The sequence below is a fragment of the Paenibacillus sp. VMFN-D1 genome, from assembly GCF_003386155.1.
GTDB classification, from domain to species: Bacteria; Bacillota; Bacilli; order Paenibacillales; family Paenibacillaceae; genus Paenibacillus_AQ; species Paenibacillus_AQ favisporus.
In genome coordinates this window covers 2,415,854-2,473,524 of record NZ_QRDU01000001.1, presented here as the reverse complement: position 1 = coordinate 2,473,524, position 57,671 = coordinate 2,415,854, and the positions used below count along the sequence as shown (strand labels likewise).

The 57,671-nt window shown below is 54.6% G+C and carries 51 protein-coding genes and 1 pseudogene (2 of these 52 running past the window's edge); 43 read left to right on the top strand and 9 right to left on the bottom strand.

What is annotated here, in order from left to right; translation table 11 throughout:
• Both C7820_RS11315 and C7820_RS11310 read left to right on the top strand, forming a co-directional pair.
• Positions 1 to 709: the 3' portion of an ABC transporter ATP-binding protein gene (locus C7820_RS11315; RefSeq protein WP_374954648.1), read on the top strand. The gene continues 65 nt to the left of window position 1, outside the view; only the last 709 of its 774 coding nucleotides appear in the window; the start codon falls outside the window, past its left edge; its stop codon occupies positions 707 to 709.
• Positions 684 to 2,615: an FtsX-like permease family protein gene (locus tag C7820_RS11310; RefSeq protein WP_116231013.1), complete on the top strand. Its 1,932-nt coding sequence runs from the start codon at positions 684 to 686 to the stop codon at positions 2,613 to 2,615. The genes C7820_RS11315 and C7820_RS11310 overlap by 26 nt, the downstream gene beginning before the upstream one ends.
• Before the next feature lie 156 nt (positions 2,616 to 2,771).
• Here the strand turns inward: C7820_RS11310 and C7820_RS11305 are convergent, their stop codons facing one another.
• Positions 2,772 to 3,899: a glycoside hydrolase family 88/105 protein gene (locus tag C7820_RS11305; protein ID WP_258875210.1), complete on the bottom strand. Its 1,128-nt coding sequence runs from the start codon at positions 3,897 to 3,899 to the stop codon at positions 2,772 to 2,774.
• A 148-nt stretch (positions 3,900 to 4,047) separates the two neighbouring features.
• Here C7820_RS11305 and C7820_RS11300 point away from each other — a divergent pair, with 148 nt between their 5' ends.
• Positions 4,048 to 4,881 carry an AraC family transcriptional regulator gene (locus C7820_RS11300; RefSeq protein WP_089546737.1) on the top strand — a complete coding sequence of 278 codons (834 nt, stop codon included), beginning with the start codon at positions 4,048 to 4,050 and terminating at the stop codon, positions 4,879 to 4,881.
• A 179-nt stretch (positions 4,882 to 5,060) separates the two neighbouring features.
• Positions 5,061 to 5,474 carry a rhodanese-like domain-containing protein gene (locus C7820_RS11295; protein WP_116231012.1) on the top strand — a complete coding sequence of 138 codons (414 nt, stop codon included), beginning with the start codon at positions 5,061 to 5,063 and terminating at the stop codon, positions 5,472 to 5,474.
• Positions 5,475 to 5,602: 128 nt separating this feature from the next.
• Here C7820_RS11295 and C7820_RS11290 read toward each other — a convergent pair whose 3' ends face one another.
• Positions 5,603 to 6,217, bottom strand: coding sequence for a flavin reductase family protein (locus C7820_RS11290; protein WP_116231011.1), 615 nt, complete (start codon positions 6,215 to 6,217; stop codon positions 5,603 to 5,605).
• A 96-nt stretch (positions 6,218 to 6,313) separates the two neighbouring features.
• Here C7820_RS11290 and C7820_RS11285 point away from each other — a divergent pair, with 96 nt between their 5' ends.
• From C7820_RS11285 to C7820_RS11250, 8 genes are all read left to right on the top strand, one after another.
• Positions 6,314 to 7,003, top strand: coding sequence for an ArsR/SmtB family transcription factor (locus C7820_RS11285; protein WP_116231010.1), 690 nt, complete (start codon positions 6,314 to 6,316; stop codon positions 7,001 to 7,003).
• A gap of 309 nt (positions 7,004 to 7,312) precedes the next feature.
• Complete coding sequence (locus tag C7820_RS11280) at positions 7,313 to 8,500, top strand: glycoside hydrolase family 88 protein (RefSeq protein ID WP_116231009.1); 1,188 nt, start codon at positions 7,313 to 7,315, stop codon at positions 8,498 to 8,500.
• 15 nt (positions 8,501 to 8,515) lie between these two features.
• The gene (locus tag C7820_RS11275; protein WP_116231008.1) at positions 8,516 to 10,249 is read left to right on the top strand and encodes an alpha-L-fucosidase; all 1,734 of its coding nucleotides are present in this window, start codon (positions 8,516 to 8,518) and stop codon (positions 10,247 to 10,249) included.
• Between the two features lie 186 nt (positions 10,250 to 10,435).
• A complete protein-coding gene (locus tag C7820_RS11270) occupies positions 10,436 to 12,061 on the top strand; it encodes a type 2 periplasmic-binding domain-containing protein (protein ID WP_116231007.1) in 1,626 nt (541 codons plus the stop codon).
• Between the two features lie 128 nt (positions 12,062 to 12,189).
• A complete protein-coding gene (locus C7820_RS11265) occupies positions 12,190 to 13,134 on the top strand; it encodes an ABC transporter permease (protein WP_116231734.1) in 945 nt (314 codons plus the stop codon).
• A 13-nt stretch (positions 13,135 to 13,147) separates the two neighbouring features.
• Positions 13,148 to 14,026, top strand: coding sequence for a carbohydrate ABC transporter permease (locus C7820_RS11260; RefSeq protein WP_105443428.1), 879 nt, complete (start codon positions 13,148 to 13,150; stop codon positions 14,024 to 14,026).
• Between the two features lie 99 nt (positions 14,027 to 14,125).
• A complete protein-coding gene (locus C7820_RS11255) occupies positions 14,126 to 16,516 on the top strand; it encodes a helix-turn-helix domain-containing protein (RefSeq protein WP_258875209.1) in 2,391 nt (796 codons plus the stop codon).
• Positions 16,517 to 16,694: 178 nt separating this feature from the next.
• On the top strand, positions 16,695 to 18,944 hold the full coding sequence (locus C7820_RS11250) for a heavy metal translocating P-type ATPase (RefSeq protein ID WP_116231006.1): 2,250 nt from the start codon (positions 16,695 to 16,697) through the stop codon (positions 18,942 to 18,944).
• Positions 18,945 to 19,013: 69 nt separating this feature from the next.
• On the opposite strand, the gene C7820_RS11245 is transcribed toward C7820_RS11250, so the two are convergent.
• Positions 19,014 to 19,889 carry a hypothetical protein gene (locus C7820_RS11245; RefSeq protein WP_116231005.1) on the bottom strand — a complete coding sequence of 292 codons (876 nt, stop codon included), beginning with the start codon at positions 19,887 to 19,889 and terminating at the stop codon, positions 19,014 to 19,016.
• Between the two features lie 181 nt (positions 19,890 to 20,070).
• Positions 20,071 to 20,442 carry an ArsR/SmtB family transcription factor gene (locus C7820_RS11240; RefSeq protein WP_076167400.1) on the bottom strand — a complete coding sequence of 124 codons (372 nt, stop codon included), beginning with the start codon at positions 20,440 to 20,442 and terminating at the stop codon, positions 20,071 to 20,073.
• A 228-nt stretch (positions 20,443 to 20,670) separates the two neighbouring features.
• Here C7820_RS11240 and C7820_RS11235 point away from each other — a divergent pair, with 228 nt between their 5' ends.
• On the top strand, positions 20,671 to 21,195 hold the full coding sequence (locus C7820_RS11235) for a PCYCGC domain-containing protein (protein WP_258875208.1): 525 nt from the start codon (positions 20,671 to 20,673) through the stop codon (positions 21,193 to 21,195).
• Positions 21,196 to 21,383: 188 nt separating this feature from the next.
• Here the strand turns inward: C7820_RS11235 and C7820_RS11230 are convergent.
• A pseudogene (locus tag C7820_RS11230) lies at positions 21,384 to 22,372 on the bottom strand (aldo/keto reductase).
• Positions 22,373 to 22,533: 161 nt separating this feature from the next.
• Between C7820_RS11230 and C7820_RS11225 the strand changes: the two are divergent.
• Complete coding sequence (locus C7820_RS11225) at positions 22,534 to 23,976, top strand: serine hydrolase domain-containing protein (protein WP_116231004.1); 1,443 nt, start codon at positions 22,534 to 22,536, stop codon at positions 23,974 to 23,976.
• A 50-nt stretch (positions 23,977 to 24,026) separates the two neighbouring features.
• On the opposite strand, the gene C7820_RS11220 is transcribed toward C7820_RS11225, so the two are convergent.
• Positions 24,027 to 24,926, bottom strand: coding sequence for an AraC family transcriptional regulator (locus C7820_RS11220; protein ID WP_116231003.1), 900 nt, complete (start codon positions 24,924 to 24,926; stop codon positions 24,027 to 24,029).
• 140 nt (positions 24,927 to 25,066) lie between these two features.
• Here C7820_RS11220 and C7820_RS11215 point away from each other — a divergent pair, with 140 nt between their 5' ends.
• From C7820_RS11215 to C7820_RS11100, 24 genes are all read left to right on the top strand, one after another.
• On the top strand, positions 25,067 to 25,843 hold the full coding sequence (locus C7820_RS11215) for a phytanoyl-CoA dioxygenase family protein (protein WP_116231002.1): 777 nt from the start codon (positions 25,067 to 25,069) through the stop codon (positions 25,841 to 25,843).
• Between the two features lie 240 nt (positions 25,844 to 26,083).
• Positions 26,084 to 27,247, top strand: coding sequence for a GntR family transcriptional regulator (locus C7820_RS11210; RefSeq protein WP_397334126.1), 1,164 nt, complete (start codon positions 26,084 to 26,086; stop codon positions 27,245 to 27,247).
• Between the two features lie 287 nt (positions 27,248 to 27,534).
• Positions 27,535 to 28,446: an ABC transporter permease gene (locus tag C7820_RS11205; protein WP_089546755.1), complete on the top strand. Its 912-nt coding sequence runs from the start codon at positions 27,535 to 27,537 to the stop codon at positions 28,444 to 28,446.
• A 13-nt stretch (positions 28,447 to 28,459) separates the two neighbouring features.
• The gene (locus C7820_RS11200; RefSeq protein WP_076167385.1) at positions 28,460 to 29,356 is read left to right on the top strand and encodes a carbohydrate ABC transporter permease; all 897 of its coding nucleotides are present in this window, start codon (positions 28,460 to 28,462) and stop codon (positions 29,354 to 29,356) included.
• Between the two features lie 61 nt (positions 29,357 to 29,417).
• Positions 29,418 to 31,076: an extracellular solute-binding protein gene (locus C7820_RS11195; RefSeq protein WP_116231000.1), complete on the top strand. Its 1,659-nt coding sequence runs from the start codon at positions 29,418 to 29,420 to the stop codon at positions 31,074 to 31,076.
• 14 nt (positions 31,077 to 31,090) lie between these two features.
• Positions 31,091 to 33,289 (top strand): hypothetical protein, encoded by a 2,199-nt coding sequence (locus C7820_RS11190; RefSeq protein ID WP_116230999.1) that lies wholly within the window; start codon positions 31,091 to 31,093, stop codon positions 33,287 to 33,289.
• Between the two features lie 283 nt (positions 33,290 to 33,572).
• Complete coding sequence (locus tag C7820_RS11185) at positions 33,573 to 33,920, top strand: hypothetical protein (protein ID WP_143811838.1); 348 nt, start codon at positions 33,573 to 33,575, stop codon at positions 33,918 to 33,920.
• A gap of 588 nt (positions 33,921 to 34,508) precedes the next feature.
• Complete coding sequence (locus C7820_RS11180; RefSeq protein ID WP_116230998.1) at positions 34,509 to 35,003, top strand: cation:proton antiporter regulatory subunit; 495 nt, start codon at positions 34,509 to 34,511, stop codon at positions 35,001 to 35,003.
• A gap of 4 nt (positions 35,004 to 35,007) precedes the next feature.
• Positions 35,008 to 36,234, top strand: coding sequence for a cation:proton antiporter (locus C7820_RS11175; protein ID WP_076167377.1), 1,227 nt, complete (start codon positions 35,008 to 35,010; stop codon positions 36,232 to 36,234).
• Positions 36,235 to 36,397: 163 nt separating this feature from the next.
• Entirely contained in the window at positions 36,398 to 37,297 is a 900-nt protein-coding gene (locus C7820_RS11170; RefSeq protein ID WP_116231731.1) for a YitT family protein, read from the top strand.
• Between the two features lie 504 nt (positions 37,298 to 37,801).
• On the top strand, positions 37,802 to 38,782 hold the full coding sequence (locus tag C7820_RS11165) for a LacI family DNA-binding transcriptional regulator (protein WP_116230997.1): 981 nt from the start codon (positions 37,802 to 37,804) through the stop codon (positions 38,780 to 38,782).
• Between the two features lies 1 nt (position 38,783).
• Entirely contained in the window at positions 38,784 to 39,662 is an 879-nt protein-coding gene (rbsK, locus tag C7820_RS11160) for a ribokinase (RefSeq protein ID WP_116230996.1), read from the top strand.
• Complete coding sequence (rbsD, locus tag C7820_RS11155; RefSeq protein WP_116230995.1) at positions 39,662 to 40,060, top strand: D-ribose pyranase; 399 nt, start codon at positions 39,662 to 39,664, stop codon at positions 40,058 to 40,060. Before rbsK ends, rbsD begins: the two co-directional genes overlap by 1 nt.
• Before the next feature lie 15 nt (positions 40,061 to 40,075).
• Entirely contained in the window at positions 40,076 to 41,557 is a 1,482-nt protein-coding gene (locus C7820_RS11150) for a sugar ABC transporter ATP-binding protein (RefSeq protein WP_116230994.1), read from the top strand.
• Between the two features lies 1 nt (position 41,558).
• Positions 41,559 to 42,527, top strand: a complete 969-nt coding sequence (gene rbsC, locus C7820_RS11145; RefSeq protein ID WP_076167363.1) for a ribose ABC transporter permease RbsC — start codon at positions 41,559 to 41,561, stop codon at positions 42,525 to 42,527.
• Between the two features lie 16 nt (positions 42,528 to 42,543).
• Positions 42,544 to 43,467 (top strand): ribose ABC transporter substrate-binding protein RbsB, encoded by a 924-nt coding sequence (rbsB, locus tag C7820_RS11140; protein WP_089546759.1) that lies wholly within the window; start codon positions 42,544 to 42,546, stop codon positions 43,465 to 43,467.
• A gap of 408 nt (positions 43,468 to 43,875) precedes the next feature.
• Positions 43,876 to 45,144: a S8 family peptidase gene (locus C7820_RS11135; RefSeq protein ID WP_181909000.1), complete on the top strand. Its 1,269-nt coding sequence runs from the start codon at positions 43,876 to 43,878 to the stop codon at positions 45,142 to 45,144.
• A gap of 258 nt (positions 45,145 to 45,402) precedes the next feature.
• Positions 45,403 to 45,684, top strand: a complete 282-nt coding sequence (locus C7820_RS33300; RefSeq protein WP_147306275.1) for a hypothetical protein — start codon at positions 45,403 to 45,405, stop codon at positions 45,682 to 45,684.
• Positions 45,685 to 45,761: 77 nt separating this feature from the next.
• Positions 45,762 to 46,271 (top strand): DUF4871 domain-containing protein, encoded by a 510-nt coding sequence (locus C7820_RS34160; RefSeq protein WP_258875207.1) that lies wholly within the window; start codon positions 45,762 to 45,764, stop codon positions 46,269 to 46,271.
• A gap of 183 nt (positions 46,272 to 46,454) precedes the next feature.
• Positions 46,455 to 46,937 (top strand): DinB family protein, encoded by a 483-nt coding sequence (locus tag C7820_RS11120; RefSeq protein WP_116231730.1) that lies wholly within the window; start codon positions 46,455 to 46,457, stop codon positions 46,935 to 46,937.
• 83 nt (positions 46,938 to 47,020) lie between these two features.
• Entirely contained in the window at positions 47,021 to 47,323 is a 303-nt protein-coding gene (locus tag C7820_RS11115; RefSeq protein WP_181908999.1) for a YciI family protein, read from the top strand.
• 251 nt (positions 47,324 to 47,574) lie between these two features.
• The gene (locus C7820_RS11110) at positions 47,575 to 48,543 is read left to right on the top strand and encodes an acetylxylan esterase (protein ID WP_116230989.1); all 969 of its coding nucleotides are present in this window, start codon (positions 47,575 to 47,577) and stop codon (positions 48,541 to 48,543) included.
• A gap of 110 nt (positions 48,544 to 48,653) precedes the next feature.
• Positions 48,654 to 49,178: a cysteine hydrolase family protein gene (locus tag C7820_RS11105; RefSeq protein WP_116230988.1), complete on the top strand. Its 525-nt coding sequence runs from the start codon at positions 48,654 to 48,656 to the stop codon at positions 49,176 to 49,178.
• A gap of 290 nt (positions 49,179 to 49,468) precedes the next feature.
• Positions 49,469 to 50,287, top strand: a complete 819-nt coding sequence (locus tag C7820_RS11100; RefSeq protein ID WP_116230987.1) for a methyltransferase domain-containing protein — start codon at positions 49,469 to 49,471, stop codon at positions 50,285 to 50,287.
• Here the strand turns inward: C7820_RS11100 and C7820_RS11095 are convergent.
• Positions 50,277 to 50,897, bottom strand: a complete 621-nt coding sequence (locus C7820_RS11095) for a TetR/AcrR family transcriptional regulator (RefSeq protein WP_076167339.1) — start codon at positions 50,895 to 50,897, stop codon at positions 50,277 to 50,279. The two genes, C7820_RS11100 and C7820_RS11095, sit on opposite strands and share 11 nt — an antisense overlap.
• Before the next feature lie 186 nt (positions 50,898 to 51,083).
• Here C7820_RS11095 and C7820_RS11090 point away from each other — a divergent pair, with 186 nt between their 5' ends.
• The 5 genes from C7820_RS11090 (at position 51,084) to C7820_RS11070 (ending at position 56,897) form a co-directional block, all read left to right on the top strand.
• The gene (locus C7820_RS11090; protein WP_116231729.1) at positions 51,084 to 52,289 is read left to right on the top strand and encodes a YhgE/Pip domain-containing protein; all 1,206 of its coding nucleotides are present in this window, start codon (positions 51,084 to 51,086) and stop codon (positions 52,287 to 52,289) included.
• Between the two features lie 138 nt (positions 52,290 to 52,427).
• Positions 52,428 to 53,348, top strand: a complete 921-nt coding sequence (locus tag C7820_RS11085) for a helix-turn-helix transcriptional regulator (RefSeq protein ID WP_116231728.1) — start codon at positions 52,428 to 52,430, stop codon at positions 53,346 to 53,348.
• A 142-nt stretch (positions 53,349 to 53,490) separates the two neighbouring features.
• Positions 53,491 to 55,008 (top strand): MDR family MFS transporter, encoded by a 1,518-nt coding sequence (locus C7820_RS11080; protein ID WP_397334159.1) that lies wholly within the window; start codon positions 53,491 to 53,493, stop codon positions 55,006 to 55,008.
• 177 nt (positions 55,009 to 55,185) lie between these two features.
• Entirely contained in the window at positions 55,186 to 56,031 is an 846-nt protein-coding gene (locus C7820_RS11075; RefSeq protein WP_116230985.1) for a MerR family transcriptional regulator, read from the top strand.
• 101 nt (positions 56,032 to 56,132) lie between these two features.
• On the top strand, positions 56,133 to 56,897 hold the full coding sequence (locus tag C7820_RS11070) for a glucose 1-dehydrogenase (RefSeq protein WP_116230984.1): 765 nt from the start codon (positions 56,133 to 56,135) through the stop codon (positions 56,895 to 56,897).
• An 84-nt stretch (positions 56,898 to 56,981) separates the two neighbouring features.
• On the opposite strand, the gene C7820_RS11065 is transcribed toward C7820_RS11070, so the two are convergent.
• Positions 56,982 to 57,332 (bottom strand): luciferase domain-containing protein, encoded by a 351-nt coding sequence (locus tag C7820_RS11065; RefSeq protein ID WP_373318997.1) that lies wholly within the window; start codon positions 57,330 to 57,332, stop codon positions 56,982 to 56,984.
• A gap of 42 nt (positions 57,333 to 57,374) precedes the next feature.
• Positions 57,375 to 57,671: the end of a haloalkane dehalogenase gene (locus C7820_RS11060; RefSeq protein ID WP_116230983.1), read on the bottom strand. 585 nt of this gene lie beyond the right edge of the window; only the last 297 of its 882 coding nucleotides appear in the window; its start codon lies beyond the right edge, outside the window — the gene reads right to left on this strand; the stop codon is at positions 57,375 to 57,377.

The following is a 57,671-nucleotide window of genomic DNA, read 5'->3' as shown; positions in this document are numbered from 1 at the left end:
ATTAACGAATATTCAGCTGACGATCAAGCAAGGCGAATTTGTCGGCATTATGGGGCCCTCGGGAAGCGGCAAAACGACGCTGCTGAACATGGTCTCCACGATCGATGCGCCGAGCTCCGGGGAGGTGCTGATCAACGGGCAGAATCCCCACAAGCTGAAGAAGAAGGAACTGGCGGGATTCCGTCGGCGCCAGCTGGGCTTTGTTTTTCAGGACTTCAACCTGCTGGATACCCTTACCGTGGCCGAAAATATCGTGCTTCCACTTACGCTGGACCGGGTGAAGCTGCCGGATATAGAAGCGCGGCTAACGCGGATTGCAGACAAGCTTGGCATTACCGATATTTTAAACAAACGCACCTATGAGATTTCCGGCGGACAGCGGCAGCGTGCCGCCATCGCGCGGGCGATCATCCCTTCGCCGTCCCTGCTGCTCGCCGATGAGCCGACCGGGGCGCTGGATTCCGCATCCTCCCGCAACGTGATGGAGACGATGGAGAAGCTGAACGTCGCCGACCGCGTGACGATGATGCTGGTAACGCATGACCCCCAGGCCGCAAGCTACTGCCACCGGGTGGTTTTCATCAAGGACGGCGAGCTGTCGGGAGAAATTCACCGGGGAGAGAGCCGGCAGGCCTTTTTCCAAAAGATCATCGAGATGCTGTCTTTCCTGGGAGGTAACGCACATGAGCTTTCCTCAATTCGCGTTTAACAACGTCAAGCGCAACGCCAGGGCTTATTTCGCTTACTACCTCAGCAGCAGCTTTATGGTGATGGTGTTTTTTACGTATGCTTTGTTTATTTTCCATCCGGACATCAACAAGACCGAGCTTGGACACACGACGATGCTGGTCATGCTGATTATGGAGTACATCATTTACATTTTTTCATTTCTGTTTGTGCTCTACTCGATCGGGGCTTTTCTGAAGGCAAGAAACAAGGAATTCGGCATCCTGACGATTCTGGGGGCGGAGCAGGGCCAGATCAGCCGCCTGGTCTTCATCGAAAATATGATCATCGGCGCATCGTCCATCGTGACCGGGATCGGCAGCGGCCTCATTCTATCCAAGCTGTTTCTGCTGCTGAGCGCAAAGGTAGTGGGCATGGAGAAGCTGGGGCTGTACCTTCCGGTCAAACCGGTGCTGCTGACGGTGGCCGCGTTCGCCCTGCTGTTCATCGCGATTTCGGCGTTTACGCTGATCCTGATCCGCCGCAATCACGTCCTGAATCTGCTGCAGGGGTCGAATCGGCCGAAAACCGAACCGAAGGCGTCCATCCTGATTTCCTTATTCGGGATCGCCCTTCTGGCCGCAGGCTATATGTCACTCCGGGTGAATCTCGTTCTCGCCGCTGTTACCGGGATTGCGGGGACGTATTTCTTTTTCACGCAAATTACCGTGCTCGTCATGCGTCTCTTGAAGCGCAGCCGCAGGTGGGTGTGGAAGGGGACGAACCTGATCTGGATTTCGGAAATGGCCTATAAAATGAAAGATAATGCGAGAGTGCTGTTCATGGTGACGGTCGTCACAGCAATTTCCTGCATGAGCGTCGCGTTCGTGATGTCCATCAACGAGACGAATAAAGATAATTACAGGGCGAATCCGTATGCCATCCGGCTTTCGGTGTATGACGACACAAGCGTGAAGGGGGACTTGGCCCTGATCGACCAATCGCTGAGCCGTCAAGGCATTACCTATCAGACGATTCGTACGGAGCAATATTTTAGCGTGGTGGAGGATAGAACCTCTTCAGTCTCGGTTATGCCGCGGTCCATGTACAATCAACTTGCGGAAGCCGCCGGTGCACCGAAGGTTGGCAAGCTGGATTACCATCAGGCGGTGCATGTCATCCCTGCCACGGAGGTATCAAGGAAGCGTCCGGATTGGTACGACCTCAGGAAGATTACGCTGCGGGATACGAAAGCCGAGCTGGACATCACCGATACGATTAAGCCTGACGTGAACGTGTCGCCTACCGTATCGGATATGCTGGTTATTTCGGATGATGAATATCAGGTGCACAAGAAGCTTCTGTCCTCTGAGCCGAAATCTAACCGGATCCAGGGCAGCGTCGTGTATATGATTCCCGAATGGTCGACAGGTACCGTTCCTGCGGAAGGAGATCCGGAAATCAGCATTGGCATGAAGCTGAAGCAGGAGGGGATCGACAGGGAATTGAGCGGCCAATCCGAAAACATCATCAGCGCCCGGGGCGGGGATTACTACTCGTTGAGGCAGTCCTTCGCGATGATGAGCTTTGCCGGAATTTTCATTACGGCGGTTCTGTCCATTTCCTCCGCTAGCTTCCTGTATTTCAAGCTGCACCATGAGCTGACACAGGATCAGCGGATGTACCAGTCGATGTCCAAAATCGGCCTGAAAATCCAGGAAATGAGCCGCGCCGCAACGCTGCAGATCGCCGCGCTGTTCTTCGTTCCGATCGTGGTGTCGGTCATACAGACGCTCGTTGTGCTGAATGCCGTCCGTAAGGACTTCGGAGTCGGGGAAGTGAATTCGTCCGTTCTGCTCGCTTCGATCGCTTTTGTCATCGTCCAGATGGTGTACTTCCTGATCGTACGCTCGCGTTACGTTCACAAGCTCAAGCGTGTGATGGTGTAAAATGAAGAAAACCGTCTCCCTCCCGGTACATCCGGTGTGGAGGCGGTTTTTTTTCTTAAACTCGAAGTCCGGAAAATCATAGCTGAGCTGAGGATCGTACCTAGGAAACGGACTCAAACGATTTGGGCGCGGGATCGGCTTGCTCCGGTTCAGCCCTCAGCCTGCTTTCTTTGCCAAGTTCATTTCCGTGCACATCAGAATAAAAGCGCCGGCGCCGTGGAGGTCGTTCTCGCTCGTAGGGCGGGCAATGTAGTGGGCGTAGTCCCCAATGCCTGTGCCGATGCATATTTGGCCGATGATCACACGTCCGTTCTCGTCAAATTTCAGCGTGTCGATGACGCCCTGGTATCCTTTCCAGGCGTACGCTAGATAACTTTCGTCCAAATAACCGAACCGCACCGCTTTGGCAATGGCGTGTACGTACAGGGCGGTACAGGAACTTTCCAGCCAGTTGTCCGGGCGGTCGCCCTTGTCGACAACCTGGTACCATAAGCCTGAGGCTGGATCCTGGTATTTCGGCAAAGCCGCGAGCAGATCCTGCAGGATGACGGTTAGCGCGGCTTTGTCTTTATGATCCTCTGGCAGGTATTCGAACATTTCCAGCAGGGCGACAGGATACCAGCCAATAGCGCGTCCCCAGAACTCCGGAGCGAGCCCCGTTTCCGGATCGGCCCAGGACGCTTCTTTGGTTTCATCCCATCCGTGGTACATGAGTCCGGTGCCCGGGTCCTTGGTATGCTTCGACATCAGGATCGCCTGATAAGCCATCATGTCAAAGTATTCGCTGTCGCCGAACGTCCTGCCGAACTGAACGGCGATCGGTCCGGCCATGTATAGGCCGTCCAGCCACATTTGATTCGGGCAGTGCCCCTTGTGCCAGAATCCGCCCGACGGGTTGGTTCTCCATGACTTCAGCAATGGTGCAAGCGTGTGCAGCGCTTGTTTGTAACGTTCGTCTCCCGTTTGTTCAAACAGGTTGAAAAGAAGCACACCAGGCTGGATGTCATCGAGCTCATCGGGGTTGTACTTTTTGATGCTGCCGTCGGCGAGAATCTGACTGTCCACCCAACGTTTAATGTAGTCAAAATATTGATCTTTACCGGTTTGCCTCCAGCATTTCTCCATGCCCGACAGAAAGACCCCCTGGTGATAATGGAAACGGTCCGGCGGAAGCTGTTCGGGCTCGAATTTGGCCATTAATGCTTCACAGGCTTGTTCGGCCCATTGAATGGGCGTTCTTTCCTCCTGCAGCTGCTGCGTGGATTGAAGTTCTGACGTGTTCACGGTCTCATTCCTCCTCTTTGTGCTTATGCCTAGATTAGCACAGGAAAATGTACGGTTTTTGCTCGAATACGCAAATTCTTCTTATATCTTGCGCCAATTCGGAAGGAGCGTATAATATAGGCAAACCGGTGGGGAGGTTGGATATAAATTGAGTGAGGTTAACTATGAAAACGCAGAGGGGACCTTCTCGGTGTCCTATCGGAAGGCGTTAAGCCATCATATGCCGTCCAGCCATTTTCACAGTACATACGAAGTTTATTATTTGATGTCAGGCAGCCGCGAATTTTTCATTAAGGACCGGACAATGGTGGTCAGCGAAGGGGATGTCGTCATCGTTCCTCCCAACATTCTGCATCGGACGACCAATGCGGCGATGCCCAGGCATGAACGCCTCGTCGTCAACATTCATGAATGCTTTATGGCACTGAACGGCGCCTATAAGGACATATTGCAGCCGTTGTTCGATCAGGAATACGTCATTGTCAAATGCTCTCCCTATAGCCGGTCCTCCGTTGAGGCGATTTCACGGGGCATTATCCAGGAGGTGCAGGACCAGCGACCGGGCTTCGACATGTACGCACAGGCCTTGGTGCTGCAGCTGCTCATCCTTTGCTGCAGGCATGCGGGCCAAGCTCTTCCGGAGAGACCGGAAGCGCCTAGCCCCATGCATGAACGGATCTCGGAAGTCGTCCATTATATCAACCAGCATTATATGCAGGACCTGACGCTTCATGGGTTAGCAGAAAGGTTTTACACCAGCCCCTATTATTTGAGCAGGTTTTTTAAGGTTGCTACAGGTTTTACCTTTGTAGAGTATGTGAACAGCGTCCGAATCAAGGAAGCCAAACATCTGCTCGAGCAGACGACTTTGAAGGTAAATCTTATTGCCAGGAAGGTGGGTTTCGGGAGCGTTACGCATTTTGGCCGGGTGTTCAAATCGGTTACGGGACATGCGCCTTTATATTATAGAAAGGGAAAATAGATATGATCCTGCATTGACAATTTCCTCCCCGGAGTTATAATCAAATTTGTTAATGACTTATAGAAAATGTTAATGGATGCTTGTCCGATTAGCGCCTTTTGCTGTATGGCGGCACTATGCTGCTGTGAAGCGGCTAAGGACATGATCCCTCGCTACAATATAACCAGGGAGGAAAGCGGATGATTTGGTTGTTGCTGGCAGCCGTTATCGTCATTGGAGTATGGCTGCTCCGGAATATCCTGCCTGTCCATGGTCTTACGCCCATCCATCCCGACGATTTGAAGGTCATCGCCAGGGATCAGGAAGACATCAAAATGCTGGACGTGAGAGATCCGGTGGATTATTTGCGGGAGCATGAGAACGGTACGGTCAATATTTCGCTCGGCCGGCTGCCGTATCTGTGGAAAAAGGAGCTCTCCACCTCCGAGCCGGTTGTGATTCTGGGAGGCAGCAATCGGCAGAGCAAACAGGCTGCCCGATTCTTGAAACGGGTCGGCTTCCGTCAGCTGTATATCGTCAAGGATGAGCCGGGACGGAAAAACCGCCAGGGCCAGACGGGGACGGCAGTATGCTGCTCCGATTGCTGCCGCTGATAGGAAATAAGCAATAAACGCAGGCATACGTTAGAATTTCAGCCGGCAAGCCCTCAAAGACAGTGCGTCTTTGAGGACTTTTTTTGTTTAGAGATATCCGGTTGAATAAACATGGTGGCAAAAAGGGCTCACGTTTCCGACCGGAAGGTCGCTCCCAACGGATCTCCCAGCCCGAAGTAGTGACGGAAATTGTAAATGAGCGGATTCCAGCGCCGGGGGTCGATATGATGTTCTCCAATAAGGATGTCGCTATGGGCATGGACCCGGACAGCGCGGGTTTCCACGATCGCGAAGAACGGATCGTATTCCGGAACCGTCATCCGCTGAACATGTGCTTCAATCTGGAGCGGGCATTCGGATATGCGCGATGGCTGCACGACCTCGGAATCGACGGGAGTGAAGCCGCCTGCGGCGAACTTATTCTTTTCGTGCGTAAACCCGATGGCTTTCTTGAACTCAGGGACAACAGTCCTCCCGGTATAAGGGGCGATTCGCTCCACGTTCTCCCACAGCGGGGCGGAAGGAAGATTGATGACGCATTCCGGGCGAAGGGTCAAATTATCATAAGCCTTGCTGCTCGTTGAAATGCCAAGGACGATGTTGTCCCCCAGCGCAAAGGAAGAAGAAATCGGGCTGATATTGATTGTGTGGTCTTCGTTACGCGTGGTGATCAGGATGACAGGCATGCCGTAATATAAAATTTTCGGGGTGATGGCACGGGTTTGCGGGTCTGCTGCAGTCATATGGCAAAACGCCTCCTTGTTGATATGTACTTGAACATTGTAACCGGTTCATATTACAATGTTCATCGAAATGTGGAATGCAAAGGAGGGGGCAGGATGAAGGCAGGACCGGTTGCGGCTCATCCCGCGGCCATGATCAGTGATCCATCGCGTGCGGCGATGCTGACCGCCATGATGGACGGACGGTTCCATCCGGCGAGCGAGCTGGCCTATATGGCGGGAGTCACCCCGCAGACTGCGAGTTACCACTTGGCCAAGCTGGAAGAAGCGGGGATGATCGCCATGCACAAGCAGGGAAGGCACCGGTATTACGGCTTGAAGAGCCATGATGTGGCTGCCGTGGTGGAGACGCTGCTATTGCTTGCGCCGCCGGTTGAGATCAAGTCGCTGAGGCAATCCGAGGAAAACCGCCACCTGCGGCGGGCGAGAACCTGTTACGATCATGTTGCGGGAGACCTTGGCATCCGCCTAAGGGACGCGATGATCGAAGCCGGCGTCATCCGTGAGGAAACAGACGCCTTTGCTGTTACCGGGGAAGGGGGCGCCTTCTTCGAACATATGGGCATCGATATGGAAGCGGTCCGGAAAAAGCGGCGCAGCTTCTGCAGCAAATGCCTCGATTGGAGCGAGCGCACGCCGCATTTGGCCGGCTCGTTAGGCAGCGCGATGCTTGAGCGGCTGCTCGAGCTGGGATGGCTGCGGCGCATGGAAGGAACGCGGGCGCTGCATATTACCGACGAAGGGTCCCGCGGACTGCGGGAAACTTTTCATATCGAGATCCCCTGACCCTGAACTTCAAACGATCCGTGTATTGCGGAGCTTTCACGAGCCGCCGCTGCCGGGTCGTTTTTTCGTGCTCGGCTCGATGCCGCTGTAAGCTTGTAGACCTTGTAGACCTTGTAGACATCGGTTTCGATCCCGGCTTGAAGACCTTCCTGACGTTTTTTTCGGAGACCGACGAATTTTCAGATCCTGCTGCAACCAGAAAAAACGGCAGTGCTACCACGAATAACGGCGATTGTGAAGAGTGCATGGCCTGTTTACAATTCAGTTCATGACGAACGCCAATATCAACAATCATGGAGGGTGGCAGCGATGAAGCAGGTGAAGGACGAGGACATCAAGAATTCAGGGAGGTATAAGGAGGACTCCGGGCTTACGCGGGAAAGGTGCCTGGAGGCTATGGAATTTATTCGGCGCCAGGTGGACCGGAATCTCCAGACATTTCAGGACACGTTTCCGTCGGAGGCCAGCACGAATCTGGTATACCGGCAGACCGGTAATACGGAGTGGACGCCGGCATTCTGGACCGGGATGCTGTGGCTCGCTTACGAAACGACCGGCGATGCCAAGTACCGCGCCGCCGCGGAAGGCCAGCTGGACAGCTATCGCAGGAGAGTGGAGGAACGGCGCCATACGGACACGCATGATTTAGGATTCCTATACACGCTGTCCTGCGTGGCATCCTACAAGCTGACCGGCAGCGAAGAGGCCAAGACACTCGCCATGCAGGCAGCGGATCTTCTGATGGAACGTTACTGGGACAAGGCGGGAATCATCCAGGCTTGGGGAAATCTCCAGGATCCCAGGCAGCAGGGGAGGATCATCATTGACTGCCTCATGAATCTGCCGCTGCTGTACTGGGCATCGGACGTCACCGGTAACCCCAAATATAAGGCTGCGGCCGAGTCGCACGCCCGGAAATCGGCGGAGCACCTCATTCGGGAGGATGCGTCCAGTTATCATACCTTTTATATGGATATCGCATCGGGACTGCCGAAGTACGGCTCCACCGCGCAGGGGCATGCGGACGATTCATGCTGGTCGCGCGGACAGGCGTGGGGGATTAACGGCTTTCCGCTCTCCTACCGTTACACCGGCGATGACAGGTACCTGCAGTTGACGTCCAGGCTGGCGAATTACTTCCTGAACCGGCTTCCGCAGGACGGGGTATGCTACTGGGATCTTGTATTTACGGAAGGGGATGAGGAGCGGGACAGCTCCGCTGCGGCGATTGCGGTCTGCGGCCTGATCGAGACCGCGGAGCATCTGCCGCTGACCGATCCGCTGAAACGGCTGTACGAAAATGCCGCCCTGCGGATTTTGAAATCCTTGATCGATCATTATATGACATGGCACGTGCCGGAGTCGAACGGCATTCTGCTGCATGCGGTATACAGCAAGCCGGGCGGAAACGGCGTCGACGAGTGCTGCATCTGGGGCGACTATTACATGTACGAGGCACTGGTTCGCGTAACCCGGGACTGGAAGCCGTATTGGTAGAAGGGGGCAACACGTATGGGAGAGCAAGAAGTGCACAAGAGAAGTGATCCGGCGACAGCATGGTGGACGGATGCGAGGTTTGGCATGTTCATCCACTGGGGACTGTACGCAGCGCTGGCCAAGGGCGAATGGGTCATGTACGCCGATAAGATCCCCGTCCGCGAGTACGAGAAGCTGGCCGGTGATTTTAATCCGCAGCAGTTTGACGCGGCAACCTGGGTACAGCTGGCCAAAGACGCGGGGATGAAATATATCGTTATCACGGCCAAGCATCATGACGGGTTTGCAATGTTCCATTCCAAGGCCGATCCCTTCAACATCGTGGACGCGACTCCGTTTGGGCGCGATCCATTGAAGGAGCTTGCCGAGGCTTGCCGCGAGGCGGGAATCGTACTCTGCTTTTACTATTCGCATGTGATTGACTGGCATCATCCCCATTCGCTGCACAAAGAGCATAACAACACCTGGGATTACAAGCTGGCGGAGAAGCACTTTCCCGAATACTGGGAAGGCAAGGCGAAGCCGCAGCTGAAGGAGCTGCTCACTTCTTATGGGCCGGTCGGCCTGCTCTGGTTTGATACGGCTGGCGGGTTATCGGAAGCGGACAGCCGCGATATCGTGGCCTTTGTGAAAGGTCTGCAGCCGGACTGCCTCATCAATTCCAGGGTGTCGCACTTTATCGGCATGGGCGATTATGTCTCCAAGGGCGATAACGAGATCGGGATGAGCGGTGAAGATCAGCGGCCGTGGGAAACGCCGATGACCCTGAACCAGTCATGGGGCTACACGGACCGGGACCAGGTTTGGAAGAGTGCGGAGGCGGTGATCAAGAAACTGGTAAACGTCATTGGCAAGGGCGGTAACCTGCTCTTGAACGTCGGTCCAACGCCGGAAGGGACGATTCCGGAGCTGTCCGCAGAGCGACTGCGGGAGGTCGGAGAATGGACGCGGCGGAATAGCGACGCCATTTACGGTACCGAAGGCAGCCCGTTTCCGGCCGAGCTGGAATTTGGAGCGGTGACAACCCGCCCGGGACGAGTGTATGTGCACGTTCATAACGACAAATGGCCTGCAGATGGCTTGGTGATGCACGGCATCCGCGGCGAGGTATCGCGTATATACTGCCTGGCCGATCCGCAGAAAAAAGAACTGGCGTTCCGGCAATCGGTTGACGAGGGGCTTGATCTGCATGTGCTTAAAGTGGAGCTTCCAACCGAACCGGCTGACGAGCATGTGACGGTTATTGCCCTGGAAATGGCCGGGGAGCCTGATTTCGACCGGACGTTAACGCAGCTTGACGGCGGCCGGCTGCAGCTGGATGTCCCCCAAGCGAGTGTAACCCTTGTCAGGGAAGAAGACGAGGCAGCGGGGATTCCGGCGCTGCGGCAGGCGGAGTGGACCTTCAAGCTCGTTCAGCCGGGCACCTATGAACTGGTGCTGATCAGCTTCAAGCGGTACGATCAGGATTGGCCCGGGCTGTATCCGGAACCGGTCGTCTTGGAGACGGATGGAAGCTGCCTGGTTACCGATCCGGCGGAAGACGGGGAGGATCCGGATTCTCCATCATGCCAGCATCCCTACATCCCGATCCGGTCCCGATTAGGACAAGTTACGTGGCTGGAGCCCGGAATCCATAGACTGACGCTCCGTTCTTCCAAACTGAAGGACCCGTCTCCCAAATTCACGGAAATCTGGCATGCCGACGGGGTAAAGCTGCGTGCCGTAAGGCTTGTGCGGGTCCAGGATTAGCCGCCCGGATGAAGAAAAGTTAAGGCAGCATTAAAAAAATCAGTCCGTCATCTTACGAAAATACTGCGCTCCTTTCAAAGCGGCAGTATCGCGGGAACAGGCAGGTTCCCTATACTTTGGGTACCGGCAGCTTCACATAAATCAGAGTCCGGTCAACTGGATTTATTTCAAAAAGGAGGCGCTTACATGAGAAAAAAAGCAGCTAAAAAATGGGGCACTGCGGTGCTTGCAGCCGCCCTGGTTCTGTCGCTTGCGGCCTGCGGCGGCACCTCGGGGAACGATCAGGCGAAAGGGGAGGCGTCCACCAGCGGAAAAACAGCCGAACCGGAAAAATTAACCCACCTGACCTATTGGGTCAGCATGCACCCCGCTGCAGCCGCCCAAATGAAAACGTACGCGGAAATGGGCATGTATAAGGAACTGGAACGGATCACTGGCGTTAAAGTGGACTTCCAGCATCCGCCGACCGACTCCACCCAGGCTCAGGAGCAGTTCAACCTCATGATGGTCTCCGAGAAACTGCCGGATGTGATCGAAACTTCATGGATCGGGTATCCGGGGGGACCGGAGAAAGCGATCCAGGACAACAAAATTATTAAGCTGAACGATTTGATCGACCAATATGCACCGAATTTGAAAAAACTGCTGGATGAGCATCCCGACTGGAAAAAGCAGGTGACCACCGACGACGGAAGCCTCTATATGTTCCCGTTCTTCCGCGGCGGCGATAAGGTCCGTGTCTTCTACGGCCCGTCGATCCGCAAGGATTGGCTCGATAAGCTTGGCCTTCAGACGCCGACGACGATCGACGAATGGCATGAAGTGCTCAAGGCGTTTAAGGAGAAGGATCCGAACGGCAACGGGAAAGCCGACGAAATTCCGCTGTATTTTACGAAGGACGATATCGGCACGGATGCGCCTTTCCTTGGCGCATGGGGCATCAACTACGGCTTCTACCAGATCGACAACAGCGTCAAATACGGACCGATCCAGCCGGAGTACAAGGAATTCCTGGCCACGATGAACCAATGGTATAAGGAAGGGCTGCTCGACAAGGATTTCGCCGCTCCGAACGACAAGCTGTTCGATGCCAAAATGACCGGCAACCAGCTGGGCGCGGCTCCAACGTATAACGGCGGCGGCATCGGCAAATACGCCAACCTGATGAAGGATAAGGATCCGAAATTTAATCTGGTGGCCGCTCCGTATCCGGTACTGAACAAAGGCGATAAGCCGATTTGGGGGCAAAAGGATTTCGCCACGAACGGCATCGGCGCCGCCATCTCGACCAGCAATACGAACCCGACCGAAACGGTCAAGTGGCTGGACTATGCCTACGGAGAACAGGGCAATCTCCTGTTCAACTACGGCAAAGAGGGTGAAGCATACACGATGAAGGACGGCAAGCCGGTCTTCCTGCCTGAGGTGCTGAACCCGCCTAGCGGCGTCAGCCTCCAGCAATCCTTTGCAAAGCATAACCGTTCAACGTGGAGCGCTCCGTTCGTGCTGAGCGATGAATTCCAGATGCAGTATTTGGCCCTCCCGAACCAGAAGGAGGCCTTGACCGTATGGTCCCAGCCGACTGGGGAACGCAAAATGCCGCTCGTGACGCCGACCAAGGACGAGAGCTCCCAATTCGCTTCGATCATGACGGACATCAACACGTATAAGGACGAGATGTTCCTCAAATTCATCATGGGCGCGGAGCCGATCGACAACTTCGATAAGTACGTGAAGAAAATCGAGGCGATGGGCATTAACGACGCAATCAAAATCCAGCAGTCCGCCCTTGACCGGTTCAATAAGCGTTAATCCAAAAGCATAAGGCGGCGAAGATGCCGGGCAGGGGATGTCCGCTTCCCGGCTCGCCCCTTGTTCCAACACCACATTCCGCAGGAAAGGCAGGGGGTTACATGTGGCAGGTAACCGATAAGAAACTGATGAAGAAGCGCCCGCTGCGCAGCCGGACCGATCTAACCACGGGGCAAACCATCCGGAAGGATCTCCGCCGCAACTGGATCATTTATCTCATGGCGCTCCCCGTCATTGCGTATTACTTGATCTTTCATTACGGACCGATGTACGGTCTCCTGATCGCCTTTAAGGATTACTCGCCGGCACAAGGGATCTGGGGAAGCCCATGGGTCGGCTTCAAGCATTTTGACAGCTTTTTTAACGGCATTTATTTCTGGAGGCTCATCCGCAATACGGTCCTCATCAACTTCTATGATCTGCTGTTTGGTTTTCCGGCGGCAATTCTGCTGGCGTTGCTGCTGAACGAGATCCGCAAAATGGCGTTCAAGCGATTCGTGCAGACGATTTCCTATTTACCGCATTTCATATCGATTGTCGTGGTCGCGGGGATGATGTTTGACTTCCTAAGCCGTGACGGATTGATCAATCAGCTGCTGGGATTCATCGGCGTCGATCCGATCGATTTTCTGAAGGAGGCCGGCTGGTTCCGCTTTATTTTCGTATCGTCCGGCATCTGGCAGGGCATCGGCTGGGGCTCCATCATCTATTTGGCATCGATTGCCAATATCGACCCGACGCTGTATGAGGCGGCCAAAATTGACGGCGCAAGCCGCTGGAGACAAACGTTCCATATCACCATACCGGGCATCATGCCCACGATTGTCATCATGCTCATTCTGAATATGGGGCACATGCTGTCGGTAGGCAGCGAGAAGGTGCTTCTGCTGTATAATCCGCTGACTTACGAAACGGCCGATGTCATTTCCACTTATGTATACCGAAAAGGGATTTTGGAGGCGAGCTACAGCTTTACCGCGGCGGTCGGCCTGTTCAATTCCGTCATCAGCCTGATTCTGATCGTGTCGGCAAATGCCATCAGCAAGCGCGTGTCCGAAAACAAACTGTGGTAGGAGGGATCGTCCGATGATTGCACAAACGAACGGCGAAAAGGTATTCGGCGTGATCAATACGCTGCTGATGCTGCTGCTTTGCTTCGTTACACTGTACCCGTTTCTGTATGTATTATTTGCTTCATTGAGCGACGCGGCGAGCTTTATCCAGCACCGGGGCATCCTCCTGCGCCCGCTCGGATTTAACTTTGAGGCTTACAAAGCTGTCTTCAAGAACCCGATGATTACAAGCGGGTACCGGAATACGCTGTTTTACGTAGCCGCGGGAACGGCCATTAACCTATTTATGACGGCACTGGGGGCTTATGTGCTGTCGCGCCGGAACCTGTATTTTAAAAACCTGATGATGTTTGCGATCGTTCTGACGATGGTGTTCAGCGGCGGACTGATCCCGACGTACATCCTCGTCGGCAAGCTCGGCATGATGAATACACCATGGGCGCTGCTGATCCCGGGTGCGATCTCCACATTTAACCTGATCATTATGCGGACGGCGTTCCAGGGCGTACCCGTGTCGCTCGAAGAATCGGCCAAAATCGACGGAGCCGGCGAGATGACCATTCTGTTCCGAATCGTCATTCCGCTGTCGATGCCGGTCATCGCGGTCATGATTCTTTGGTATGCGGTTGGGCACTGGAACTCGTATTTTCCGGCGCTGGTGTATTTGCGTGACCGGACGATGTATCCGCTGCAGCTCGTTTTGCGCGAAATCCTCATCGCCAATTCCACCGATTCCATGTCCACCGGCGTGGCAGCGGACGACAAGTATGCGATCGGCGAAACGATCAAATACGCCACCATCATCGTGTCGACCCTGCCGATTATCTGCCTGTATCCATTCCTGCAGAAGTATTTCGTCAAAGGGGTGCTGATCGGCGCCATCAAGGAATAGAAAACTGCCCGGAGCCCTGTCCCTTGCATTATAATGAACATACAAGTTTCATTGATGCGCATGTCGGTCGATACATGAACAAGGTAGGGGGAATGCTTGGTGAAACGGCTGCTTCGTCCGCTTGGAATCGGTCATCTGCGAAGCGTGTGGATGACGATGCTGATTTCCAATCTGGTTCTGCTGCTCATCCCGGTCTCGATGGGAGCCTTCTTGTACACCAAAGTCGAAGCAAGTTTGGAAAGCGGTGCCAACCGTTCCAATCAAGCGATGCTGGAGCAGCTCAAGCTGTCCCTGGACAGCAAATTAAGCGAAGTTCAAAAGCTGGCCCAGCAGATCATTTTCGATCCGAAGCTGGAGTATTTGCTCAAACTGGACCAGGATGCAGGCGGTCCCGACCGGTACCAGTTCATCGAATTTATGCGGAACACCATGTCAAGACAGGGGAGCCTGACGAACTTTATCCTGGATTACTATGTCTATTTCCGCAACAGCGATCTGGTGCTGAGGCCCGGGCTTCTCACCGATTCGCACAAATTTTACGATATGTATTACAGCTATCAGGGCATGAGTTACGACCGCTGGCGGGAAAGCATGCTCACAAGCTTCCATACGATGGATTACCTTCCATCGGCCACGCTGCTGCGTACCGCCGAGTATGATCCGATGCAGAGCATCGAGAAAACGCCGTTGAACGTCATCACCTTTGCTCAGTCGCTTCCGGGGCGGGACCGGCGCGATATTACGGGGACCTTCGTCATTCTGATCGACGAGAGTCAGATTAAGGAAATGTTTGCCCAGATTGAATCCGCGAGCGACAGCTCGATCTACATCGTGAATTCGGACGGCCGCACGATCATGGCGACGGACCGCCAGCCGCTGCCGGGCGAATTGTTGTCCCGGATCACCGGAACCGGCGGGTTGTTCAACCAAACGATTAATGGCGATCAGAAAATGGTATCGTATACCTCATCGGAAAAAGAAGGATGGAAATACGTGCTCGTTACGCCCAAAAGCGTCTTTATGCAGCAGATCATTCTGATCAAGCAGTGGGCGCTGATCCTGTTCGCCCTTTGTCTGGCCGTGGGATTGACCGCAGCCTTCATCTTCGCTTACCGAAATTACAGTCCGCTGCGTAAAACGGTCAATGCCATTCTCAGGGGCAATGAATGGAGCGGAAGGCCGCAGGTCAACGAATACGAGCTGATCCTGCAGTCCATTGAAGGCTCCCTGCATACCGAAAAAAATTTACGCAGCCTGCTCGCCCAGCAGACTCCCGTCATCCGCTCCAATTTCCTGCTGCGCCTGCTCCGGGGGCAGATGGATGTCGACGCGTCCCGGGAAGGCGGCCAGTCACTGCGGTTTATGGATATTACGTTCGTCAGTGACGACTTCTCGGTCATGGTCGTCCAATTGGACAGCATCGCAAGGTTCAACGCGGAGCCGAGCGAGGAGCAGTGGGCGCTTGCCCGTTTTATCGTATCCAATATCGGCACGGACCTGATCGAGTACCCGCACAAGGCGTTTGCCGTTGAGCTGGACCGGGACCGGGTAGCGATCGTGTGCAACTTTGCCGCGGAACAGGCCGAGGGCGGCGAGAGGGTGACCCGTGAGCTGGCCACAGCGCTCAAAGCCATGATCGAGGAACGCTTCAAGATCGATGTGACCGTGGCGGTGGGCCTGCCTCACAGCGGCGCGAAGAGCATCAGCGAGAGCTATGCGGAAGCGGCGTCTGCCCTAGAATTCCGGATTGTTAAGGGCGGCGGGACGATTATTTATTTTCAGGACATTACGGATGTGCACTCCCATTATTACTACCCGGTCGATATTGAGGTACAGCTGATTAATTTCGTAAGGAGCGGCGACGCCGACCATGCCCTGCAGCTGCTGGACACGATTTATGCGATGAATTTCGAGTCGGGCAGTATCACGCCGGAATACGGGAAATGCCTGTTCTTTAACATCACCAGTACATATTTAAAAATAATGAACGCCACGGGCATGGACCAGAATGACATTCTCGGACCCGATATCGATCTGGTGAAGGACATCTTCTCCTATGAAACGGCCGAAGGAATGCATAAACGGATGAAGCGGCTGTATGAAATTTTGGCGGAGAGCATGGTTGCGGACAAAAGCGGCCACAGCGCCCAGCTATTGCAGGACATGGATCAGTTCGTGGATGAGCATTTCACCGATTCGAACATGGGGCTTGGCATGGTGGCGGATCACTTCGACATGACGCCGCAGTACGTCTCGACCTTTTACAAAAAACAGAGCGGGATCAATCTCAGCGACCATATCGCCAAGAAACGGATTGAGCTTGCCAAACGCCATATGGCTGACAAGGAATTCACAAATGCCCAAATCGCGCAATTGGTCGGGTATACGAGCGACGTTGTCTTTATCCGGGCTTTTAAAAAGATCGAGGGCGTCACGCCGGGGAAATACCGGGAGCTGATGATGTCGTGCGTCTCGGATGAGACCGGGTGAGCTGCAGGAAAAGGCAGGGGAACAGCCTCTGCCTTTTTTTCGTTTTTCTCGATAATTGGTGGAAAAGCCCGGAAAAGCTGGTTGACATTCTTCTCCATCCCTGAATATAATGTGCTTAACAAGTTTATATATGAATATATGCTCATATTATATTCGTGACTGGATCGGAGGCATTTAGATGACTGAAGCCGTCTCTAAGGTGAAGCGCGAGCTGCTGCTTGAAGGCTTGGATTGTGCAAACTGTGCCATGAAGATCGAGGATGGGGTCCGGAAGATGGACGGGGTTTCTTCCTGCTCCGTCAATTTCGTCAAGCAGACGCTGACGTTTGAATCCTCAGAAGATCAAGGCCAACTGATATCGGATATTACGAAGAAAATCAAAAAATTAGAGCCGCATGTGAGCGTGCGCGAGCTGGTTCCGAAAGCGGCAGGAAATCATCCGCAAAGGTCGCGCGGCCATCATCATGATGGGCACGCGCATGATCACGGTCATTCCCACGAAGGTCATGACCACGGAGCGGGCGGTCATTCACATGATCATGCCCACGGCCATGATCACGGTCATTCGCATGATCACGGCAGTTCCGGCATCCGGGTCATGTCGATCCGCCTGGCTGCAGGGGCGGTGATCACGGCAGCCGCGATGCTGCTGCCGGTCACGGGGTGGGCCGAGCTCGCCATGTTTCTGGTGGCCTATCTCATTACCGGAGGAGACATCGTCCTGCAGGCGCTCCGCAACATCCTTAGGGGCCAGGTGTTTGACGAGTACTTCCTGATGTCGGTTGCGACGATTGGGGCGTTCTGCGTAGGGCAGTATCCCGAAGGGGTTGCCGTCATGCTCTTCTACCAGATCGGCGAAATGTTTCAGGGCATTGCGGTTAACCGTTCGCGCAAATCCATCAGCGCCATGATGGATCTCCGGCCGGATTATGCGAACCTGAAGACGGGGGACGGAACGAAACAGGTGACGCCCGAGGAAGTCCAGGTCGGCGATTTGATCATCGTCAAACCGGGAGAGAAGATCCCGCTCGACGGCAAAGTGACCGAGGGCCGATCGATGGCGGACACTTCCGCGCTTACCGGCGAGTCCGTGCCGCGTGAACTGGAAGCAGGCGATGAGGTGCTGAGCGGGTTCATCAATAAAAATGGCGTCCTTACGATTGAGGTGACCAAGATTTATGGGGAGTCCACCGCGGCCAAAATTTTGGACCTCGTCCAAAACGCCAGCAGCAACAAGGCCCCTACCGAGAACTTCATCACGAAGTTCGCCCGTTTGTATACACCGGTCGTCGTCATCGTCGCCCTGCTCCTTGCGATTGTTCCACCGCTCGTGATGAGCGGCGCGACGTTCTCCGACTGGATCTACCGGGCGCTGATCTTTCTCGTCATTTCGTGTCCCTGCGCGCTGGTCGTATCGATTCCGCTCGGATTTTTCGGAGGGATCGGCGCCGCTTCCAAAGCGGGCATCCTGGTTAAGGGGAGCAATTACCTGGAAGCCTTGAATGATGTGAAGTACGTCGTGTTCGACAAGACCGGCACGCTGACCAAGGGGACGTTCCGGGTGACCGAAACCCGCCCGGCCCACGACGGAATCAGCCCTGAACAACTGCTGGAATATGCAGCCTTCGCCGAACTTCATTCGAGCCATCCCATTGCCGAATCGATCAGGGAAGCCTACGGGAAAGAAATAGATGCGTCACGCATACAGGACTACAATGAAGCTGCGGGACACGGCGTTCACGTGAAAATGGACGGCGTGGAAGTATTGGCAGGCAACGCAAAGCTGCTCAAGGAGGAAGGCATTGCGGCTCAGCAGCCGGATGCGCCGGGCACCGTCGTGTATGTGGCCGTGAATGGAGAATACGCCGGTTATCTGCTCATCTCGGACGAGGTGAAGGAAGATGCTGCGCAGGCGGTCGGCGCGCTTCAACAGCGGGGCAAACAGACGGTGATGCTGACAGGCGATGCACGCCCGGTGGCGGAGAAGGTCGGGAAGCTGCTTGGCGTCAACGAGGTGCATGCGGAGCTTCTTCCACAGGATAAGGTAGAGCATATGGAACGGCTGAGCCAGTTGAAGCAGCCTAAGGAAAAAATCGCTTTTGTCGGGGACGGCATGAACGATACGCCGGTGCTGGCGAGAGCCGACGTAGGGATCGCGATGGGCGGCCTGGGATCGGACGCTGCCATTGAAGCGGCGGATATCGTCATTATGACCGATGAGCCGTCCAAGATCGTCACCGCGCTTGGCATTGCGCGGCGTACGCGCCAAATTGTATGGCAGAACATCGTTTTTGCGCTGGCAGTCAAAGGGATTTTCCTGCTGCTTGGAGCCTTTGGCATCGCAACGATGTGGGAAGCCGTCTTCTCCGATGTCGGCGTCACCCTGCTGGCCGTCTTAAATGCGATGCGGGTGCTGAAGCTGAAATAAATAACGAGTCGATATGAACGGGCGGTCCGCTGTGTGCGGTGCCGCCCGCTGCCGTTTGAGGAGCTCCTGCTAGTCCCCCGATATTCTTGTCACTTCTCCATAACGCTGCAGCCTGCGCTCCACCTGTTTGGAGACCGCTTCCAGTGAAGCTGGAATGTAGATATTTGAACCGCCGTTTCGCTGTTCTAACGCCTGAAGGGTTTCCCTTGGAATGAAAAACCGCTTTACGAAAAGGAGGGAGCCCTCTTTTTCTTGCAAAAGGCGGAGCATAGAGGAGGAGAATGGCTTTTGTTCCAAGGGGAGCATGATCACGGCTCGGTTATGTTTGCCGGACAGCTGTGCCGTATATGCATCCACTGCTCCCGCCAGAGCTTCGGGCGCCGCAGCCTGAATTCGCTCGGTGCGGAGGCCCAGCCTGCGGAGCTGATCGATAACCCGCTGATGTATGTCGCCCGCTGCAATCACCTGCACACCGCTTTGCGAAACAAGACCGGAAGGACGAAGCCGGACAAGCTCGATTAGGGTGGCCTCCGGTGTTACATATCTGCCTGTAAACAGCATGGTTCCGTTCTTTGAGGAAAGCAGGAGACGGCTTGCCGCAAGTGCGGCTGGTTTATCCTGGGGATCGGCCAGAATGACGACGTCCGGGCTGTTATTCATGCTTCCGTCCGGCCATTGGGTCCTGGAAAACTGCACCGCGGCTTGTACGGGATCCTTTGCCAGCAGCATTGCCGATAAAAGGGACGGATCCAAGGAAGGGTTTCGCCCGGTTTGGCCGTCGCTCCCGTTAACAACCTTAGGTTGTTGAATAGAATCATGACCGAAGAGCGTATCGGCACGTTTTGCATCAGCCACTCCAGCAGGCCATACAAAGCTCCATCCGGCATAAAAGGTTACCGAGAGAAAGAGGAATACGGATATCAGGCTTCTGTTCGTTCTGTTCATAAGGAGCTGCCTCCTGATCAATGGATTACTTGTTATCAGCATTGACTTTTATTGGAGCCGGCAACCCTTGGTTTCTTCTCAGGAAAAAAAGAGGGATGGCGTCGGATGGTTCGGTTGGCCGCGAAAGCAAAAAAAGAAAAGACCCTTCCGCCAAAGGCAGAGGGTCTTGGGTTAGAAATATTTATCCATGCTGGGTATGCTGCAGCGTCTGCAGGAAAATCTGTTCGATGTGCGTATCGTCAAGCGAGTAATAGGCCGTTTTGCCTTCTTTGCGGCGTTTGACGATCCGCAAATTGCGCAAGTACCTCAGCTGGTGGGACACCGCGGATTGGCCCATGCCGAGCAGTGTGGTCAGGTCATGCACGCACAGTTCTCTTTGCAGCAGCGCGTCGATCAGCTTGACCCGCGTGGGATCACTAAAGGCTTTAAACCAATCGGCGACCTGCGAGGCAGCTTGATCATCGATCAGCGCTTCTTTGATTTTGCCCAATTCATTGTCTGAGCCCGTGCAGGTTGCGTCGCATTCCTGGGACGGATGGATGGACTGTTCCATGGCAATCACCTTTCTGTGAAAATCCGGAATAAAGGTTAGATACCTGTATTATATCAAAACGGCACCTTAAACGGAATAATTACTGTTAAGAAAATGTCCATGCCCCCGCCGGTACTCGGGTCTGACATGATCAGGCACTGTGACCTGCTGCGAAGTCATCCGAATTTATATATCCGGCAAGCGGCATGGTATACTATGTAAAATGGACAACAATCAAAGGGGAGATACATGATGATGGGCAGTAAAGCAAGGTTATCTGTGCTCGGAATCGTCCTGGGCGGGCTGCTGGTATCCGGCTGCTCGGATAAAGGCGGCCCAGATTCGGCGGAGCAGACGATGCAGCATGATCACGGCGCACACCAGCAGATGGCCGCAAACGGCGATTTGCAGGAGACGACGGGCGGGAAGGAGCAACTTCCTTCGTTTCTGCAGCCTGCGAACGATACCGTCAGAACGGCCTATATGGCGGCAGCAGGCGTCAAGGAAGTGCTCAGCCAAATTCCATGTTACTGCGGCTGCGGGGAAAGTGCCGGTCACAAGAGCAATTTGAACTGCTTTATTAAAGAAGTCAACCCGGACGGAAGCGTGGTTTGGGACGATCACGGCACCAGCTGCGGCGTGTGCGTCGAGACGGCGCTTACGGCAGCTTCGCTGGTCAAAGAGGGCAAAAGCGTGAAAGAGATCCGCGGCATCATCGACCAGACGTATTCCAACGGGAAATACGCGGCGCCGACGCCAACGCCGGAAGTATAGCGCGGGATAGGGATCTGGATTCCGGCAGCGCCGGATATGGACGACCATACCAAAATACGGGCAACATATGTGCTGAATGCCGAATGGGAGCCCGACCGTGCCTAGGTATAATGCAACCTGTTGACAGGCGCGAGAGTGAGCATGACAAAAAAACAGTCCCGGCCAATATATTCGGCCGGGACTGTTTTTTAATGAGGTTGTGATTCATCCGTAGAACTGCGGACATCACTTGCTTCCCGCTGCATTTCCGGCGTCCAGGACCAGTCGCTGATCTGCGCGGCATCCGTCACGTGATGCACTTTGCTGGCACCGATGATGGCGGCTGTAACCGCGGGCTGATTAAGCACCCACGACAGTGCGTATTGAGAAAGGCTGACTTCGTATTGACCGGCAAGCACCGCGTATTTTTTGACAAGCTCATAATTCCGCTCGGTAAAATACTGCTGCAGCGGCTTCTCCCCGCTGGCGGCGCGGCTCTCCGGGGGGGCATCCCCTGGCGCTTTGTACTTGCCGGAGAGCATCCCGCGCGCCATCGGACTGTATACCATTACGCCGACGTCCTCCGAGGCGCAGAACGGCAGAAGTTCCTGTTCGATTTCCCGGGAGAGCAGGTTGTACTGCGGCTGCACGGAAATGAACTTTTCGAGGTTCATCCGCTCGCTGATCGCATGCGCTTTGGCAATCTGCCAGGCGGCATAGTTGGAGCAGCCGATGTACCTTACTTTTCCCTGCGAACGAGGTCGTCCAGAGCCCGCAGCGTTTCTTCCAGCGGCGTGTGCGGGTCGAAGATATGTACCTGATACAAGTCGATATAATCCGTCTGAAGGCGCTGCAGCGACTTATCGACTTCGCGCAAAATATGGGTCCGCGATAGGCCGCTGTCATTTTTCCCGAACCCCGACCGGATGCCCACTTTCGTCGCCAGAACGACCTGATCCCGTCTGCCCTTCAGGGCACGGCCGATAATGTCCTCACTTTCGCCTGTTCCGTGCGGAACGTCGGCATCCTGCCCCTTGCCGTAATAGTTGGCGGTGTCGATAAAATTGATTCCCTGGTCGATCGCGTGATCCAGGATCCGCACCGACGCTTCCTCATCGATCCATCTTCCAAAAGCCATCGTGCCCAGGCAAAGATTAGATACTTCCAAGCCTGTGCCGCCCAATCTGCGGTACTTCATGACATGTCAGCCTCCCATCTTGATTTGGTATCAGGGATTATAATAGCACAGCAGGACAGGGTCAACGCAAGGCGATAAAGGAGTCCGATTGTAAGCGGAAACAAAATGCTTGAAATTGCTATGCGGCTGCGGTACGTTTGTAACGAAAGGGGTGTGAAACCATGGAAAATACAAGCCTGCAATTACCAAGAAGCAGACCGGAAGCGCTGGGTATTCCCGGGGCGGCCATCCTTGATTTTCTGGACGAGGTACAGGCCAAGGGCATTGAGCTGCACAGCTTTATGCTGCTTCGCCACGGACAGGTGGCTGCGGAAGGCTGGTGGGGGCCTTATGCCCCAGAGCTGCCGCACATGCTGTTTTCGCTGAGCAAGAGCTTTACTTCCACAGCCATCGGTCTCGCGGTACACGAGGGTCTGCTGTCTCTGGAAGACAAGGTCGTTACGTTCTTCCCGGACGACCTGCCGGAGGAAGTCAGCCCGAATTTGGCTGCCATGAGCATCCGGCATCTGCTGATGATGGGCACGGGGAATGACCAGGATACGATGGGGGCCATTGACCGCTGCACGGACGGGAATTGGGCCAAAGCCTTTCTCGCGGCTCCGGTGGAGCATACGCCCGGCACCCATTTTGTGTACAACACGGGTGCAACCTATATGCTGTCGGCCATTCTGCAATCCGTGACCGGGCAGACGCTGCTTCAATTTTTGCAGAAGCGGCTGTTTGAGCCGCTGGGCATTCACAACCCCACATGGGAGTCCTGTCCGCGGGGAATCAACACTGGAGGTTTCGGACTGAGCATCACGACGGAAGACATCGCCAAGTTCGGCCAGCTGTTTTTGCAGCGAGGGGCATGGAACGGCAGCCAGCTGATTCCGGAAGCATGGGTAGAGGAGGCGACCTCGAAGCAGATCTCCAACGGAGACGGCGGAGAAAGCGACTGGGCGCAGGGATACGGCTACCAATTCTGGAGATGCCGGCACGGCGCCTACCGCGGAGACGGAGCCTTTGGCCAGTTCTGCATCGTCATGCCGGAGCAGGAGGCGGTACTTGCTGTCACAAGCGGAACGAACCAGATGCAGGAAGTAATGAACGCCGTCTGGGAGCGTCTGCTGCCCGCGATGGCCGGAGAGGAGCTCCCGCTGGACGAAGAAACGCAGGACCGATTGCAGGAACGGATCCGCAGCCTGGAGCTTGCTCCGCTCGCGTACAGCATTCAACCGGAATTGGAATCCGCCGTCAGCGGCAAAAACTATGTGCTGGACGACAACGACATGAACTGGAGCCGGATTTCGGTCCGTTTCGAGGCCGATCAGGCGGTGGTTGACCTGCATGAGACCGGCGGGAAGCATTTTGCATTGCCTTTGGGACGCGGGAAATGGCTGGAAGGCAAGTCTGATCTGATCATGCCCCGCGAGACCGCAACGGTGTCAAGCTTTACGTGGAAGTCCCCGGATACGCTGGAGCTGAGCATCCGCTTCATTGAGACACCGTTCCATATTACGACGGTCATCCGGTTTGAAACGGAAGACGCCGTCGTGCTCGATCACCGGATCAATGTATCCTTTGGTCCCAATGAGGCTCCGCCCATTACCGGGAGAGCGTGAAGCCCGCGTAGTAATCGTACAAATGTTACGCCTATGAACACATTTTGAAATCAGGCATGCTCCTCTTCGAAGGGCATGCCTTTTTGCTGTGGCGCGATCCGGTAAGCGGCCGGGGGAATGCCGGCGGCAGCCGAGAACATCCTGGTAAAATAGTGGACGGAGCCGAATCCCGTTAGGTCGGCGATTTCCTTGACGGAGCGGTCCGTCTCGCGCAGAAGGTACGCCGCAAGCCGGATCCTTTCCTGGCGGACGAATGCCGTGAAGGTCATTTGGAGCTCCTTCTGGAACAAACGGGCCAGATGTCTTCCCGATAGATGAAAATACCATGCCACATCTTCCAGCTTTAGCGGCGACTCCAGGTTATCACGGATGAATTGGAGCGCCTGCCTCAGAGAAGCGGAGCGGGGCGGAGGCAGCGTCGGCTTGTGCAGCTGGCGGTCCGGCGTAAAGGTTTGCGGCAGCGCAGCCACAAGCGCAAGCACCAGCCGGTCCAGCGAAAACCGGGCGGTATCCAGTTCGGCGGCCGCTTGAATAATCGCTTTCCAGAGCAGGACGGCCGGGCTGTTTTCAGCTCCGTGAAGAATATAGCAGTCCGACTGCGCCAGCCGCGCAAACTGACCGTTCCAGGGAGCTGAGGTGCGCCCGGCATCCACATCGAAGGCGAGCCATATGAGCTGCATCCCTGTGCTTTCAATACGGTGCATGCGGTAGGGATTGGAAATGAACAGCGTTCCTTTTGCTAACGGATGGATCCGGCCTTCATCCACATACGTTCCTTCACCGCCCGCGACATAACACATTTCAAAAAAAGAATGCTTATGCTCTAAGTTGCTCCGGTGCTCCGCAAGGGCTCCCCAATAATGTATGCGGATGCATAAATCCTCTTCGGTCAGCTCTCCGACGGTTGAATGCAGTTTAGACAGGGCGGCTCCCCAGACGAGATGATCCATTTCAAGTCCTCCTCATCCATTCGTGTCCGAATCCGACAAAAACAGGTTCCAATCCGGCAAAGACGTCAGGTGTCAGTTATCCCTATAATGAAGGCGTATTCACGATTTGTCATTCAAATGTTACGGGAGGGAACGGGAAGATGATTAGCAGAGAAGACGTCGAATTTTATAACGAAAACGGTTATTTGCTCGTCCGCGGCGTGTTCAGCACAGAGGAAGTCAAGGATATGCAGTATGCGGTGGAGCGTACGATTGCCAAGGCGGCTGCAGCCAAGCAGGACGTCAACCATACTTGGCAGGGGGATTACATTCCCCAGGACGAATTGAAGAAGCTGGTGCTCAAAGGCTTTCACGATCTGCAGTTTCACGACGCATGCTTCACCCGTGCCGTAGCGCATCCGCATATGACGGGCGTTCTGACGCAGCTGATCGGTCCCAACGTTCAGCTCCATCATACCAAAATGCTGGTCAAGCCGCCGGAGCAGGGCGCCGCTTTTCCGATGCACCAGGATTATCCGTATTTCCCTCATGATCGCCATACGATGCTTGCCGCCAGCGTTCATCTCGACGATGCGGATATGGAAAACGGCTGCCTGTGCGTCGTTCCCGGATCCCATAAGCAGGGACCGCTTCCCCATGTAGGCAGGTACTACCTCGATCACCGCGATTACCCGGTGAGCATGGGCACGCCCTGCCCGGCAAGCGCAGGTGATGTGCTGTTCTTCAATTACCTGACGATTCACGGGTCCGACCGGAACAAGAGCAGCCGGCCGCGCAGAAACGTCCTGTTCCAATACCGCGATCCTGCCGATCCGCCTAGCCGGGAGACTCATATCGATTGGGGCATGGGCATGATGGTCGCGGGGGAGGACCCGCAGTACCGTCAATATCATGCCAAGCTGGAGCTGAATGTGTAAGCTCACTCCGTTTTCGAAAAGGCATGGATGTAAAAAAAGGCTGCCGCATTGCGGCCGTCTTTTTTTGCGTTAATGCGACATTTTTGCAAAACCCCGCTATACAAAATCCGCTATTCAATATAACATATATAATATATCAAATTAAGGAATCAGACGAACAGAACATTTTTTTAGTCAGGATGAATGTTGCGAACCCATGTTCCAGCCGATAATATATATAACAAAATCTCAAATTAAAGTATGGTGATCCTGTTGAATGTTACCGCACGGACCCCGCTGTATCAAAAGATACAGCAGTACATCCGGGAACTGATCGAATCGGAAGGCCTGAAGTCCGGCGATCGCATCCCGACGGAGAAGGAACTCATGGACCGCTTTGATGTAAGCAAAATTACGGTTGTGAAAGCGCTGACTGGCCTCGCGAACGAAAACGTCATCAGCCGGGTCCCCGGAAAAGGCAGCTTTGTCAGCGAGCCGGCGGCCGCGGAAGAGGCTGAGGTACCGCGTCCGGTCTTTGGCCGGGCTCCGGAAGAGGTGAAGCCGAAAACGGGGCTCATCGGGCTCGTGATGCCTTCGATTTACGATTATTTTGCCGTCAGGCTGATCGACGGTGTCCGCAGAGGCCTCAGCAGCAAAGGATACCGGACCATGATTCTGCTGTCCGAGGGGGATTTGGAGCACGAAAAGGAAGCGATCAAAACCTTGAAACAGATCGGTGCGGAAGGAATTTTGGTGTTCCCGGTGGACGAGGAGCATTACAACGACGAAATTTTGAACCTGAAGTTCTCCGGCTTTCCTTTCGTCTTGATCGACCGGTTTCTGCCGGGTGTCGAAACCAATTACATCGCGGCCGACGGGCGGCTGGGGACGCGGCTTGCCGTAGAGCATTTGTGGGAGCTGGGCCACCGTGAAATCGCCATTTGCTCCGATTCTCCGCTGCAGACCGTCACCGTCCAGGAGCGCATCGAAGGCTATATGGACGCCTTGAAGGACAAGGGCGCGCTGATTAACCCGGCCCATATCATTACCGGCTTTCGGATTCATGCCTCAGATGAGCCGGAGAAGCACCCGCTGTACCGGTATATCCGCAGCGGTCTGGCGACCGCCTATATCACGCTGAACGGCAAGCTTGGCGTGCAAATCCAGCAGATGGCGAAGAGAAACGGGCTGTCAATCCCAGGCGACCTCTCGATCGTCAGCTTCGACGACCCGACCTCCGTCGTGGAAGAGCTCAGCGTTTTTACGCATATCAAGCAGTTTGAATATGAAATGGGCTTACGCGCGGCGGAAACGCTGGTAGACATCATTGGGAAGGGGGCGGACCGGAGCGGCGGCTACACGAAGACGCTGCTCGTTCCCGAGCTGGTCGTCGGACAGACGACCGGCCCCGTAAAACCGCGTTAATTTTCCATCGGAATAAGCGATGCCGTATAGAAAAAAGACCTTTTCACTACGAAAAGGTCTTTTTTATTTTTATTAACATATTGAATATGTTAAATATTTATATTATATTATGGTTAATCCAAGAGCTTCCATGAATCGACATCGTTTCTAGGGAGGTCAAGTAGATAAGAGAAGAGCTGAATACATTGTGTAATCGCTTACATTTAGTTGAGGGGAGGAAGACTGAGAAATAAGCGCTTTGCCGAAACCTGGAACGTCCAAACTATCCGAAAACAGAGGTGGAGCTTATGAGTTCGTCAACACTGTGGAAGCGGATCTGGAAGCATAAGTTGTTTTACTTGTTCATGCTTCCGGGGATCATCTGGTTTTTTCTGTTCTCCTACGTTCCGCTTTACGGGATTCAGGTCGCCTTCCGCGACTATACGTTCGTGGGCGGTTTTACCGGCAGCCCATGGGCGGGATTGAAATACTTCAAGCAGTTCTTTGATTATTACCAATCGACAGACATTATCCGCAACACCATCATCATCAGCCTGATGAAACTGATCATCGGATTTCCGATGCCCATCATCCTTGCGATCCTCCTCAATGAAATCCGAAATCTGAAATTCAAGAAGACCGTTCAAACTTTATCCTATTTACCTTATTTCATTTCCTGGATCGTCGTCGTCACCTTGATGCAGCGCCTCTTCGCTACCTATGGCGGGCCGGTCAACGACCTGCTGTCGTCGATGGGCGTAGAGCCGATCCAATTTCTGTACAACACTTCGTGGTTCTATGAAGTCATTATCGGCTCGGATGTTTGGAAGAACATCGGCTGGAACTCGATCATCTACATGGCGGCCATTGCGGGCATTGACCAGCAGCTGTATGAAGCGGCGAAAATCGACGGCGCCGGCCGTTTCCGCCTGATTTGGCACGTGACCCTGCCGGGCATCCGCAACGTTGCGGTCATTCTGTTCATTCTGGCAACGGGAAGCCTGATGAGCGCGGGCTTCGAACAGCTTCTGCTTCTGAACGGTCCATCCACCGCAGCCATTGGCAGCGTGCTCGACGTCCATGTCATCACTCAGGGCATCCAGCAGGGCCGGCTAAGCTATGCGGCGGCTGTCGGCTTGTTCCAGAGCCTGATTGCGCTGGTCCTGATCGTTACTGTCAACAGGATTGCGCGGAAGGTCAGCGACGTATCACTGTTCTAAGGAGGAGACCTACGTGGAGAAACGATCGTTTTCCTGGTTTACCGTATTGAATTATTTCCTGCTTACGCTGTTCGCCTTTTCCATGATATATCCGTTCATATACGTGCTTGTGTACTCGCTTAATGACGGTAAAGATTCCATGATGGGGGCTCTGTATTTCTTTCCGCGGAAATTCACGCTGGACAATTACGCCCAGGTGTTCGATAATCCGCAGATTTGGCAGGCTTATAAAATCACGATTTTACGGACGCTGCTCGGCACGGTGCTTAGCGTGCTGCTCAGTACGCTGATGGCCTATGCCTTGGCCAAAAAAACGCTGCCCGGGCGCACGTTTTTCACCTTTTATATTTTTCTGCCCACGATTTTCAGCGCAGGCTTTATCCCGTATTTCATTACGCTGCAGAAGCTTCACCTGATCAACAACTTCTGGGTGTATGTCATTCCGTTCCTGTTCAATTTTATGCATATCGTCATCATTCGGACGTTTATACAAGGCATCCCGGAAGAGCTCGAAGAAGCCGCCCGGATTGACGGCTTGGGCGATTTCCAAATCTTCATGCGCATCATACTGCCGCTGTCCGGTCCTGTACTGGCGACCATTTCGCTGTTCGTCGGCGTGATGCACTGGAACGACTGGTTCACTGGCACCTATTATGTGTCCAACAAAAGCCTCATCCCGGTGCAGACGCTGCTTCAGCAAATGCTGACCGAAGCGGAGGCGCTGTCGTCCTCAATGCAGCGGGCTGCGCAGCAGGGTGGACAAACCGTCAATGTCAGCGCGGCGGGGGCTACGCCGGAATCGCTCCGGATGGCACTGCTCGTCATTACCGTGTTTCCGATCCTGTGTATCTATCCGTTCCTGCAGCGCTATTTTGTCAAGGGAACGATGATCGGATCCGTCAAAGGGTAAGGATAGACGTCCTGCATGCGGGACTATATCATATACATTCATTCAAATTGGGAGGGTTCATATGAGAAAAAAGCGGTTTACATTGGCAGCTTCTCTGATGGCGTTTACCCTGATATCCGGCATGCTGTACGGCTGCAGCAGCAGCGGCAGCAGCGACAGTGCGGACGGGGGAGACAAAGGCGCGGACTCCAAGACGGTTACGCTCACGGTGCTGAATAACTGGAACGGTTCCTCAGGCTCCGATTCGGAAACGAACCCTGTACTCAAAGCGATCGAGGAGAAAACCGGTATCAAGGTAAAAATCGACTACACGAAAGGCAGCGAGGCCGAGAAAGTGAACACGATTTTTGCGACGCAGGACCTGCCGGACATTTATACCGGACCTGCCTGGGGCGGCGAGCTGGACGGTATCATCAAGGCAGCTAAAGAAGGCCAGCTTGTGGATTTGACGGACAAAATCGACCAGTATCCGAACCTGGCCAAGGCAATCGCCAAGGAAAACGTGCCGCCGGCGCTGTACGAAAAAGCGATCGGCGGGATTGACGGCAAGAAGTACATGCTGTACCAGAACCAGCCGGCCACCGACAAGGACGTCAACGACTGGCTGTACGGATTTTACGTGCGGAAGGACATTGCCGATAAGATCGGAGTCGATCCGCAGTCCGTGAAGACCAAGGACGATTTCTACAATTTCCTGAAAAAGATCAAGGACGCCAATCTGAGCGAAAACGGCGCACCGGTCATTCCGCTCGGCGGCTTCCATGACGGATGGGCGGTAGGTATCGGGAATACAATGTTCTACGGGGCCGATTACCAGGATAAAGGCGACGGCACGCTGGAGCATGTGTTCTTCACGAAGGCTTACGAGGATTACACGCTGTATTACCGCAAGCTGATATCCGAAGGACTGCTGGATCCGGATGCTTTTACGCAGACCGACCCGATCGCGAACGAGAAAATCAAGCAGGGGCGCATCGCGGTACTGTCGGCGCACTACCCAGCCATTCTGGACGCTTCCAAGGAATATGTGAAAGCGCATCCGGGCAGCGATTACGTCCCTGTCGGACCTCTCGAGCGGGCCGGAGCTGAACCGAACCGTCCGGTCGACCTGAACATTCAAGGAAATAACGTTACCGTCATCACGAAAAAGGCCAAAAATGTCGACGCCGCGCTGAAGCTGCTCGATTTCCTCGCTTCCGACGAAGGCTTTATGCTGGTGCATTACGGCATTCAAGGGACGCATTGGGATATGGTTGACGGCAAACCGGCCGCCAAGCAGGAATGGTTCGACAAGTTTACGGCGGACACGACGGGCAAGGCGAAGAAGAACGAAGGCATCAGCATCGGTCTGGAAAATATGACCGGCATGGACCGTATTAATTCGGTCGGCGGCGGAGACATTTGGGCAGACCAGGAACGCCTGAAAGCGATGGACAACGCGCGTAAAATTTTGCGTCCGAACGGTATCAGCGTCATTTCCGCCTTCAATCCGGGGGATGTGATTACCAAATCGCCGCAATGGGAGACGCTGAAGCCGTCCATGGACCAAATCGGCGACGTATGGAAGCAGGCGATCTTCGCCAAGTCGGACGATGCGGCCCTGAAGGTGATCAACGACCTTCGCGAGCAGATCAAGAACACGGGTTACGATGACGCCATGAAGTATGTCAACGAAGAACTGAAAGGGAAAGAAGTCGTCAAATTGTCGATGCCTAACTAAAGGAGGGTTCACCCTTGAGCAGCCGATTGGGAAGCAAAGGACCGGAGTGGACGGGATTTCAGGAATCCCGTCCTTACGGGCCGAAGTATGATCTCCGCACGGATTTCGTTATGGTCTACGGCATATCGGATGATTTACCGGAGCGCATTCAAGGCTGGAAGCAGGCAGGATACACGATTCATCTGATGACCGGCGTATCATGGGGGGAGTACCAGGATTATTTGTATGGCCGCTTCGACGGGCGCAATCACTGGGACGAAGCCCAGGTCAACCGGGCGGGGGATCAGGTAAGCCACGGCAAGGACGTCCCGTACATGGTGCCGACCGTCTCGTTCGCCGAGTATTTGGCGACACACATCAAGCGGGCGATCGACAGCGGCGTGGAGGCTATCCATATGGAGGAGCCGGAATTCTGGGCGGCTTCGGGTTACTCCGAAGCCTTCAAGCGGGAGTGGCGGAACTACTACGGTGAAGATTGGATTCCTCCGCACTCGTCGCCCGACGCCCAATACCGCGCTTCCAAGCTGAAAGCGTATGTGTATTACCGGGCGCTGGACCGGATCTGCAGCCAGATGAAAGAGTATGCGCTTGTTCACTACGGGCGCACGGTCCGCTTCTATGTCCCGACGCACAGCCTGATCAACTACACGCAGTGGCGGATCATCAGCCCGGAAGCGCTGCTCGTGAACATGCCGGCCTGCGACGGCTTTATCGCCCAAATCTGGACGGGAACCGCCCGGACCGCAAACGTCTATAAGGGTGTCCGCAAGGAGCGCACCTTTGAAACGGCGTTCCTGGAGTATGGCGTCATGCAGGAGCTGACCCGAGGCACGGGCCGCGAAATGTGGTTCCTTCACGACCCGATCGAGGACAATCCGCGCTATACGTGGAAGGATTACGCGTACAATTACCGCTCGACCGTCGTGGCCTCGCTGCTGCATCCGGGTGTGTCCCAATACGAGGTATGCCCTTGGCCTTGGCGGGTGTTCGAACTGGGGTATCCGAAAGAGGGCGGCAGCGGCAAAGAAGTTATTCCGGCAGGCTATAAAACGTCCCTGCTTACCGTCATGAACGTGCTGCGTGACATTCACCGGTATGACGGGGATGTGCAGGAAGGCGAGGCGACGACCGGCGTTGGCGTTCTGCTGGCGAACTCCGCGATGTATCAGCGGGGCGACGTCGATCCGGACGAAGACGGACGCAAACAGGAGTTTAAGTACGACGGCACCTCCGGTACGGAAGAGCTGAGCGAAGCGCAGCAGGAGCTGCTGGATTGGTCCGCCTTTTACGGGATGGCGCTGCCACTTGTCAAAGCAGGCATTCCGCTGCGGCCGGTCCAGCTGGACAATATCCTGACCTTTCCCGGATATTTGGCGGATTACCGCGTGCTGCTGCTGAGCTACGAGCTGATGAAGCCGGAGCATCCCGGCATTCATCAGGTACTCGGGCAGTGGGTCCGCGAGGGAGGCGTATTGATCTATTACGGCGACGGGAGCGATCCTTTCCACAACGTGCAGGAATGGTGGAACCGCGACGCCGGCCGCGCCTATGACCGGCCGGAAGAGCATCTGTTCGAGTCGATGGGGCTGGGGCGTAACCCGGGCGAAGGAGAGCACCGCGTCGGCGATGGGGCGGTGCTGTACTACCGGCAGCATCCTGCGGAATTGTCCCGCTCGGAGGAAGGCGCCGAGCAGGTGCGGAGCAGCGTGCGTCAGGCGCTTCAGTTCCGCGGGGAGCAGGACGCGTACCTTGAGAGCGGCCTGCTTCACATCCGGCGCGGTCCGTATGTGATCGCGCACGCGCTCGACGAGCGCGATGCCGCGGAGCCGGCGGCACAGCTCGAAGGGGCGTTCGTCGATCTCTTTGATCCGGAGCTGCCCGTGCTGAGCCGCGTGGAGCTTCAGCCCGGTGATAACCGCCTTCTGTATGATCTGGACCATTCGGCGGCACAGTTGCAGGACCAGCCAGTCATTCTTGTCAGCGCATCCCGGATTCGCGAGGAGCAGTACCTCGAAGGCAAGCTGACATTCGTCTCCGAGTCCCCTTCCGAAATGACGGTCAGCACGCGTATTCGCGTTCCGGCTGAACCGTCGGCAGTGACGGCAGCGGGACAGCCGGCGTCCTGTGCCTATGATCCCGTTTCAAAAACAGTCTTGATCCAATACCCCGGCGTACCGGAAGGGATCGAGATCGCGGTGACCTGGACGGAATAAGCCTTTATGTATGTTTTCTGGTGAGATTGTGAAGAAAACCGGTGGAACTCCTTGGTTCCGCCGGTTTTTTGGTCCTACTGCTGATGCTGTCTAGGTCATCACCTCTGGAGTTCTGGTATCGAGGCAACCGCTTGCGTCAGCCCTTCAAAATCGATCAAAAATTTTTATCAGGGTGTTCACAGCTTGTCTCAGCTTGTCCATCGGTTTGAAGACATCCTCTAATTTGTGTTAGAATAATCATATATGAATTTTTCACAAGAGGGGGGATAGGATGGCAGCATGGATGAATAGACTTCGGATGATGTTCATTGTCGTTCTGGGTGTCATTCAGATGGCAACCTTTCCCGTTTCCCTGGAAGAAGAAGTGTTTACCTCCCCTGCAAGTTCGACGGAAACCGAGACGGTGTACAGCCGGATCGATCCTCCAAGCAAACCGCTCGTACGGAAAACGCCAACCCTCATGCAGAGACTGATCATGCTGGCGTCAGCGCTTCCTCTCTGTTTTGTGCTGCCGCTGCTGCTTGTGCTGCGTATTCCGAAACCGCGGCTGCCCTTTGTTCCGTGTGTTTTTCTCCGTAAAAAATATTTACTGCTGCTTCCGATAAAATTTACCTCGAGTTATGTGGCTTAATCTCCTTCCTGAATAGACGGTTCCTTATTGGCATGCGCCGGGGCATTCTCGAACCTGGACAGTAAAAAAGCCGATAGCGGGACGGTTCGTTTCGTGTACCCAAAAATCGATGAAAGACCGCAGGACGGCTTAGCTCTGTGATAGCTGCTGTTCGCTGCGTGTGGCAATGCCGTTGTGTTGGCTGACGTGTGAAGAAGTCCTGCGCTCTTAAGAAGAGCTGGTCTTTGAGGTTAGAAGGAATTTCCGCATTGGCATTTTTGACACAATTTAAGGTTGAATGGTTTGTTTTTTGCTGCATTGGCTGGATTATGCATGATTAGTGAAATGGATTAGGCTTATTTCGTTGTTTTTTTATGGTGGATCAGCCAGGCTTTTTGGGCTTTGATGCAGTGCTGGATTTGCTGCGGATTGCAATGGCTTTGATGGCAAATTGTATACCTTTGTTACGGCAGCATATAGTCTGAGTGTGTTTTGTTGCGGTTGCCTTGCGCTTTTTCGAAAAAACGTGGCATTCTGCTACTTGCAGTAACCCAATAATATGTGAAATGTTTCTCAAATATAAACATGTAATTACAGGAGGCTATTCTCATGGATATTCGTGAGTCTGTATTGCCCGGAATCGGGATGAAATATGTAATGGATACCGCCAGCGGCGACCGGATGGTCGTGGTCATTCATGATGACGGCCGGCGTGAGCTGTACCATTTTTCGTACGAGGATTTGGACCAAAGCATCTCGATGGTGACCCTGGAAGATCCGGAGGCGCGGCAGCTGGCCGCTCTTGTCGGCGGTATGACGTACAAACCGAAGCAGCTCGAACGGGTGGAAATGGCGTTTGACGAGCTGACGATCGAGTGGTACCGGATCGAGCCCCCTTATGGATGCACGGGAAAAACGATCGGTGAGCTGAACATCCGGCAAAATGCCGGGGTTTCGGTGATCGCGCTGCTGGATAAACGTAACGGCAAACAAGTGAATCCCGGCCCGGAAGCCGTGCTGAACGCGGAGGCGACGGTTGTCGCCATCGGAGAACGGGAGCAGCAAAAGCGGTTCAAACAAATTCTAATGAACGGAAGCGGGTGAAAGGATGGAGCATTTGGTATTTGAAATTGGTTTAGCGCTAGTCCTCATTGCACTGGGGGGACTGATCTCGGCAAAGCTGCGGTTTTCGGTGATCCCGTTCTATATCCTGATCGGCATGGCGGTAGGTCCGCATGCGATGGAGCTGTGGCATTTCGATTTCCGGTTTATCGACAGCGCGCCGTTTATCGATTTTATGGGACGGATCGGCGTTTTGTTCCTGCTGTTCTACCTCGGGCTCGAATTCTCCGTCGGCCGGCTGATCAAGTCGGGTCGGTCGATCGCTGTGGGCGGTTCAATATATATCGGCATTAATTTTACGCTTGGGCTGATGCTCGGATTTTTCAGCGGGTTTCCGCTCGCCGAGACGCTGATTATCGCGGGAATTACGACGATTTCGTCCAGCGCGATCGTAGCGAAGGTGCTGGTGGACCTGAAACGGACCGCCAATGCAGAAACCGAAATGATTCTCGGCATCATCATGTTCGAGGACGTCTTCCTCGCTGTGTATATCTCGATTCTGTCCGGGTTTGTGCTCAGCGACTCCAGCTCGATCGGCGGCGTGCTGCTGTCGGCACTTGTGTCGCTCGGGTTTATGCTCGCCGTCATCATTCTCGGGCGAAAAGCGGTGCCTTATCTGAACAAATGGCTGCGGATCCGTTCCAACGAGCTGTTTGCCCTGGTCATTTTCGGCGCGCTGTTTCTGGTCGCCGGCTTTTCCGAAACGATCCACGTGGCCGAGGCGATCGGGGCGCTGTTGGTCGGGCTGGTGCTGGCCGAAACGGAACACGCCAAGCGGATCGAGCATTTGATCATGCCGTTCCGGGATTTTTTCGGAGCGATCTTTTTCTTCAGCTTCGGCCTGTCCATTGATCCGATGTCCTTGGGCGGAAGTGCCATATGGCTTGCGCTGGCAGCGGTCATTGTGACGCTGATCGGGAACTTTAGTGCGGGCATGCTGGCCGGACGCACGGCTTCGCTGTCTCCCAAAGCATCGGCTAACATCGGGCTGACGATCGTCTCGCGGGGCGAATTTTCGATCATAATGGCGAATCTGGGCAAAGACGGCGGCCTGATGGAAATCCTCCAGCCATTCTCGGCGATCTACGTGCTGATCCTGGCCATCCTGGGTCCGCTGCTGACCAAGCAGTCGAAATCGATTTTTACCTTCTTGAACCGCTGGATCAAATTTAAGGACCGAAAACCGGGGATTCAGAAGGAAGAGGCGCTGTAAAAAGCCGAAAGAATGCTGCAAGGCTAGTTCCATTGTTCGCGAGGGTAAAGTGGCTGGATAAGACTAACGAATGTTTGGGTAAATGCGATCCCATCCAATGGACTTCCATTTCAGTTTAGGGAGGGAAGGTTATGCATGATCCGATCAAGCAGGCCGTATGGTCATGAGAAAAACATTTGGAGCTTCCGGCAGAAACAGCAAGCATGCCATTCTCAAATCGGTGATCGGCGGCATCGCCGCTTCAATCGGCGTTGAGCTGTTTCTGCATCCGCACGAGCTGATCGCCGGCGGCGTCACCGGGATTTCCGGCCTGGTGTCGTTTCACACCGATAATCATTTCGGGATGCTGCTGGTGCTGTTCAATTTGCCGCTGCTGTTCTTTTATTCACTTCTGGGCCGAAAAAAAATATTACTCCAGGTGCTCCCGGGGCTGCTTGCATTTGCCGGGTCGGCGTTCCTGCTGGCGCCGCTGCCAGCCGTCAGCGGTGAACCGGTCATTGCCGCGCTGGCAGGCGGCCTGTGCCTTGGCTTCGGCGGCGGGCTGGCCGTCAAATCAGGCGGCCTTCTGGACGCGCTTGGCCTTGAAAAAACCGACCGCATCCGATCGGCCGGGATTCAGGCGGGCACCCGCCCGGCCATCTCCGTGGAGCGGCTGCTATTGCTCTGTCACGCCCTGGTGCTGGTCACCGCCGGCGCGGCTTTGGGGTGGGAGCGGACGCTGTACTCCGCGTTCGCCTGCCTGGCGGCGTATGAAACCGCCGGGATCGTCATATTCGGGTTTCGCCGATTAGCCGGCGTGACGACGGCGAATCCCCGGCAGGTGGAAGCCGAAATGAAAAGCCGGCTGCGGCTTGAAGGACTCGCGTGGAATGATGCCGGGATCGGCCATGACCGTGATCATGAGATTGATCGTGACAGCGACTACACGCGGGTTTCCGCTCAGACTCGATTGATGTACAGTGTGCATCTGCTGGATGTGCCGCGCTTCAAGGCGGTAGTTCGCAAAGCCGATCCGCAGGCGGAGATCGTATGGGTGGAGCGGTCCGGAATGAAGCAGGAATGAGGCAGGACGAAGCAGGAATAAAGCAGGCATGAAGCACGAATGAAGAAAGTTTATGTGGCAAGGGGCATAGTGCCTCGAAGTACCTGAAATTTACTCTTGTTTGGCAAAACAGAGCGTTACAAGCTAACTAGTTGCATAAGTGCATGCAGAAGTGCAGTTCATTTCCGGTGAAACGGCCGCAAGCCAGTGAATCGGAAATGAACTGCACTTTTTCCGTTGTTCGCCAAAGCAGACTGTTTGACTGCAAATAATTGCTCTTTGCTGTTTTTTACATCTATTGATGAATGGGGGGAGCGGCGCTCCCCAAATAGCTGCTTCTTTCACAACTATACGGCACAGAGCACACCAAGTATCCTCCGCTTATTTTTCCGCACCGCGCCTGCCTTTTATGCCATCTGCAAAAATTATCCAATCAAAAACTTTTGAAAGCGCTATTGTCAAAAGAAAAGTGATGTGTTATTTTATGTGTGTAACCGGTTCCACATTTCGAGGTGATTATAACAGATGGTAACGATAAAAGATGTAGCACGCCATGCAGGGGTTTCGGTCGCGACCGTATCCCGGTGCATTAATGAAACAGGATACGTACACGCCGATACCCGCAAGAAAGTGGAAGACGCGGTTCGAGCGTTGAATTATGCGCCAAACGAGGTTGCAAGATCATTATACAAACGCAAGTCGAGGCTGATCGGACTTTTGCTGCCTGACATTACGAACCCCTACTTCCCGCAACTGGCGCGGGGCGTGGAGGACGGCATGCAGGCTAACGAATTCCGCATCATTTTCGGCAATAGTGACGAGAACGAGCAAAAGGAACAGGAATACATTCAGACCTTCATTCAAAATAACGTGGTCGGCGTCATCTCTTCAACCAACCGTCCGGATTCGGATATATACGCCAAGCTGAACATCCCCGTCGTGTTTCTGGACCGGACGTCCAGCGACAGTCCGTCGGTTTACTCGGACGGACGCAAGGGCGGACGGCTGGCCGCCCAAGAAATGATCGCCCGCGGCAGTAAGCGGATCACGGTCCTGCGCGGACCTGTACATATCCGTCCCGCCCAGGACCGGTTCCAAGGCGCCGTGGAGGTACTTGAGGAAGCGGGGATCGACTACAACATCATTCAGACTTCGTCCTTTTCCTTTGCGGAAGCGGAAAGCTGGGCCAAAGAGCTGTTCGCCAAGCATCTCGACACCGACGGGGTCATCGCCAGCAACGATATCGTGGCGACCGCCGTTTTGCATGAGGCTCAGCGCCTCGGCAAGCGCGTGCCGGAGGATGTGCAGGTGATCGGTTTTGACGATATCCCGCTCAGCAGCCTGCTCTCCCCGTCGCTGTCAACGATCCGGCAGCCGGCCTACGATATGGGCAAGGAAGCGGCGCTGCTGCTGATCCGCCTGATCGAGCAGGGAAAAGTGGACAATCGAAATATACAACTGCCCGTATCTTTTGTAGAGCGGGATACGACCAGAAAGGTGGATTAAGATGGCTAACATTTGCGTAATCGGAAGCAGCTCGATGGACCTGGTAGTGACATCGTCCAAACGTCCGGGAGCGGGGGAGACCGTTCTCGGCGAGAGCTTTAAAACCGTGCCTGGAGGCAAGGGAGCCAACCAGGCGGTGGCAGCCGCCCGACTCGGGGCGAGCGTCTGCATGATCGGCCGGGTGGGAGACGACCACTTTGGCGAAGCCATTTTGAACAATTTCCGAGCTAATCATGTTTCTGTAGACTATGTGGAACCGGTTACAGATATGGAAAGCGGAACGGCTCACATCGTGCTTGCCGAAGGGGACAACAGTATCGTTGTTGTTAAAGCAGCTAATGATGAGGTCACGCCGGCATATATCGACCAGGCTGTACAAGCGATCACCGCGGCCGATATGGTGCTGATCCAGCAGGAAATTCCCGAAGAAACGGTGGAGCACGTAAGCCGGATCTGTGCTGAGCACGGCGTCCCGCTGCTGCTGAATCCAGCGCCGGCGCGTCCGGTGAAGGACGAAGTGATCGAGAACGCGGCGTACATCACGCCGAATCAGCACGAAGCTGCGATCATGTTCGGCGAAGGCCGGGTATCCGAAGCGCTGCGCCGGTATCCGAACAAGCTGTTCATTACCGAAGGCAGCAGCGGTGTACGTTATTTTGACGGACAGGAAGAGGTTGTGATTCCGTCCTATAAAGTCGAAGCCGTCGATACGACCGGCGCCGGAGATACATTTAACGCGGCCTTTGCCGTGGCGCTGGCTGAAGGCAAGCCGATTGCGGACAGTGTCCGGTTCGCCAACCGTGCCGCTTCGCTGTCGGTCATGAAGTTCGGCGCGCAGGGCGGCATGCCGACGCGTCAAGAAGTGGAGGAGAACATGTAATGAAAAAACATGGGATGCTGAACAGTCACATTGCCAAAGTCCTCGCCGACCTCGGCCATACCGACACGATCGTCGTGGCCGATGTGGGCCTTCCCATCCCCGAAGGGGTCACCAAAATCGACCTCGCCCTGAAGCTTGGGAATCCGAGCTTTGAGGAGGTCGTGAGTTCCATCGCGGAGGACATGGAAATCGAAAAAGTCATCGTCGCCGCGGAAATGAAAACGGATAACCCAGAAGCGCAAGCTTACATTGACCATACATTTGCGGATTGCCCGATTGAGGACGTGCCTCACGAACAGTTTAAAGCTTTGACCCGCACAGCCAAGGCGGTCATCCGGACCGGAGAAGCCAAGCCGTTCGCCAACTGCATTCTGCAATCCGGCGTTCATTTTGGATAAAGAGGAGGAACCCTTATGCACATACAAATGCAAGGCATTTATAAATCCTTTGGCACCAACCACGTGCTGAGCGGTGTGGATTTTGAGCTTCGGGAAGGCGAAGTTCACGCCTTGATGGGGGAGAACGGCGCCGGCAAGTCCACCCTGATGAACATTCTCATCGGTCTGCATCAGCGGGATGAGGGCGTCATCCGGATCGACGGCAAGGAGACGTATTTTCCAAACCCGAAGGAAGCGGAAAAAGCGGGCATCGCTTTTATCCACCAGGAATTGAACATTTGGCCCGACATGACCGTCATTGAAAACCTGTTTATCGGCAAGGAAATGACCACGAAGTGGGGACTGCTCAGCACCAAACAAATGAAAACGCTGGCAAAGGCCCAATTCGACAAGCTGTCGGTAGACATCCCCTTCCAGCGTGAAGCCGGGGAGTGCTCGGTAGGCCAGCAGCAGATGATCGAGATCGCCAAGGCGCTCATGACCGACGCCAAAGTCATCGTCATGGACGAGCCGACGGCCGCGCTGACCGAGCGGGAGATCCGCAAGCTGTTCGACGTCATTGCCGCCTTGAAAAAGGAAGGCGTTTCCATTGTCTATATTTCGCACCGGATGGAAGAAATATTTGAAATCTGCGACCGGATCACAGTCATGCGGGACGGTAAAACGGTGGATACGAAGGACATACCGCATACCAACTTTGACGAAGTCGTGAAAAAAATGGTCGGCCGCGAGCTGACCGAGCGTTACCCGCACCGGAACCCGTCGCCCGGCGATGTGGTGCTCGAAGTGAAGAACGCCACCCGCAAGGGATTGTTTGAGAACGTCAGCTTTCAAGTGCGTTCCGGCGAGATCGTCGGCTTCTCCGGCCTGATGGGTTCGGGGCGGACCGAGATCATGCGTGCCCTGTTCGGGCTCGATCACTTGGACAGCGGCGAAATATGGATTAAGGGCAAAAAAGCCCATATCCGCAAGCCTGACGATGCGGTCAAACGCGGCATCGGCTTTATTACCGAGGACCGGAAGGATGAAGGGCTGCTGCTCGATTTTTCAATCCGGGAAAATATGGTGCTGCCAAGCTTGTCCGGCTTTACGTCCAAAGGCTTTATTAACGGGAAACGGGAAAAAGACTTCGTCGACCTGCTGGTCAAACGGCTGCAGATCAAAACGCAGTCTGCGGAAACCGCGGCAGGCGACCTGTCGGGCGGTAACCAGCAAAAGGTCGTCATCGCCAAATGGGTCGGCATCGGTCCGAAAGTGCTCATCCTGGATGAGCCGACACGCGGGGTCGACGTCGGGGCGAAGCGGGAAATTTACCAACTGATGAACGAATTAACCGAACGCGGCGTTGCAATTATTATGGTTTCCTCTGAGCTGCCCGAGGTGCTGGGCATGAGCGACCGGATCCTGGTCGTCCATGAAGGCGAAATCAGCGGGGAACTGAGCAGCGAAGAAGCCACGCAGGAAAAAATAATGACGTTAGCAACAGGGGGACAGTAACATGACAACCATTCAAGACGCTAAAAAGCCAAAAGGCTTCCAACTATCGCAAGTGACGCAAAAGCTGGGCCCGCTGCTGGGGTTGATCATTCTGATCATCATCGTGTCGGTGCTGAATCCGAGCTTTTTGGAACCGCTTAACATTCTGAACCTGCTTCGCCAGGTGTCGATCAACGCGCTTATCGCTTTTGGCATGACCTTCGTCATCTTGACAGGCGGCATCGATTTGTCCGTCGGTTCGATTCTCGCATTGTCCAGTGCGTTTGTCGCCAATATGCTGGTGTCGGGGTTTGATCCGATCCTGGCGATCATTATCGGCTGTCTTCTCGGCGGCGTGATGGGTATGGTGAACGGCCTGCTCATTACAAAAGGTAAAATGGCGCCGTTTATTGCTACACTGGCGACGATGACGGTATTCAGAGGCTTGACGATGGTGTACACGGACGGTAACCCGATTACAGGACTTGGCGACAGCCGGCTGTTCCAGCTGTTCGGACGCGGATACGAGCTCGGTATCCCGGTACCGGCGATCACGATGATCATTACGTTTGTCATTCTGTGGGTCATTCTTAATAAAACGCCATTTGGCCGTAAAACCTATGCCATCGGCGGTAACGAAAAAGCATCGATCGTATCCGGTATCAAGGTACCGCGCGTAAAAATCATGATCTATTCCCTGGCAGGACTGCTGTCGGCTCTGGCCGGCGCCATCCTGACCTCCCGCCTGAACTCGGCACAGCCGACGGCGGGTACATCCTACGAGCTTGACGCCATCGCGGCGGTCGTCCTTGGCGGCACGAGCTTGTCCGGCGGACGCGGACGCATCGTCGGCACCCTGATCGGCGCGCTCATCATCGGTACACTGAACAACGGTCTGAATTTGCTCGGCGTTTCTTCCTTTTACCAAATGGTCGTCAAAGGGATCGTCATTCTGATCGCCGTCCTGATCGACCGGAAGAAATCCGCATAAGAAGGAGTAGATCATCATGAAAAAATTAACGCTAATCGCAGCTGCACTCTTGTTGATTCTGACCACAGGCTGTTCGCTGGAACCGCCGGAATGGGCCAAACCCAAAACGGGCGGCGATATTAAGGAAATGAAAATCGGCTTGTCCGTCTCCACGCTCAACAATCCGTTCTTCGTCTCGCTGAAGGACGGCGTGGTGGCCGAAGCCAAGAAGCAGGGCATGGAAACGATCGTCGTCGACGCCCAGAACGACTCGGCCAAGCAGAGCAATGACGTGGACGACCTGATCCAAAAAGGGGTCAACGTGCTCCTGATCAACCCGACGGATTCCGCCGCGATTTCCACGGTCGTGCAGAACGCCAACGATTTGGGGATTCCGGTCATTACGCTGGACCGTTCTTCAGACAAAGGAGACGTCAAAGCGCTGGTTGCATCGGATAACGTCAAGGGTGGCAAAATGGCGGCCGAATACATCGTGAAGATGCTTGGCAAAGGTGCCAAAGTCATCGAGCTGGAAGGCGTGCCGGGGGCATCCGCAACCCGCGAACGCGGCAAAGGCTTCCACGAAGTGGCCGACACCGAATTGAACGTCATTGCCAAGCAGGCGGCCGATTTTGACCGGACCAAAGGTCTGAACGTCATGGAAAACCTGCTGCAGGGCAACCCGGACGTGCAAGCCGTCTTTGCCCACAACGACGAGATGGCGCTCGGCGCGATCGAAGCGATCCAAAGCTCCGGCAAAAATATCCCGGTCATCGGGTTCGACGGCAACGAAGACGCGCTGAACTCGATCAAAGCCGGCAAGCTGACCGCCACCGTGGCACAGCAGCCTGAGCTGATCGGCCAGATGGCCGTGCAGGCGGCGAAGGACGTGCTGCAGGGCAAAACGGTCGACAAGTCGATCCCGGCGCCGCTGAAGCTGGTGACGAAGGATCAGCAGTAAGATCGCAGCGAAGAGGTAACGAATTAACAGGTCAGCAAAGAGATGGATTTTTATATTATAATGATAGAAGGAACAATATTTGAGAACGGTGACGCCCCTCAGTCTATCTTACGCCAATGCTGCGTAGGAAGGACGGGGGCTTTTTTTATGCTTAACGATTGCTGGAGAGATGGGCTGACAAGGTGGATAATACATCGCTTAGCCCGCCGACATATACCAACATGGCACAGAGTGCACCCCGCGAACCGGAACGGAGATATCAGCGTATCTGCACCATTTGGTATAATGACTCTCCCTGCGGTTTGGGTTGTCCCTGGGCTAACGCTGAGGTAACACGGCAAAAGCACACCAATGCGGGCGATGTCACATATTCTATCAGGAATACATCCTCCAAATGAGGTGCATACAGTGAAGCAGCTGGAGAAGTTATTGAAAAAAACGGCCGTCAGCCGTCCGAGCAAAACAACAAGTCGTCAGATCGTCGTGTTCAAAACGCAGCAGGATTACCGGCAGTGCCTTGATATACTCAACGCAAATGGAATCAAACCGGTGAAGGCCGTGGACAGCCACCGGCTGATCTGCTGCCATTTTCACCGCTCCACGGATATGGACAAAATAAAACAGCATCCCTGCGTCGCCTATGTCCAGCGGGACGCGAAAGTGAAGGCGCACGCGATCAAGCCAGCGGCCGCCGCCAAACGCGGCGGTGTGAACAAGGCCACCAAGAAAAGCGCATTGGTGGACACGGCCAAAATTCCCTGGAATGTCAGCCGGGTGAAGTCGCCCGAGCTGTGGAACCGGACGATGGGCCGAGGAGTAAAGGTGGCCATCATCGACACGGGCATCGCCAAACATCCGGATCTGTGTATCGCGGGCGGTGTAAATACGATTACCGGTGGATCGTTTCAGGATGATAACGGCCACGGCACACATGTGGCCGGCATCGCGGCAGCCACCGGACGGCAAAAAATTTTCGGCAATGCGCCCATAGTCAAGCTGTTCGCCGTGAAGGTGTTGGACCAAAATGGAAACGGCTTTGTTTCCGACATTGTGGAAGGGATCGACTGGTGCCTCAAACGGGGAATTAAAGTGATGAACATGAGTTTCGGGCTGACCGGATCAGGCAATAACAAGGCGCTGCAGGACGCCATTAAACGGGCAGCCAAGCGGGGGGCCGTCATTTCGGCGTCCGCGGGAAACGAGGGGACGATGTTCAGCCCGCTGATCGACGCCCCGGCCCGTTATCCCGAGACCATCGCCGTTGCTGCGACGGATCGAGCGAACCGGGTTGCCGATTTTTCGAGCCGGGGGAACGGCATTTCCGTCGCGGCGCCGGGCGTCAATATTTTATCAACATTGCCCGGAGGCACGTACGGCAAGATGTCGGGAACTTCGATGTCGGCTCCTCATGTGACGGGGGGAGCCGCATTGCTGAGGGCGCTGTTCCCAAGGATGAGGCCGGCCGAAATTAAACGACGTTTCGAAGCCAGTGCGCTTCAGATTCCGGGAGGCAAGCAGGCGGTAGGCGCCGGACTGCTGCAGGTCGCACCCGCGGCGGTTATACCCGCGGCAATTGCTTCAGGGAGCCGGGTCCCAAGCAAGACGCGACGCTTGAAGAAGGCAAATTCTGCGTCCCGGCCGGTGCTGTTAATCCCTTCCGGACGGAGCAAACGGTAAGAAGGAGCAGGCGAGATGCCTGCTCCTTTTTCATGGGTAGCCGGGGTGGTGGATGAATGGTTCATCCACATTGGATTGCCGCAGCGGCACGGTGGACAGCAGGGGAGTCCAGAATGGATAGGCTTTCGGGTTTATTTATGGCTAAGCCTGTGGATGGTTGGGGCGGACTATGTGCTTTTTGGATCATGGGTAAAAGGCAGACTTTATTTGAAAAATATGGTATATAGTAAGGGATGGAGCTGTGAAAGGAGCAGTGGAATGGAAACTAGTAAATACCGGATCCTCTATGCCTGTTCCATGACCGCGGGGCTGGTGCTCCTTCTCTCGGGACTGGTACTCTGGATACCCAGAACGACGAGATCGGATACGCCCGATGCGTATTATATTGTATGGTACTGCCTGAAATTCCTCCTTCCCACCGCAGGCTTACTGCTGATGGTTATCGGATCCTTCGTTTATTCCGCTTACAAGGACTTATACCGGGAGATCCGGGAACTAAAAGACCATGTCCGATCGCTGGAGAAAAAAATATCCGGTTAATATGGAGCGGCGGGCAGAAGGTTTACGAGAAAATCCCTTTATCCAGCCCCTGACTCAAAAACAAGGAGGAGTGCATTTTGCGATTGATATGGGCAACGTTCCTGTTTGTCTTCCTGCTGTCCGGCTGCAGCGAAGTTAAGAAAGAAACAGCAGGGGGATACGAAGATTGGCGTCAGAGCCCCTCGTTTACGATTACCAAATCCGGACCTGACGGGAATCCGGTGCCGTACGGGCTCAAGGGAAGCAAAGACAGATTTGCCATCGTAGACGGCTTAGTACAGGCGGATTCTAGCAACAAGCAGCTCCTCCATTTTTGGGGTGACACGCCGGAAGAAACCGGGCGGCTGCTGGATAAAGAAGTGAAAGTCATCGGAACAAGCCGGGAGACGGGAGAGCAGGTGACGGCTTTTGAAGGGAAGACGCAAATCCAGAATGACGATCCTGTGAAGGAGCCGCGGGAGTACGTCGAATCTGTTGGCTATCTGAATCTGCCGGCCAAAGGATTATGGAAGCTGGACGCCTACATCGACGGGAAAGCAAGTGGAAGCATCGTTATCGAGGTACATGACAAGCCTGGGCAGCAGTGACCCGTGGTTCCACACCTCTTCAACAAACCAAGATATAATCTTTCGTTCTACTTGAAAGGCAGCGGTATAAAACAGGTATATTTTAATTTTCCATTGTGCTCCCGCGCGCTATATGAGTAAATGAAATAGCCGTTTAGGCATGAATGACAAAGACAGATTCCGATACGAAAGAGGAGATTGCTCATTAAAACGTTATTCCAATATAATTGGCAGGTTCGTGAAGATTGGTTCCGCTGGTGTGAGAGCGTGCCGGAGGAGGAGCTGCTTCGCACCCGCACAGGCGGAGTAGGCGGTATTCTGCACACCCTGTTTCATATCGTCGATGTGGAATGGAGCTGGGTTCGCTGCCTGCAGGGGAAGCCTGATTTTCAGGAGAGCTTTGACGGATACCGCAGCCTGGATAAGGTACTGAAACTGCAGGAAGCGTTCAAGCCGGAAGTGGAGGAATTTGTTTATTCCTGGAATGACGATTGGGAATATAAAGTATTCCGCGATGTCCATCCGGACGGCCACCCCGTTGAGGACAAATGGGGCGAAGTGATCCGGCATATGATCGCTCACGAGATTCACCATGTGGGGCAGCTGTCCGTCTGGTCCAGGGAACTCGGGATCAAGCCCGTCTCCGCCAATTTGATCGGCCGGGGCTTGATGAATCGTCAAGCATAATTGACGTTTGCTACCTAATATTGATCCCTCGCCGTTATCCGTTATAATTATACGGGAACATATATTCGGATGGAGGGCGCATGATGAGAAACTTTTTGGTGCTATTAGGGAACAAACAAACCGGGAGTCTCCGCGAGGATTTATTAGAGCAGCATGTCCAACACCTGGAGGCGATGAGCCGGTTAGGCTGTCTGCGGTTATGCGGACCTTTTACAGACGGGGACGGTGCGGTGATGGTCTTCAGCGGACACAGCGCCGAAGAGGTTGAGGACTGGGTCATGCAGGATCCTTTTATTAAGGAGCGTTACTATGGCTCCTACGACATTAAGGAGTTTACAGAAGCGAATGAGTCAAACCGCTGGCTGATGGGCGAGCCAGAGGCGTGACACGCAAGTTTGAGAGCGTGCGGGCAAACCGTGTTTCTATCCGCGTAGGACGGTAGAATTCACGGTTTTTTCGTGTTGCAGGGAATTTGACGTGCCTAAACAACGTCTCCAGGGTATGTGGAGCAGAAGCTGGTTCTGTCCTTTGGGATAGCCCGGAGTTGCTAATATTCTTATCGGAGGATCGAGGCAAATACCGGTGCAAATACGGGGCATATCCGGTATACTGCTTGTTATGAAGGAGGATGAAACCGATGGGCTACACAGACGAGGTGTCGAAGGAACTGTACAGTTACCTTCCCCCTCTCACCAAGAAAGACGATTTCGACGAGTTTTGGGAGACGACCATCAGACAGGCCAAGGAGGTTCCACTGGACCCGGAGCGTACGCTGATCGAATACCCGGCGCGGCATGTGAAGGTATACGACGTTTCGTATTGCGGAATGGATGAGACGAGAATTTACGGCTGGCTGATCGTTCCCGCTTTTGAGAACAAAGAGAAATATCCCTGCCTGATCCATTACCATGGCTTTACCGGCAGCAGGGGCAAGCCTTCCGAGCTGATGCATTGGGTGATGATGGGGATGGCCGTATTGTCGGTGGACTGCCGTGACCAAGGCGGCCGGACCGGCAACAGCGCTTCATACTCGCACGGGTATGTGGCGAACGTGGCCAGCAAAGGCGTACATAACAAATGGGAATATTATTACCGGTATGCATACATGGATGCGCTGAAGGCGATCGATTTTGCCTGCGATCAAGCGGATATCGACGCTTCAAAAATCGTGATCGAGGGCGGCAGCCAAGGCGGTGCGCTCGGGACGGCGGTATCCGCCCTGGACGACCGTCCTGTGCTGGCGATGGTTGACGTGCCGAGCAACAGCAATCTCGTCTGCCGGATCGAAGGCAACCACGGGGCTTTCGCTGCGGTAGCCGAGTACTTAAACCGCCACCCGGAGCAGACGGATCTTGTAATGGACAACCTGAGCTATTTTGACACGATGAATATGGCCGATCGTATCACGTGCCGGGTACTGGCCAGCGTTGGACTCAAGGACGAAACCTGTCCGCCCCAGATGTATTTCGCGACCTATAACCGGATCCAAAGCGACAAGGACATCGTCATCTATCCTTTCAACGGACACGAAGGCGGCGGGGCAGGCCAGACCGAAGTTAAGCTGCAGTATTTGCGGAAGCATTACCCGGAGTGGTTCACGGCATAGCATATATTTTCGAATTGACCAGGAACGTATGTTCCGGTATGATGATTTCAAGACAGCATGCGGATTGAACACAGAGCCAATGAATACCATCCTGGAAGGGGAAAGCAAAAATGAGCAGCGGTACCGCATTATTGGTCATTGACGTGCAGGAAGGCATGTTCGTACCGGAATATCCCGTTTTCGACGGCGAAGCTTTGTTGGACAAGATCCAAGGTCTTATCGCGGAGGCGCGCTCAAGCGGTGTACCTGTCGTGTACATTCAGCACAACGAAGAACCGGGCGAGCAGCTGGAGCCGAACAGCTTTGCATGGCAGATCCAGTCCCGAATCGCTCCTGCAGAAGGAGAGATCGTCGTGCAGAAATTTACGCCCGACGGGTTTCACGAGACGGACCTGCAGGAGAAGCTGAATTCGCTTGGCGTGCAGAGGCTGATCGTGTCCGGAATTCAAACCGACTTGTGCGTTGAAGCTACCAGCAAGCGCGCAGGACAGCTGGGCTACGAAGTGGTGGTCGTTGAAGACGCCCACACGACGTATGACCAAGGCGGCAGGACCGCACGGGAGATTATCGAGGAATACAACGGGATGTTCCGTGATTTTGCGAAGGTTCAGCCAGCGGCTGCCATTGCGTTCTAAGGAAGTCCGGATCCCGGTTGCCCGGTTGGAATGAAACAGTCAGCACTCATGAAATTTAGGGAATGGTTGGGAATAGAGTCCATGTTGATGGTAACGGGGCTCTTTTTTTGTTGCGGCACATGAATAATTGGGAAATGGAAGCCTCCAGCTTTCCTGATCGGATGCCGTGGATCACGGTTTTTATAGTTAAAAACTATTATATCTATTTGATTTATATATTAGAACTATAACAGTCCTTTGTGTAAGCTTAATCAGAACCTAATCATCCGGTTAAAAGGAGGCAGCAGCAAATGAATAATGAGCCGATGACCCGGCGTACCGAATTATCCGGCAAACTGACGGATGTTCTTCAGGCCAGAACGCTGGCATTATCGCATCCCATCCTGCAAGGAATGTTAACGAAGGGCATGTCGGTCCTGGATGTTGGATGCGGCACGGGAGCCATTACCCGCGGCATCGCGGAAGCCGTAGGTCCGGAAGGCAGCGTAGTCGGGGTGGATCAAAACCCCCGTTTGATTAAGCAGGCGCAGCAAACGCATGGAAAGATTGCCGGGTTGTCGTTTACGGAAGGGGATATCTATTCGCTTGAGGAAGCTATGGAGGGTTGTCCTAGGTTTGATATCGTAACCTGCTCAAGACTCATGGTCTGGCTCCCCGATCCATTGACGGCGCTCAAGGCTATGGTAAAAGCGATAAAGCCTGGCGGGAAGATCGTCATTGCCGACTATAATCACGAAAAAATCGCTTGGTCGCCGCAGCCGCCTGCCAGCATGCTCGTGTTCTATTCCGAGTATCTGAACTGGCGGGAGGATGCCGGCCTGAACAACCGGATTGCGGACGATCTCCCGGATTTATTGCGGCAGGCAGGACTTGCACAGATCAAGGCCACGCCCTGCCATGAAGAGGTGCGGCGGGATGATCCCGATTATGCTGCGCGGTCAGGCCTGTGGGCGGATACCGCTTCCAGCCGGGGGCCGCAAATGGAGCGGGATGGATTCATAACACGCGGGGAATATGAACGGGCGGAGCGGGAGTACCGCCAATGGATTCAGTCCGAGGCTGAATCCATAACGATGTACATGCTTACCGTCGTTGGCGTCAAGCCTTAGGATCCGATACGGCTATGCCTGCGGCAAAGAAAGGACCCCGGAACGTGAGCAGGGACAGAATGCGTGCCATCTCTGCCGGCGTTTCCTGTCTTCCGCTCATCAGCCACTGCTGGATAATGCCGAGATGGGCGGAAGATACATATGACAGGAAGTATTCGGCGGGGACCTGCAGGTTCTCTTTGCGGATCAGCGGCGATAAATTTTTTTCCAGCAGATTTTTCCGGAACATCGCTTTCAACTGCGATTGGAAAGACACGTCTCCCTTTGGCCCCAATATGGCTTTAAGAAAAGCCGCATGCTCCTCGATATATTCGAACACGGTAACGATCAGGGAGACCGAAATGCCGGTTTCCCGATACGTTTCCAGGTCCTCTGACGTCGCCTTCGTAATGATCGCGATGATCCCCTCAATCACTTCGGCTTCGCTCTGCTCGAGCAGGTCGAATTTGTCACGGTAATGCAAATAAAACGTTCCCCGGTTAATATTCGCCCGAGTCGTAATATCTTTGACAGATACGGCTTCAAAGCCCTTCTCCTCAATCAGCTCCGTCAGCGCATCGCGGATGACCAGCCGCGTTCGCACGATCCGGCGGTCTGTGTTTCCGTCCATGTGATCACTCCTTGAATCCGAGGTAGACACTTTTAAAGAATGTGTCGAGTAATGCGCACATTCCGGATTATTGTTTATTGAACCGTCTATGCGCTCTTATTATAATGAGTTTGCCCGAGATAATCAACGCGATGTTCATTATCTTGAACAAACTATAAAGGCATAGGAGTGATGAGTGAAATGACTTTGATGAAGCAAAAGCTGGTGTGGGTGCTGCCGCTGATCGTAGCCGCCGTTATATTTGTGTTTAGTTTGGCGATGATTCCGACCATAAATCCGACCCCGGTCCGCCTGCCGATCGCATTGGTCAGCGAGGATCAAGGCGTGACGCTGCCGAACGGAACCGCGACGAATATGGGAGAAACGCTGACCGGTATGATTAAACAGCAGACTTCATCCACGGCTTCAGCAGATGGACCGGCGATTGAATGGGTTCATGTAAACACGGAAAAGGAAGCGATGTCCGGTTTGGATGAACAGAAATATTATGCCGCGCTGGTAGTTCCGGCCGATTTCAGCCAGAATCAAGCGACGCTGCTCACGGATAAACCGGTTCAGCCTCAGCTGCGCATTTACGTGAACCAAGGCATGAGCGCTTCAGCTTCCACCATGGCCGGTCAGGTGCTCAACCAAATCGTCGACACGATGAATGCGAAGATCCGCGCTGACCTGCTGGCTGCAGCCGGTAAGCTGAGCGGCAAGGTTACGGTGCAGCAGGCATCTGTGCTGGCGGCGCCTATTGCGAAGGACGTAAAAAATGTCCATGAGACAGGCACCCATACGGCGAACGGCAACGCGCCGGTGTCGTTATTCCAGCCGATCTGGATGGGCAGCATCTTGGGCGGGGTTATGTTCTATCTCGTCATCAGCAAGCTGAACTTCGCCTACCGCCGATCTCTGCTCGCTGCCCGAGTAGTCCAGACCGTCGCGGGAGCTGTTCTGGCACTTATTGCCGGGTTCGGCCTGACCTGGTTTGCCGGGAGCTGGGGACTCCATATTCCGGACGGAACGGCTACTGCGATATTTTTGTCACTATGCTACTTTGCCTTTTTCCTGATGATCTCCGCCGTGCTGTCCTGGGCAGGGCTCAAGTCGATGGTGCTGTTTGTCCTGCTGCTCTTCTTCGGGGCTCCCCTGCTGAGCCTTCCTTCCGAGATGATGGGATCGTTCTACCGCGACTACGTGTTCCCTTGGCTGCCGATGCGGTTTATGGTGGAAGGGCTGCGTGAGATGTTCTTCTTCGGCCGGGGCCTGGATTGGAATCATTCGACTGCCGTGTTAACCGGCATTGCCGCGGTTAGTCTGGTTGTTCTGCTTGGCTCGGCTCTGAAGGCTCGGCAAAACCAGCAAACAGCAAGAGGTACCGTCGAGACGCAGACTGTGGAGGCGTAAAGAAGGCGGCCCATGCCAAAATCGCGCTCATCCTGGTAAATAGTTTTGCGCTGAAGAAGTACCGTAAATTATAATGAGGCGTAGAGAACTGCTAACCGTTTGAAGAACGGCGGCGAACAGGTGCAGGAGGAAAACGCATTGAAGCTCGAACGCATCATATCGATGATTTACATGTTGCTGAATCACGAAATTATTACCGCGTCGGCGCTGGCCGAGAAGTACAACGTTTCGCAGCGGACCATATACCGGGATATCGATGTCATCTGCGCGGCTGGCATTCCAGTGGTGTCCTACCAAGGGGTCAAAGGCGGTTTCGGCATTATCAAGGATTATAAAATGGAAAAAAGCCTGCTCGGTTCGTATGACGTCGGGTCGCTCGTGACGCTGCTCTCCAGCATGTCGACCGTGTTCGAGGACGAAAAGGCGGCCGAAACGATTCAAAAGCTGAAGACCATCCAGCACGAAAAGGATTCGCCGGTGTTGTCGATGAATCTAGCGAGCCGGCAGCTGTATAATGACGCTCTGCGGCTGCTGCGGGCGGCGATCACGGAATGCTGTGTCGTGCGCTTCAAATATATCAACGCTAGAAACGAGAAGACCGAGCGAATCGTGGAGCCGGTGCGGCTGATTTACGAATACGACGTCTGGTACCTGTTCGCCTACTGCCGGGACCGCCAGGATTACCGGAAATTCCGGCTGTCCCGGATGGCCGACCTGCAGGCGATGGGCGAGCATTTTACGAAGCATAAGCATGCGGCTCCCGAAGAAGTGACGTTTAAGCAGCTGCACAACCAAGGAAACCCGGTGCATGCGGTGATTCATTTTTCCGCCGACTGCCTGGCGAGAGCGATGGACTATTTCTATGGAGCGGAGAAAACATATCTCGACGACGGCTCGTTCCTGCTTAGCATTACCCTGGAGCATATGGAGCGAACGCAGTGGCTCATCCCGATGCTGCTCAGCTTCGGCGACGGTGCCGAGGTGAAGGAGCCCCCGGAGCTTCGGGAGGCTGTCCACGCCAAATTAAAAAAAATGATTCGGAAATACTCAGAAGTATGACATACAGTTGTCATACTTTTTTGTTTACACTCAGAATCAGTTACAGAGAAATCAGAAATTTAAAGGAGTGTTTGAGAACGTGAAACCTGCACAAAAGAGCAGTCTTCCGGTCGTCATCGCCGGCCTGCTGCTGGGCATCCTGATGGCCTCGATGGATAACACCATCGTCGCCACGGCCATGGGAAATATCGTGGGTGAGCTCGGCGGCATGGATAAGTTTGTATGGGTCACCTCGGCCTACATGGTGGCGGAGATGGCCGGGATGCCGATCTTCGGAAAGCTGTCGGATATGTACGGCCGCAAAAAGTTTTTTGTCTTCGGGATTATTCTGTTCATGCTGGGGTCCGCGCTGTGCGGCACGGCGACCACGATCACGGAACTGGCCTTGTACCGGGCGGTTCAGGGTATTGGCGGGGGAGCGCTGGTCCCGATCGCGTTTACGATCATGTTCGATGCGGTCCCGCTGGAGAAGCGCGGCAGCCTCGGCGGTTTGTTCGGCGCCGTGTTCGGCATGTCCAGCATTTTCGGACCGCTTCTCGGGGCGTACATAACGGATCATATCGCCTGGGAGTGGATTTTCTACATCAACCTGCCGCTGGGCGTCATCGCCTTCATCATGGTGGCGTTTTTCTACAAGGAGTCGCATGAGCATTCCAAGCAGCCGATCGACTGGTTCGGCGCCTTTACGCTGCTGGGAGCGGTCATCTGCCTCATGTTCGCCCTGGAGCTGGGCGGCAAGGAACTCGCATGGGTTTCCTGGGAGATCCTCTCCTTGTTCGGAGGATTCGCGGTGCTGCTGATCGCCTTCCTGTATGCCGAGACCAAAGCGAAAGAGCCGGTTATTTCGTTCGGATTGTTTAAAAACCGGCTGTACGCCACCAGTGTCCTGGTCGGCCTGTTCAGCGGCGCGGCGTTTATCGCGGCTTCGGTGTACATTCCGATTTTTATCCAAGGTGTGCTGGGCGGTTCGGCTACAAATTCAGGGCTGGTGCTGCTGCCGATGATGGTCGGCTCGGTCGTCACGGCGACGCTGGGCGGCAGTCTGATGAACAAAATGCCGTACCGGAACATTTTGATTCCGACGCTGCTGTTATTCCTGGTCGGTACGGCCTTGGTCGCCACCTTATCGGTGAACTCGACCCGGCTGATCGTGACGATCTATATGATTCTGATCGGGCTTGGAATCGGCGCGTCGTTTTCGGTGCTCGGAAACGCAGCCATTCATGGTTTGGACTACCGCCAAAGGGGAACGGCGAGCTCGACGCTGAACTTCCTGCGCTCGCTCGGCATGACAATCGGGATCACAACCTTCGGATTGATTCAGAGCCATTCGTTTACGCATGAAATGACGAAAAGGTTCGGCTCTGAGGGGGCTGGCGCAGCAAACGCGGGAGGAGCAGCGGCAATGCCGGCGGGGCTCGATATCAAGGATCCGCATGCGCTGCTGGCTCCGGAGACACGCTCGCTCATTCCGCCTGAAGTGCTGCATAACATTTCCGAGATGCTCGCTTCTTCAATCGTCCAGACGTTCGCATGGGCCTGCGTGCCTGCGATTCTTGCCCTGCTTGCGGCACTGTTTATGGGCAGCAAAAAGCTGGATCATACGGCGGAGGTTGCTCCCGCAGGCGGCGAAGGGAAGGAATATTCTCCGGTTCACTAAGTAAAAAATTGAGCTAAGATCACCACGGCTGCAATCTGGAGGCATCATGGATGCCCTGGAATGCAGCCTTTTTTGGGAGTGGAGAATGGTTAGGTGTTTGCTATTCCCCAATTGACGCATCTGCAGTACCTTCATACAATGAAGCTGTGATCTTACCTCGGAAGGGAAACGAAGAGCATGTTTAAAATCAGCGCTTTTGCCAAAATGAGCGGGATATCGATCAAAACGCTGCGTTATTACGATGAGCTGGGGATTCTGAAACCGTCCGCTGTGGATGAGAGTTCCGGCTATCGATATTATTCCGCCGATAACTTGCTGACGGTGGAACGCATCCGTGCTTTTAAAGAGCTTGGGCTGACACTGGAGCAGATCGCTCCGCTGCTTCAGGAGGAGGGGACGCCGGATACGGCTGCGGGTACGCTTGCTATGAAGCGGGCCGATCTGGAGACCGCCATCCAGGAAGCACAGCGTCAGCTGGAAGAAATCGACCGGAGAATGCAGCGGCTGGAACAAGTCGGGGCGGCTGCGGTGGATGGACCCGAAGCCGTAACGCTCCGTGAGCTGCAGCCGCATTGGGCCGCCTCGGTCAGGGATACGATCCCGCGGCAGGACCTCTGCCTGCTGGTCAATGAGGTGAGGGACTATGTCATGGCTGGCGGCTGCGGAACAGCGGACGGACCGCTGATTCTTCTCTGGCATGACGCGGGCGGGAACGGCGAAAGGGAAGTCATTGACATCGAGGTGGCATTTCCACTGGAGGAACCAACCCCGGAGCGTGGGCGCGTCCGCATCGTAGAGCTGCCCGGCTATGAAACCGCCGCATCCCTGATTCATGACTGCAACCCCTATGCCGCCCACTGTCCTGCAGCAGCGCACGTCATGGCATGGGCCGCTTCGCAGGGATATGAACCGTTACCCGGTGAGCCGGTCCGTGAAGTCTATATTGCCGCCGAACGAGACATGTACGGAAAATTCCGCAGGTCGGAAGTAATCCTCCCGCTGCGCGGTACACTGAGCCCTTGATTTGGTGTTGTTGAACGAAGGCTCACTCCAGGTGTTGACTCTCCCCTCAAGGGGAGAGTGTACAGTGGGTTTACAAACCACAGAAGAAGGAGTGAGCAGGTATGAAAAGATTGGAAGGGAAAACAGCTCTCGTGACCGGAGGCAGCCGGGGAATAGGAAGGGGCATTGCACTGCGTCTTGCCTCTGAAGGTGCGCTTGTTGCGGTCCACTACGGCAGCCGCAGGGATGCAGCGGACGAGGTCGTACAGATGATTGAAGAACAGGGAGGCCGGGCGTTTGCCATTGGTGCCGATCTTCAGGACATCCAAGGCGTCCATCGTCTGCTTGAATCACTGGATGCCGAACTGACCCGGCGGACAGGCAGCCGTCAGTATGACATTCTGGTGAACAATGCCGGCATCGGAACATCGAAAACGATGGAAGAAACAACGGAGGCAGACTTTGACGAGGTGTTTGCCGTGAATGTGAAAGCGCCGTTCTTTCTCGTGCAGCAGTCGATGGATCGGCTGCGGGACGGGGGACGGATTATCAATATTTCTTCAGGCGTGACCCGCATCGCATTTCCGCATATCATGTCCTACAACATGACCAAGGGGGCGGTGAACACCTTTACGCTGCACCTTGCGAAGCTGCTGGGTCCGCGCAGCATTACCGTGAACGCCGTGCTTCCCGGCATTATCGACACCGATGTGAACGCCTCTTGGCTGAACACGCCGGAAGCCCGTCAGGGAGCGGCGGAAATGTCCGCTCTTGGACGAATCGGAGAGGCCGCGGACGTCGCGGATGCCGTCGCTTTCCTGGCTTCACCGGACGGCCGCTGGGTGACGGGGCAAATGCTCGATGCGACCGGAGGATCGCATATATAAGTGACCCGCGGTCATTGTTTTCCGTTTGGCACCATGGTTGCCACAAACATCGCTGGACAAAAAAAAGAAACAAGCGGCTGGATTTTAGCCGCTTGTTTCTTTTTCCAAACGGATGCCATCTATCTTTTTCACCAGGTATTCATACTTGAAGCGCAAAAGTTCAACTGCGTTGGTCATGTCCCTTTCAGACTTCAAATGAATAGATACCCAACCCGAATGAGGGAACATATGATGCGGGTTGGCAAGACCGGTGGCTACCACGTCATCCCGTTTCGATTTGGGCAAGAGCAGATCAATCAGATGGTCCCCATGTAAATGACCTATTTCTTTTCCCCCATAAAGAAACTCAATTCCGCCGAATCGGTGGGGGCTAACCGTTACACCTGTCCATGACAGCAATTCATCCGATAGGACTTCCCTTCGAGAAATGGTCATCTGATCAAGTTCTCCTCTCCACAAGCAGATTTGGTCCAAGCTCTATTTCAGCCTTTTCAACCAAGAGGCAAGGGCCTCCCCAACCATATCGGGGGCATCTTCCATCGGGTAATGAAGCCCTGGCACCGTCACTTCGGTCTGCTCGGGCCAACTGCGGCAAAAATCCAATTGGGATTGCGAAGTCCTTCCTGGTTCGGCATGGATGAATAATTTGGGGACGGGGCTGTGTGCCAGCCAGTGGCCATAAGCCGCGACAATTTCATTCACCTCCGTCGTTGACCCGTCGTCAAAAGGTAGCTGCCTGGCCCAGGAGAGCATCGGACGACGACCTTCCCCTGG

What these genes read in the sequence shown, in the direction of transcription:
- C7820_RS11310 (WP_116231013.1), top strand. Translation starts at nt 684, where the DNA reads ATGAGCTTTCCTCAATTCGCGTTTAACAACGTCAAGCGCAACGCCAGG.
- C7820_RS11105 (WP_116230988.1), top strand. Translation starts at nt 48,654, where the DNA reads ATGAGCAGCGGTACCGCATTATTGGTCATTGACGTGCAGGAAGGCATG.
- C7820_RS11170 (WP_116231731.1), top strand. Translation starts at nt 36,398, where the DNA reads ATGAGAAAAACATTTGGAGCTTCCGGCAGAAACAGCAAGCATGCCATT.
- rbsC (WP_076167363.1), top strand. Translation starts at nt 41,559, where the DNA reads ATGACAACCATTCAAGACGCTAAAAAGCCAAAAGGCTTCCAACTATCG.
- C7820_RS11180 (WP_116230998.1), top strand. Translation starts at nt 34,509, where the DNA reads ATGGATATTCGTGAGTCTGTATTGCCCGGAATCGGGATGAAATATGTA.
- C7820_RS11225 (WP_116231004.1), top strand. Translation starts at nt 22,534, where the DNA reads ATGGAAAATACAAGCCTGCAATTACCAAGAAGCAGACCGGAAGCGCTG.
- C7820_RS11095 (WP_076167339.1), bottom strand. Translation starts at nt 50,897, where the DNA reads ATGGACGGAAACACAGACCGCCGGATCGTGCGAACGCGGCTGGTCATC.
- C7820_RS11290 (WP_116231011.1), bottom strand. Translation starts at nt 6,217, where the DNA reads ATGACTGCAGCAGACCCGCAAACCCGTGCCATCACCCCGAAAATTTTA.
- C7820_RS11100 (WP_116230987.1), top strand. Translation starts at nt 49,469, where the DNA reads ATGAATAATGAGCCGATGACCCGGCGTACCGAATTATCCGGCAAACTG.
- C7820_RS11065 (WP_373318997.1), bottom strand. Translation starts at nt 57,332, where the DNA reads ATGACCATTTCTCGAAGGGAAGTCCTATCGGATGAATTGCTGTCATGG.
- C7820_RS11295 (WP_116231012.1), top strand. Translation starts at nt 5,061, where the DNA reads ATGATTTGGTTGTTGCTGGCAGCCGTTATCGTCATTGGAGTATGGCTG.
- C7820_RS11080 (WP_397334159.1), top strand. Translation starts at nt 53,491, where the DNA reads ATGGCCTCGATGGATAACACCATCGTCGCCACGGCCATGGGAAATATC.
- C7820_RS33300 (WP_147306275.1), top strand. Translation starts at nt 45,403, where the DNA reads ATGGAAACTAGTAAATACCGGATCCTCTATGCCTGTTCCATGACCGCG.
- C7820_RS11250 (WP_116231006.1), top strand. Translation starts at nt 16,695, where the DNA reads ATGACTGAAGCCGTCTCTAAGGTGAAGCGCGAGCTGCTGCTTGAAGGC.
- C7820_RS11280 (WP_116231009.1), top strand. Translation starts at nt 7,313, where the DNA reads ATGAAGCAGGTGAAGGACGAGGACATCAAGAATTCAGGGAGGTATAAG.
- C7820_RS11165 (WP_116230997.1), top strand. Translation starts at nt 37,802, where the DNA reads ATGGTAACGATAAAAGATGTAGCACGCCATGCAGGGGTTTCGGTCGCG.
- C7820_RS11265 (WP_116231734.1), top strand. Translation starts at nt 12,190, where the DNA reads ATGAAGAAGCGCCCGCTGCGCAGCCGGACCGATCTAACCACGGGGCAA.
- C7820_RS11285 (WP_116231010.1), top strand. Translation starts at nt 6,314, where the DNA reads ATGAAGGCAGGACCGGTTGCGGCTCATCCCGCGGCCATGATCAGTGAT.
- C7820_RS11240 (WP_076167400.1), bottom strand. Translation starts at nt 20,442, where the DNA reads ATGGAACAGTCCATCCATCCGTCCCAGGAATGCGACGCAACCTGCACG.
- C7820_RS11075 (WP_116230985.1), top strand. Translation starts at nt 55,186, where the DNA reads ATGTTTAAAATCAGCGCTTTTGCCAAAATGAGCGGGATATCGATCAAA.
- C7820_RS11115 (WP_181908999.1), top strand. Translation starts at nt 47,021, where the DNA reads ATGAGAAACTTTTTGGTGCTATTAGGGAACAAACAAACCGGGAGTCTC.
- rbsK (WP_116230996.1), top strand. Translation starts at nt 38,784, where the DNA reads ATGGCTAACATTTGCGTAATCGGAAGCAGCTCGATGGACCTGGTAGTG.
- C7820_RS11150 (WP_116230994.1), top strand. Translation starts at nt 40,076, where the DNA reads ATGCACATACAAATGCAAGGCATTTATAAATCCTTTGGCACCAACCAC.
- C7820_RS11220 (WP_116231003.1), bottom strand. Translation starts at nt 24,926, where the DNA reads ATGGATCATCTCGTCTGGGGAGCCGCCCTGTCTAAACTGCATTCAACC.
- C7820_RS11070 (WP_116230984.1), top strand. Translation starts at nt 56,133, where the DNA reads ATGAAAAGATTGGAAGGGAAAACAGCTCTCGTGACCGGAGGCAGCCGG.
- C7820_RS11235 (WP_258875208.1), top strand. Translation starts at nt 20,671, where the DNA reads ATGATGATGGGCAGTAAAGCAAGGTTATCTGTGCTCGGAATCGTCCTG.
- rbsB (WP_089546759.1), top strand. Translation starts at nt 42,544, where the DNA reads ATGAAAAAATTAACGCTAATCGCAGCTGCACTCTTGTTGATTCTGACC.
- C7820_RS11205 (WP_089546755.1), top strand. Translation starts at nt 27,535, where the DNA reads ATGAGTTCGTCAACACTGTGGAAGCGGATCTGGAAGCATAAGTTGTTT.
- rbsD (WP_116230995.1), top strand. Translation starts at nt 39,662, where the DNA reads ATGAAAAAACATGGGATGCTGAACAGTCACATTGCCAAAGTCCTCGCC.
- C7820_RS11260 (WP_105443428.1), top strand. Translation starts at nt 13,148, where the DNA reads ATGATTGCACAAACGAACGGCGAAAAGGTATTCGGCGTGATCAATACG.
- C7820_RS11275 (WP_116231008.1), top strand. Translation starts at nt 8,516, where the DNA reads ATGGGAGAGCAAGAAGTGCACAAGAGAAGTGATCCGGCGACAGCATGG.
- C7820_RS11210 (WP_397334126.1), top strand. Translation starts at nt 26,084, where the DNA reads ATGGTGATCCTGTTGAATGTTACCGCACGGACCCCGCTGTATCAAAAG.
- C7820_RS11195 (WP_116231000.1), top strand. Translation starts at nt 29,418, where the DNA reads ATGAGAAAAAAGCGGTTTACATTGGCAGCTTCTCTGATGGCGTTTACC.
- C7820_RS11175 (WP_076167377.1), top strand. Translation starts at nt 35,008, where the DNA reads ATGGAGCATTTGGTATTTGAAATTGGTTTAGCGCTAGTCCTCATTGCA.
- C7820_RS11245 (WP_116231005.1), bottom strand. Translation starts at nt 19,889, where the DNA reads ATGAACAGAACGAACAGAAGCCTGATATCCGTATTCCTCTTTCTCTCG.
- C7820_RS11185 (WP_143811838.1), top strand. Translation starts at nt 33,573, where the DNA reads ATGAATAGACTTCGGATGATGTTCATTGTCGTTCTGGGTGTCATTCAG.
- C7820_RS11215 (WP_116231002.1), top strand. Translation starts at nt 25,067, where the DNA reads ATGATTAGCAGAGAAGACGTCGAATTTTATAACGAAAACGGTTATTTG.
- C7820_RS11270 (WP_116231007.1), top strand. Translation starts at nt 10,436, where the DNA reads ATGAGAAAAAAAGCAGCTAAAAAATGGGGCACTGCGGTGCTTGCAGCC.
- C7820_RS11110 (WP_116230989.1), top strand. Translation starts at nt 47,575, where the DNA reads ATGGGCTACACAGACGAGGTGTCGAAGGAACTGTACAGTTACCTTCCC.